Annotated in this window: 46 protein-coding genes and 2 pseudogenes (1 of these 48 running past the window's edge); 16 read left to right on the forward strand and 32 right to left on the reverse strand. The window is 58.7% G+C overall.

Going from position 1 to position 57671, the window contains the following annotated elements:
- Nucleotides 1-213 precede the first annotated feature (213 nt).
- The 8 genes from AC1DMK_RS26240 to AC1DMK_RS26275 form a co-directional block, all read right to left on the reverse strand.
- Nucleotides 214-963, reverse strand: coding sequence for an ATP-binding cassette domain-containing protein (locus tag AC1DMK_RS26240; RefSeq protein WP_037060329.1), 750 nt, complete (start codon nucleotides 961-963; stop codon nucleotides 214-216).
- A complete protein-coding gene (locus AC1DMK_RS26245) occupies nucleotides 960-2030 on the reverse strand; it encodes an ABC transporter permease (RefSeq protein ID WP_477863237.1) in 1071 nt (356 codons plus the stop codon). The genes AC1DMK_RS26240 and AC1DMK_RS26245 overlap by 4 nt, the downstream gene beginning before the upstream one ends.
- A gap of 111 nt (nucleotides 2031-2141) precedes the next feature.
- Nucleotides 2142-3101: a sugar ABC transporter substrate-binding protein gene (locus AC1DMK_RS26250; RefSeq protein ID WP_477863239.1), complete on the reverse strand. Its 960-nt coding sequence runs from the start codon at nucleotides 3099-3101 to the stop codon at nucleotides 2142-2144.
- Nucleotides 3102-3153: 52 nt separating this feature from the next.
- Nucleotides 3154-4596: an FGGY-family carbohydrate kinase gene (locus AC1DMK_RS26255; RefSeq protein WP_477863241.1), complete on the reverse strand. Its 1443-nt coding sequence runs from the start codon at nucleotides 4594-4596 to the stop codon at nucleotides 3154-3156.
- Between the two features lie 166 nt (nucleotides 4597-4762).
- Nucleotides 4763-6775, reverse strand: a complete 2013-nt coding sequence (tkt, locus tag AC1DMK_RS26260; RefSeq protein WP_477863243.1) for a transketolase — start codon at nucleotides 6773-6775, stop codon at nucleotides 4763-4765.
- 74 nt (nucleotides 6776-6849) lie between these two features.
- A complete protein-coding gene (locus AC1DMK_RS26265) occupies nucleotides 6850-7683 on the reverse strand; it encodes an ATP-binding cassette domain-containing protein (protein WP_477863245.1) in 834 nt (277 codons plus the stop codon).
- Nucleotides 7680-8765, reverse strand: coding sequence for an ABC transporter permease (locus AC1DMK_RS26270; RefSeq protein ID WP_477863247.1), 1086 nt, complete (start codon nucleotides 8763-8765; stop codon nucleotides 7680-7682). The genes AC1DMK_RS26265 and AC1DMK_RS26270 overlap by 4 nt, the downstream gene beginning before the upstream one ends.
- 159 nt (nucleotides 8766-8924) lie before the next feature.
- Nucleotides 8925-9992, reverse strand: coding sequence for a substrate-binding domain-containing protein (locus AC1DMK_RS26275; RefSeq protein WP_477863249.1), 1068 nt, complete (start codon nucleotides 9990-9992; stop codon nucleotides 8925-8927).
- A gap of 265 nt (nucleotides 9993-10257) precedes the next feature.
- Here AC1DMK_RS26275 and AC1DMK_RS26280 point away from each other — a divergent pair, with 265 nt between their 5' ends.
- Nucleotides 10258-11499: an ROK family transcriptional regulator gene (locus AC1DMK_RS26280; RefSeq protein WP_037060339.1), complete on the forward strand. Its 1242-nt coding sequence runs from the start codon at nucleotides 10258-10260 to the stop codon at nucleotides 11497-11499.
- Nucleotides 11500-11681: 182 nt separating this feature from the next.
- Here AC1DMK_RS26280 and AC1DMK_RS26285 read toward each other — a convergent pair whose 3' ends face one another.
- The 3 genes from AC1DMK_RS26285 to AC1DMK_RS26295 form a co-directional block, all read right to left on the reverse strand.
- The gene (locus AC1DMK_RS26285; protein WP_477863310.1) at nucleotides 11682-12875 is read right to left on the reverse strand and encodes a TCR/Tet family MFS transporter; all 1194 of its coding nucleotides are present in this window, start codon (nucleotides 12873-12875) and stop codon (nucleotides 11682-11684) included.
- 531 nt (nucleotides 12876-13406) lie between these two features.
- Nucleotides 13407-14732: an ATP-binding protein gene (locus AC1DMK_RS26290; RefSeq protein WP_037060346.1), complete on the reverse strand. Its 1326-nt coding sequence runs from the start codon at nucleotides 14730-14732 to the stop codon at nucleotides 13407-13409.
- Nucleotides 14733-15360: 628 nt separating this feature from the next.
- On the reverse strand, nucleotides 15361-15948 hold the full coding sequence (locus AC1DMK_RS26295) for a hypothetical protein (RefSeq protein ID WP_477863252.1): 588 nt from the start codon (nucleotides 15946-15948) through the stop codon (nucleotides 15361-15363).
- An 878-nt stretch (nucleotides 15949-16826) separates the two neighbouring features.
- Here AC1DMK_RS26295 and AC1DMK_RS26300 point away from each other — a divergent pair.
- Both AC1DMK_RS26300 and AC1DMK_RS26305 read left to right on the forward strand, forming a co-directional pair.
- Nucleotides 16827-17420, forward strand: a complete 594-nt coding sequence (locus AC1DMK_RS26300) for an ankyrin repeat domain-containing protein (protein WP_037060481.1) — start codon at nucleotides 16827-16829, stop codon at nucleotides 17418-17420.
- A gap of 14 nt (nucleotides 17421-17434) precedes the next feature.
- The gene (locus AC1DMK_RS26305; RefSeq protein WP_477863254.1) at nucleotides 17435-17950 is read left to right on the forward strand and encodes a YHS domain-containing (seleno)protein; all 516 of its coding nucleotides are present in this window, start codon (nucleotides 17435-17437) and stop codon (nucleotides 17948-17950) included.
- 11 nt (nucleotides 17951-17961) lie between these two features.
- Here AC1DMK_RS26305 and AC1DMK_RS26310 read toward each other — a convergent pair whose 3' ends face one another.
- The 10 genes and pseudogenes from AC1DMK_RS26310 to AC1DMK_RS26355 all read right to left on the reverse strand — a co-directional run bounded on the left by AC1DMK_RS26310 (nucleotide 17962) and on the right by AC1DMK_RS26355 (nucleotide 30022).
- Nucleotides 17962-20163 carry an adenylate/guanylate cyclase domain-containing protein gene (locus tag AC1DMK_RS26310; RefSeq protein ID WP_477863256.1) on the reverse strand — a complete coding sequence of 734 codons (2202 nt, stop codon included), beginning with the start codon at nucleotides 20161-20163 and terminating at the stop codon, nucleotides 17962-17964.
- A 394-nt stretch (nucleotides 20164-20557) separates the two neighbouring features.
- A pseudogene (locus tag AC1DMK_RS26315) lies at nucleotides 20558-21201 on the reverse strand (DUF3313 domain-containing protein).
- 260 nt (nucleotides 21202-21461) lie between these two features.
- A complete protein-coding gene (locus AC1DMK_RS26320; protein WP_477863312.1) occupies nucleotides 21462-22199 on the reverse strand; it encodes a response regulator in 738 nt (245 codons plus the stop codon).
- A 198-nt stretch (nucleotides 22200-22397) separates the two neighbouring features.
- Nucleotides 22398-22667 (reverse strand): hypothetical protein, encoded by a 270-nt coding sequence (locus tag AC1DMK_RS26325; RefSeq protein ID WP_477863258.1) that lies wholly within the window; start codon nucleotides 22665-22667, stop codon nucleotides 22398-22400.
- 197 nt (nucleotides 22668-22864) lie between these two features.
- Complete coding sequence (locus tag AC1DMK_RS26330; RefSeq protein WP_477863260.1) at nucleotides 22865-23335, reverse strand: hypothetical protein; 471 nt, start codon at nucleotides 23333-23335, stop codon at nucleotides 22865-22867.
- Between the two features lie 209 nt (nucleotides 23336-23544).
- Nucleotides 23545-25680 carry a beta-galactosidase gene (locus AC1DMK_RS26335; protein WP_477863262.1) on the reverse strand — a complete coding sequence of 712 codons (2136 nt, stop codon included), beginning with the start codon at nucleotides 25678-25680 and terminating at the stop codon, nucleotides 23545-23547.
- 19 nt (nucleotides 25681-25699) lie between these two features.
- Nucleotides 25700-26836 (reverse strand): ABC transporter ATP-binding protein, encoded by a 1137-nt coding sequence (locus AC1DMK_RS26340; protein WP_037060354.1) that lies wholly within the window; start codon nucleotides 26834-26836, stop codon nucleotides 25700-25702.
- Nucleotides 26837-26862: 26 nt separating this feature from the next.
- On the reverse strand, nucleotides 26863-27714 hold the full coding sequence (locus AC1DMK_RS26345) for a carbohydrate ABC transporter permease (RefSeq protein ID WP_477863264.1): 852 nt from the start codon (nucleotides 27712-27714) through the stop codon (nucleotides 26863-26865).
- Complete coding sequence (locus tag AC1DMK_RS26350) at nucleotides 27714-28598, reverse strand: carbohydrate ABC transporter permease (RefSeq protein ID WP_477863266.1); 885 nt, start codon at nucleotides 28596-28598, stop codon at nucleotides 27714-27716. The genes AC1DMK_RS26345 and AC1DMK_RS26350 overlap by 1 nt, the downstream gene beginning before the upstream one ends.
- Nucleotides 28599-28747: 149 nt before the next feature.
- Nucleotides 28748-30022 carry an ABC transporter substrate-binding protein gene (locus AC1DMK_RS26355; RefSeq protein WP_477863268.1) on the reverse strand — a complete coding sequence of 425 codons (1275 nt, stop codon included), beginning with the start codon at nucleotides 30020-30022 and terminating at the stop codon, nucleotides 28748-28750.
- A 206-nt stretch (nucleotides 30023-30228) separates the two neighbouring features.
- Between AC1DMK_RS26355 and AC1DMK_RS26360 the strand changes: the two genes are divergently transcribed.
- A complete protein-coding gene (locus AC1DMK_RS26360) occupies nucleotides 30229-31386 on the forward strand; it encodes an ROK family protein (protein WP_477863270.1) in 1158 nt (385 codons plus the stop codon).
- Nucleotides 31387-31523: 137 nt separating this feature from the next.
- Here AC1DMK_RS26360 and AC1DMK_RS26365 read toward each other — a convergent pair whose 3' ends face one another.
- From AC1DMK_RS26365 to AC1DMK_RS26405, 9 genes and pseudogenes are all read right to left on the reverse strand, one after another.
- A complete protein-coding gene (locus tag AC1DMK_RS26365; RefSeq protein ID WP_037060360.1) occupies nucleotides 31524-32300 on the reverse strand; it encodes a glucose 1-dehydrogenase in 777 nt (258 codons plus the stop codon).
- Between the two features lie 725 nt (nucleotides 32301-33025).
- Nucleotides 33026-33137 (reverse strand): annotated as a pseudogene (locus AC1DMK_RS26370) (IS5 family transposase); the annotation flags it as partial.
- A 70-nt stretch (nucleotides 33138-33207) separates the two neighbouring features.
- Nucleotides 33208-34122 carry a nucleoside hydrolase gene (locus AC1DMK_RS26375; protein ID WP_477863272.1) on the reverse strand — a complete coding sequence of 305 codons (915 nt, stop codon included), beginning with the start codon at nucleotides 34120-34122 and terminating at the stop codon, nucleotides 33208-33210.
- 16 nt (nucleotides 34123-34138) lie between these two features.
- Nucleotides 34139-35197, reverse strand: a complete 1059-nt coding sequence (locus AC1DMK_RS26380; RefSeq protein ID WP_477863274.1) for an ABC transporter ATP-binding protein — start codon at nucleotides 35195-35197, stop codon at nucleotides 34139-34141.
- A gap of 49 nt (nucleotides 35198-35246) precedes the next feature.
- Entirely contained in the window at nucleotides 35247-36983 is a 1737-nt protein-coding gene (locus tag AC1DMK_RS26385) for an ABC transporter permease subunit (protein WP_477863276.1), read from the reverse strand.
- A 122-nt stretch (nucleotides 36984-37105) separates the two neighbouring features.
- Nucleotides 37106-38176, reverse strand: a complete 1071-nt coding sequence (locus AC1DMK_RS26390; protein ID WP_477863278.1) for an ABC transporter substrate-binding protein — start codon at nucleotides 38174-38176, stop codon at nucleotides 37106-37108.
- Between the two features lie 63 nt (nucleotides 38177-38239).
- Complete coding sequence (gene argE, locus AC1DMK_RS26395) at nucleotides 38240-39445, reverse strand: acetylornithine deacetylase (RefSeq protein WP_477863280.1); 1206 nt, start codon at nucleotides 39443-39445, stop codon at nucleotides 38240-38242.
- The gene (locus tag AC1DMK_RS26400; RefSeq protein ID WP_477863282.1) at nucleotides 39442-41784 is read right to left on the reverse strand and encodes a glycoside hydrolase family 3 C-terminal domain-containing protein; all 2343 of its coding nucleotides are present in this window, start codon (nucleotides 41782-41784) and stop codon (nucleotides 39442-39444) included. Before AC1DMK_RS26400 ends, argE begins: the two co-directional genes overlap by 4 nt.
- Nucleotides 41785-41905: 121 nt before the next feature.
- Nucleotides 41906-42859, reverse strand: coding sequence for a LysR family transcriptional regulator (locus AC1DMK_RS26405; protein WP_037060368.1), 954 nt, complete (start codon nucleotides 42857-42859; stop codon nucleotides 41906-41908).
- Between the two features lie 282 nt (nucleotides 42860-43141).
- Here AC1DMK_RS26405 and AC1DMK_RS26410 point away from each other — a divergent pair, with 282 nt between their 5' ends.
- From AC1DMK_RS26410 to AC1DMK_RS26420, 3 genes are all read left to right on the forward strand, one after another.
- Nucleotides 43142-44392: a flavin-containing monooxygenase gene (locus AC1DMK_RS26410; RefSeq protein ID WP_477863284.1), complete on the forward strand. Its 1251-nt coding sequence runs from the start codon at nucleotides 43142-43144 to the stop codon at nucleotides 44390-44392.
- Nucleotides 44393-44442: 50 nt separating this feature from the next.
- Nucleotides 44443-44856, forward strand: coding sequence for a RidA family protein (locus AC1DMK_RS26415; RefSeq protein ID WP_477863286.1), 414 nt, complete (start codon nucleotides 44443-44445; stop codon nucleotides 44854-44856).
- A gap of 96 nt (nucleotides 44857-44952) precedes the next feature.
- Nucleotides 44953-45630: a DUF1028 domain-containing protein gene (locus AC1DMK_RS26420; RefSeq protein WP_037060373.1), complete on the forward strand. Its 678-nt coding sequence runs from the start codon at nucleotides 44953-44955 to the stop codon at nucleotides 45628-45630.
- Between the two features lie 264 nt (nucleotides 45631-45894).
- On the opposite strand, the gene AC1DMK_RS26425 is transcribed toward AC1DMK_RS26420, so the two are convergent.
- Nucleotides 45895-46665, reverse strand: coding sequence for a helix-turn-helix domain-containing protein (locus AC1DMK_RS26425; protein ID WP_477863288.1), 771 nt, complete (start codon nucleotides 46663-46665; stop codon nucleotides 45895-45897).
- A gap of 182 nt (nucleotides 46666-46847) precedes the next feature.
- On the opposite strand from AC1DMK_RS26425, the gene melA reads away from it, so the two are divergent.
- The 9 genes from melA to AC1DMK_RS26470 all read left to right on the forward strand — a co-directional run bounded on the left by melA (nucleotide 46848) and on the right by AC1DMK_RS26470 (nucleotide 56523).
- A complete protein-coding gene (melA, locus tag AC1DMK_RS26430; RefSeq protein ID WP_477863290.1) occupies nucleotides 46848-48164 on the forward strand; it encodes an alpha-galactosidase in 1317 nt (438 codons plus the stop codon).
- A gap of 147 nt (nucleotides 48165-48311) precedes the next feature.
- Complete coding sequence (locus AC1DMK_RS26435) at nucleotides 48312-49106, forward strand: DeoR/GlpR family DNA-binding transcription regulator (protein WP_037060496.1); 795 nt, start codon at nucleotides 48312-48314, stop codon at nucleotides 49104-49106.
- Nucleotides 49103-50056 (forward strand): N-acetylglucosamine kinase, encoded by a 954-nt coding sequence (locus tag AC1DMK_RS26440; RefSeq protein ID WP_477863292.1) that lies wholly within the window; start codon nucleotides 49103-49105, stop codon nucleotides 50054-50056. The genes AC1DMK_RS26435 and AC1DMK_RS26440 overlap by 4 nt, the downstream gene beginning before the upstream one ends.
- Before the next feature lie 38 nt (nucleotides 50057-50094).
- A complete protein-coding gene (locus AC1DMK_RS26445) occupies nucleotides 50095-51351 on the forward strand; it encodes an ABC transporter substrate-binding protein (protein ID WP_477863294.1) in 1257 nt (418 codons plus the stop codon).
- Entirely contained in the window at nucleotides 51348-52265 is a 918-nt protein-coding gene (locus AC1DMK_RS26450) for a carbohydrate ABC transporter permease (protein ID WP_477863296.1), read from the forward strand. Before AC1DMK_RS26445 ends, AC1DMK_RS26450 begins: the two co-directional genes overlap by 4 nt.
- A complete protein-coding gene (locus tag AC1DMK_RS26455) occupies nucleotides 52265-53122 on the forward strand; it encodes a carbohydrate ABC transporter permease (RefSeq protein ID WP_477863298.1) in 858 nt (285 codons plus the stop codon). The genes AC1DMK_RS26450 and AC1DMK_RS26455 overlap by 1 nt, the downstream gene beginning before the upstream one ends.
- An 11-nt stretch (nucleotides 53123-53133) precedes the next feature.
- Nucleotides 53134-54087, forward strand: coding sequence for an SIS domain-containing protein (locus tag AC1DMK_RS26460; protein WP_477863300.1), 954 nt, complete (start codon nucleotides 53134-53136; stop codon nucleotides 54085-54087).
- Nucleotides 54084-55388 (forward strand): D-tagatose-bisphosphate aldolase, class II, non-catalytic subunit, encoded by a 1305-nt coding sequence (locus tag AC1DMK_RS26465; protein WP_477863302.1) that lies wholly within the window; start codon nucleotides 54084-54086, stop codon nucleotides 55386-55388. The genes AC1DMK_RS26460 and AC1DMK_RS26465 overlap by 4 nt, the downstream gene beginning before the upstream one ends.
- A 64-nt stretch (nucleotides 55389-55452) precedes the next feature.
- On the forward strand, nucleotides 55453-56523 hold the full coding sequence (locus tag AC1DMK_RS26470; protein ID WP_477863304.1) for an ABC transporter ATP-binding protein: 1071 nt from the start codon (nucleotides 55453-55455) through the stop codon (nucleotides 56521-56523).
- A 333-nt stretch (nucleotides 56524-56856) separates the two neighbouring features.
- Here AC1DMK_RS26470 and AC1DMK_RS26475 read toward each other — a convergent pair whose 3' ends face one another.
- Nucleotides 56857-57671: the 3' end of a methyl-accepting chemotaxis protein gene (locus AC1DMK_RS26475; protein ID WP_477863306.1), read on the reverse strand. The gene runs 1429 nt beyond the window's last position; only the last 815 of its 2244 coding nucleotides appear in the window; the start codon falls outside the window, past its right edge; it ends in the stop codon at nucleotides 56857-56859.

The following is a 57671-nucleotide window of genomic DNA, read 5'->3' on the forward strand; positions in this document are numbered from 1 at the left end:
GTTCACCAGATGCTAAAGGTTCACCAGATGCTAAAGACGCTCGACCAAATTGGATTGATCCAAAAGCAACCAGGCCAGGCGCGCAGCATCCAACTGCTTGTCCCGCCTCAAGAACTGCCAATCCTCGGCATAGACAACCCGTCATAATCTCTGAGACGAAACACTAGCCCGGTTCGGTGTATTGCGCCTCCGAATACTTCCTTCTAGGAAAGGTTATTGAGCACCCATAATCATTCCAATGAGCTCAGGAACGGAGTCCTTGTTTGGGACCGCCGATCCGGAAATTCGCCCCTGCCGCATGACGACGGCCCTGTCGGCTACCTGCACGACATGATCCATGTTGTGACTAATTAAGATCACGGAAATCCCCCGCTCCGGAAGCGACTTGATCAAACGAAGGACCTGAGCCGACTCTCGCACCCCAAGCGCTGCGGTCGGCTCGTCCAATATGACTACCTTGCTCGCGAAAGCGACAGCTCGCGCCACAGCGACGGCTTGCCGCTGACCACCTGACATGAGACCAATCTCTTGGCGAGGGTTGAGAGCCTTGATGCCGAGAAGATCGGCGGCCTCAATCCACCCAGAGGATTCGCGCGTCATGTTCAAAAATCCAAAAGGACCCATCCATCGCGGCCAGGTCTTCTCACGACCGATATAGAAATTGGAGGCTACATTGAGATTGTCCAAAACAGCGAGGTTTTGGAAGACCGTCTCGATGCCGGCACGACGCGCATCGCCAGCCGAGTTCAGAGCAAGCTTCTCGCCCGCAAGAATGATATCGCCTTCATCCAACTGCATGATGCCACTCATGGCACGAACGAGCGTTGTCTTGCCGGCCCCGTTGTCACCAAGTAAGGCAAGAATCTCACCCTGATGAAGGGTCAAGTTCACCCCGCCCAAAGCCATGACGAACCCGTAGGATTTCACGGCGTTGCGGACTTCCAGAACTACGTTGCCGTTCATCGCATTGCCCTCGCTGCTCGAGCCCGCAGTTTTTCTTCAAAATAACGTCGTAGAACGTCCAGTTCGAGAGCAAATAGAATCGAGGCACCGATGGCAATTGCTTCCCAGAATGGCGACACGCTCATGAGGTTCAGGCCGTTTCGAATGACGCCAATGATCAGTGCGCCAATCAGCGCATTCACGATATGCCCGCGCCCACCGAACAGGCTGGCTCCGCCGATAATGACTGCTGTAACAGCATCGAGTTCCATGCCGACGCCAGCCAGAGGTGACGCAGCATCGGTTCGCCCTGCATAGATCATACCAGCCACACCAGCGGTCGCGCCTGACAGCATATAGCAGCTCATGATGACCCTATCGCGTGGAACCCCGAGCCAACCAGCAACGTCCGGATTGCCGCCGACTGCGTAGATCCAGCGTCCCCATAGCGTTTTGAGCGTCAGTACCGCAAGCAGTAGCGTAACAACGGCGACAAGGATCGCCGGGACAGGAATACCGAAGACCGTGCCGTTTCCTGCCGCTTGTATTGCGGGGGTCATACCGATGTGTTCGGTGCCACCGCTCAGCAAAAGTGCCATGCCGCGGCCAATACCCAATGTAGCAACAGTTACGATCAGAGGCTGAGGGATGCCGCCCTTGACGATCATGAACCCGTTGAAAAGTCCGAACAATGCACCTGCAGATATGAAAACGACGATATGAAGTGGCCCGTTGTCGATTCCGGAATCCATCATCAGTCCGGACAATACAACGGTCAGGCCGAGGACACTGCCAACCGAAACGTCGACGCCACGAACGACGATAACCAGCAACTGACCGAGTGCCAGTGTTGCAATCATAGTCGTCTGGGTCAGAAGATTCTGCAGATTTCGGACTGTCAGAAAATACTCGTTCAGAAAGGTCATGATGATGACCAGAGCGACCAGGATAACGGCTGGCCCCGTGCGCAGAAGGCGCAGTCCAAGCTGGATGCCTGGCGATTTCAGAGCCTCTGAGGGATCGGCTTCGGAGGTGGCCGATCCGGGTGGGGCCGTTCCTAGCACATTGTTCGACTTAGTTGGTGACATTGTTGGAGACCTTACAAATATGCAGCTTCACAATTGCAGACCGGGTTTGGCCACGGACACCCGCGCCCTCGACCTCAGCGAAGGCGCGTTGTCCGCCAAAGCTCTCGCTAGCTACTTGGCACCGAGTTTTGCCTTCAGGTCCGTGGCATAGGCGCCGGCGTTTTCCTTCGTCAGAGGGGTAGCCACAGGCACGACCGTCACAGGTTCAACAGCTTCGTTCTTTGCGACCTTCACGGCCGTATCTACCGCCGTTGCGCCGATCGCTTCGAAAGGATACGGCACCGTGTATTTCCAGTTTCCACCTGTCGCAACCGCCTCGGCGCCATACAGCTGGCCCCCGATGGAGCCCATCGGCACGTTGCTGCCGGTTGCCTTAAGGGCCTGCATCGACCCTTGCGCAGAAACGTCGAATACGTTGAAAATTCCCGCTAGGTCAGGCGATGAGGTCAACATGTTCTCGGTGATGGTCCGCGCGCTCGCCGGATCGCACTTGGCGTCTGCGTCCATGACGACGTTGTAGTTTTTTCCGGCCGTCGCCTTTTTGAAGCCGTTGATGAAGGCGTCAGTGTCAGGATTGCCGAGCAAGCACCGGATGATCCCGATCTTCGCTCCATCCGGAACGATGCCGGCGAATAGCTCTCCGGCTTTGCCCGACGCGCCAGGAATGTCATAGAGCACATCGGAAGCATGCCCCTTGAGCTCTGGAAGACCCGTATCAAATCCAACCACCTTGACCCCCTGGGCCTCAGCCTTCTTGAGGGCCGGGTAGAGCTGTGCAGCAGCGCCGCCGTGATTGATCGCAATGACGTTGTAGTTCTCGGTCACCGCCTTTTCGATGGCAGTGATGAAATAGTTTGCGTTGGTGCGGTCGGGACCGGCAACGATATCGATCTGCACGTCCGGGAATTTCTGCGCCTCGACCTCCGACGCCTTGTGCATGCGCACGAAGGATTGGTCGCCGAGATAGGGATAGATCACGAGCACCTTGGGCTTGTCTGCGGCATGTGCCGCAAAGCCAAGCATTGACGCGGCCACGCCGAGCAGGATCCGGGCTTTCAAACTCTGTTTCATTACTTCCTCCACTTTTCCCGTTTTACGATCGATATCGCTTCGAATTGGAAGCTCACTGTGCCGCCTCGATCTCCTGCGGCTTTCGCACCCGATACTGTTTGTGCCGGGCATCGAACATATGAAGCGAGCGCATCGCCCGCCGAAGCTCTTCATCGGCCGACAGACGGCGATATTCGGCATAGAGCGTCTTGTAGTCGGCAACGCAGTCCTCGTTGGGCAAGAATTCCCGTTGACTACGTGCCCCAAGGCGTTCAGCGCCCTCGGCAAATGACCCAACCATTCCCGCTGCGACAGCTCCGTGGATCGCCGCCCCGAGAGCGGTCGGGTTTTCCACATCCGGGACTTCGATGGGACGCCCTAATACGTCCGCCATTGTCTGCACGAGAAACGGATTGTTGCGCGTCAGACCGCTCGTCATGATCACGCGGCTGATCGGGACCCCACCCGCTATCGCCATATCCAGAATCGACTTTGTTCCGAAGCAAAGGGCCTCAATTAGCGCCCGGTAGATTCCAGCTGAAGTCGATTTAAGGCTCAGGCCGACAAGAAGCCCGGAAAGCATGGAATCGCCGAGCGGAATGCGGTTTCCAGCAAACCAGTCAAGCGCCAGAACGCCGCCTTCCCCTGGACCCATGGCTTGCGCGGCTTCGTTGTGCAGGGAGAAATTGCGGGACAGATCCTCGTCACGGGGAAATGTCTTTACATACCAAGCTAGCATATCTCCGAAGGCCGCCTGCCCCGCCTCGTAGCACCACAGGTTCGGCAGAACCGCACCGAACGCAGCTCCTTCGAGCCCCTCCGGCAGACCACGGCCCTCGTCGTCAAGGATGAGAAAGCCTGCGGAGGTTCCAAGCGCACCGACGAAGACACCAGGACCAACAGCACCAATAGCCGGCAGAACCACATGGCTGTCGATGACCGCAACCGCCACAACGGCATCGCCATTAATCCCGGTGCGACGGCGCCACTCCGACGTCAAAACGCCCGCTGGGCTGCCTACCTGTAGCGGTCGCGAGAGACGTTGGGTGAGCCCGGGCACCACATCCTCGGGATAACCCGACGCCTGAGAAAACTGGGCCTTGTAGGATGCGAAATCGAGGCTTCTCAGTTCATTGCCGGTGAGCTGCCAGACAAGCCAGTCACCGGCTTCGATAAAGCGCTCAGTCTCGTTCCACAAAGCGGGAGCTTCGGCACTCAATTGCGCTGCCTTGGCAATCATCCATTCGCCGGACAACTTTCCGCCGAAGTTCGCAAGGTAGTCGCCGCCGCGCGCATTGATCACCTCGGCGTGAACCTGGGCGGAGTGCTTCCAGAGCTTGACATAGGCATGGGGATCGTTCGGACGAAGGGCCGAAAGCGGAGTGCCGTCGGCTCGCGTTGGCAGTGGAGAGGAAGCCGTGAAGTCGATGCCGATCCCACCGACGTTGCGCCCATTGCCAAGCGCTGACAGGATATTTTCCGCCGCTTCGGTGTAGTCACTCGGGACCTGAAGCACRAAATTTGCGGGCAGACTTCGACCTGGAAGGGAATCGGTTAGAATCCCATTTTTGTAAGAATGGACATGGTGGCTTTCTTGTTCACCTGTCCTGGAATTGACGAGAACTCCGCGAGCAGATTCAGATCCGAAATCTATGCCAATGATATAGGTGTCGGCCATGAGCTCACGTCCTTGCGTCGTGAAGGATTGTCTTCACGCCGCTGACGACAGCCTCGGTCGTAATGTTGAAATGCTCGAAGAGGACCTCGGCCGCTGCGGATTCCCCGAAAGTGTCGATCCCGACGACAGCCCCTTCCAGTCCGACATATTTGCGCCAGTAGTCCGTTACGCCAGCTTCCACGGCAAGCCTCGGCACACCGCGGGGAAGGACCGTTTCCTTATAAGCAGCATCCTGATGGTCGAAGGCAAATGTCGAAGGCATCGACACGACACGGACATGAACACCTTCTGCAGCAAGGATCGCGTGCGCCTGAACGGCAAGCGCGACTTCAGAGCCGGTGGCGATAAGAACGGCAGACAGCGAACCGCCCTCTTTCTTTAGAACATAACCGCCACGTCGAACCGACGTTAGCTGCTCGGCATCGCGAGATTGGAACGGAAGATTTTGACGCGAAAGGATGAGGCTAGTAGGGGTGGCGACATTTTCGATCGCTACCTGCCAGGCGACCAGGGTTTCAGTGGTGTCGCATGGCCGCCAGACGTCCATGTTCGGCATCAATCGCAACGTCGCGAGTTGTTCGATCGGCTGGTGTGTCGGCCCGTCCTGGCCAAGTGCAATTGAATCGTGGGTGAACACGTAGATCGCGCCGATTTTCATGAGGGCAGCCATGCGCAGCGCATTGCGGGCATACTCTGAGAACATCAGGAAGGTGCCCCCATACGGGCGCAGACCCCCATGACGCAACATGCCATTCATGATCGCCGCCATGCCGAATTCGCGGACGCCGTAGTAGACGTAGTTGCCACCGCCATCCCGGCCCACACCAATCGCACCGCTCCACATCGTGAGATTTGAGCTTGCAAGGTCGGCCGACCCGCCAACGAGTTCGGGCACGTAAGGGGCAAGCAATTCCAAGGTGTTTTGGCTCGCCTTGCGGGTGGCGATGGTTTCGGCCTTCGCAACGACGGCCTTGAGCCCGTCTTCTACGCGAGCCGCAAAATCCGCAGCCAGCTTGCCGTTCATGCGACGCTCAAATTCGCAGGCAAGGTCTGGATAGGCAGCCCGATATCTATTGAAAAGCGCTTCCCATTCGGCTTCGAGGGAAGCACCTGCGGCCCTGGCGTCAAAGCCCTTGTATGCCTCAGACGGCACCTCAAACGGCCCGTGCTTCCAACCGAGCGCTGTGCGCGTTGCGGCGACTTCCGAAGTGCCCAGCGGTGAGCCATGGCTGTCATGGCTGTCAGCCTTGTTGGGGGAGCCCTTGCCTATCGTTGTGCGGCAGCAGATCAAAGTGGGACGTCCTGCGTCGCGCTTCGCCTCGGCTATCGCTTGATCGACCGCCTCCACATCGTGACCATCGACGCCGCTGATGACTTGCCAACCGTAGGCCTCGAAACGATTTGGCGTGTCGTCCGAGAACCAGCCGCCGACATGTCCGTCGATAGAGATGCCGTTATCGTCGTAAAGGGCGATCAATTTTCCGAGGCGCAAGGTGCCCGCAAGCGAGCAGGCCTCGTGGCTGATCCCTTCCATCAGGCAGCCATCGCCCAGAAAGACGTAGGTATGATGGTCAACGATCGCCATGCCGTCCCGGTTGAAGTCGGATGCAAGCAGCCGTTCCGCGATCGCCATGCCGACGGCATTTGCAACGCCTTGCCCGAGCGGCCCCGTTGTCGTTTCCACGCCGGCGGTATAACCGAATTCTGGATGTCCTGGCGTACGGCTGTGCAGTTGCCGGAAAGCCTTCAGGTCCTCAATTGAAAGGTCATAGCCAGACAGGTGAAGCAAGCTGTAAAGCAGCATCGAGCCGTGCCCGTTTGACAGCACGAAGCGGTCGCGGTTCATCCATTCCGGATGAGCCGGATTGTGCCGCAAGTGTCGTGTCCAGAGAGCGACCCCGATCTCCGCCATACCCATCGGCATGCCTGGATGGCCCGACTTGGCGGCCTCAACGGCATCCATCGAGAGTGCCCTGATCGTATTGGCAAGAGTGGTGTTGAAATCGCTTTTGGACATAGGTTCTCGCGGCTCTGTGAATGCAGGAATATGAAATTAGCTGGCTCAGACCGCTGGTCTGCTCGGATCCGACCTCAAGCCCTCGGAAGCTTGCTTGAAGGCAGTGCTCGGTGCGTGCCTGCAGGCCGGTTCGACCGATCGAAGTCGGCCGCGGTAACAGCTCCAGTCATGATGGCAACAGCGTCAGACATCGTAATGTCGCGCGGACTGACGACAGCGGCACGTTTGCCCAGTCGGTGAATGTGGATCCGATCGGCGATCTCGAACACATGCGGCATGTTGTGGCTAATCAAAACGATCGACAGGCCATTGTCGCGCACACCCAAGATCAAATCGAGAACCTTTCGCGACTCCTTGACGCCGAGCGCGGCGGTCGGCTCGTCGAGAATGATGACGCGGCCGCCGAAAGCGCAGGCCCTGGCAACCGCGATCCCTTGGCGCTGGCCCCCCGACAGCGTTTCGACGCTCTGATGAATATCCTGCACGGTCATCAATCCAAGGCTTGACAGATGGCGTCGTGCCTCGGTCGCCATCTTTGCCCGGTCGAGCATTCGGAAAAGTGATCCAGCAACGCCAGGCACACGCATTTCGCGTCCGAGGAACAGATTGTCGGCGATGGAGAGCGCCGGTGACAAAGCGAGGTTCTGGAAGACGGTTTCGATACCGGCAGCTCTGGCGTCCATCGGCGATCTGAAATTGACCGGTTTGCCGTCCAGCCTGATTTCCCCGGTATCGGGTATCACAGCACCGGCGAGCGCCTTGATCAAAGTCGATTTCCCCGCGCCGTTATCGCCGATCACGGCAAGAATCTCACCATGACGCAGTGCGAAGTCTGCGCCGTTGAGTGCGACGACATTGCCGTAGCGCTTGGTGAGGCCGCGGCCTTCAAGAGCAAGTTCCTGGTTCATGCCGAAACCCTCCGGATCCACTGGTCAACGCCAACAGCCGCCACGATCAGGATGCCAACTGAGAATTCCTGCCAAAGCGCATCGAGACCGGCCAGTGCGAGGCCGTTGCGAAAGACGCCGACGATGAGTGCACCAATGAGGGTGCCTACGATTGTGCCGCGCCCACCAAACAGCGAGGTCCCCCCAATAACCGTCGCGGTGATGGAGTCCAGATTGGCTGTCGAGCCGGACGTTGGGCTGATTGCGCCAACACGGCCGATGAGAGCCCAGGCGCCGATTGCGGATATAAACCCGGCGCAGCCATAAACAGCGAGCAGCACACGGCGCGTGTTGATGCCTGCAAGTCTAGCAGCATCGGGGTCGTCTCCAGTCGCATACACATGGCGACCGAACGCCGTTCGATTGAGAACATACCAAGCGCCGACGGCGAGAGCGAGCATCAGGACAGTTCCCATGGTTACGCGCGCGCCACCGAATTGAATCGCAGCACCCATCCATTGCAGAACTGGTGCAACCTCAGCCACTTCCTGGCCACGGATCGTCTGGCTGCCGGAATACCAAAGGTTCAATGCGCCGAAGACACTCCAGCTGCCCAGAGTGACGATGAATGGTGGAAGGCGCACGTATGTTACGAGAAACCCGTTAATGAGGCCGCAGCCAAGCCCTCCGCCAAGGCCAATGAGAAAGGCGATCTCGGCCGGAACGCCGGCAACAATGGCAAGACGGCCCATGAGCGTCGAGGTCAGAACCATGATCGCACCGACCGAGAGATCGATCCCGGCTGTCAGGATTACGATCGTCTGGGCGATTCCAATAATGCCGATGATCGTAACCTGCTGCAGGATGAGCGAGAGATTGAAGGGTTGAAAGAATCGTCCGCCAACAATCACTGAAAAAACTGCAACGCTGGCAACCAGAACGATGAAAGGTACCATCGTCGGATTGCCGTGCAGGAACCGCTGCAGTCTGTGGAGCAGGTCGGTCCGCTGATTTTCGAATACAGCGACCGAACTTTCACTTCGCGCCAAACCGTCTTCAAAGTCCGTCGGGCTGACCAGAACATGCTCGTTGAAGTCGTTCATGGAGATACACTCTTCACAGGTCTATTAGGGGAAAGTCTTGCAAGACATGGTCCCACTGTCTGGAGACGCAAAACCATGTCTTGCCCCTGGGAGTTATTCAGTCGAGAACTGGTGTCAGATCGGGAATGATGCGCCGCGTGGCTGGCACGTGGGCGCTAATCAGCCCCAGCAAGCTTTCAGGGCTTCATCGGAAGTAATCGATTCGATCCCAGCCACTGGCTTGTCGGTCACGAGCGTGACACCAGTGTTGAAGAACGGGAGACCTGGGGTGGCCTCCGGCTTCTTGCCGGATTTGGCGTACTCGACAATCGCCTCGACACCGAGAGAGGCCATCTTCAGAGGATACTGCATCGACGTCGCGCCGATAACACCTGCCTTGACGTTCTTGACGCCGGGGCAACCGCCATCCACCGAGGTGATGATCACAGAGCCCTCTTTTCCAGTTGCCTTGAGGGCTTCGTACGCGCCAGCGGCCGTTGGCTCATTGATCGTATAGACGACCGACAGATCGCTATCTTTCTGGAGAAGCGTCTCCATGCCGGTGCGCCCGCCTTCTTCCGATCCCTGGCCCCACTGATGGCCGACGATACGGTCGTCGTCTTCATCGAGGTAGCGAGTGACGTCCTTGGGGTCCAAGCCAAAACCCTTCATGAATCCCTGGTCTCGCGCCACATCAACAGTCGGCTGATTTTCCAGCGCATCTAGGAACGCAATCTTCGCCTTGGAAGGGTCAGCGACAGTTTTGGCGGCCCATGATCCTATAAGTTCGCCCGCCTTGAAGTTGTCGGTGGCAAATGTCGCGTCTGCCGTGTCCGCAGGCTCGAGCGGTGTATCGAGAGCAATCACGAGGATACCAGCTTTACGGGCCAGATCGACGGCCGTCACAAGGGCCTTGGTATCGCTCGGCACCACCAAAATGCCTTTTGCGCCGGCAGAGATCAGGTTTTCGATGGCGGCGACCTGGCTGTCGTTGTCACCGTCGAATTTGCCAGCAAAACTCTGGATCTTCACGCCACCGATCTCAGCGGCTTTTGTGGTAGCGCCTTCGCGGATCTTGGCAAAAAACGGATTGGCATCGGTCTTGGTGATAACGCCGATGAGTATATCTTCGGCCTGTGCACTTACCGGCACGAACGCGAGGCCCATGCCCAGTAGAAGCGCGGCAGCGCTGAGACGAGTTGGCACAGCAACGCTATCCGCCAAAGCGGATCTTAGAAAATGGTTCATTCGAAATCCTCCCAAAAGGTCAAGACCAATGCCTCACCTTTGGAGGCCATAATCGGTATTGACGTCGACATTAATGAAACCACTTATGTCTCATGTCAATCCTATCTGGCATTTCTTTTGTATGTTTTTTGACATATCTAAATAGGTATTATCAAATGGTCGCGACCCATCAGGATGGTTCTGTGCAAAATATCTTTGACCGGCCTCGCCACATCTCCGGATAAATGCAAGAAAAACTCGCACTTCAGCACGGACGGAATTGACAATGGCACGCGCAAACTCGGGACAGGGCTCCAACCGCCACGAAGGGCAAAGTGACCTCAACTCCGCCAAAGCAAGCGGTGTGATCCTCTCGCTTGTGGGTTCAGGTCGCGCGCGTTCGCGCAGCGCGCTGACCGATCTTTCAGGACTTTCTCGGGCAACGGTCTATCAAAAGCTTGCGAGCTTGATCGACGCAGGGCTTATCCGAGAAACGGAGGAAACTCTTCCAAGCGGCGGCCGCCCCACCCGCACACTCGACTTGAACCGAGACTTTGCCGTCATACTCTGTGCCGATATAGGCGAGCAGCACATCCGTGTTGCTCTAACGAACCTGCAACCTCGCATCCTCGCGGAGATATCGGAAACATTCGACATTCTCCGTGGTCCGACAGTGGTCCTGGAATGGATCGAACTGCAGTTCGAGGCATTGCTCGCGGCGGCGGGTAAGACAACGAGCGATGTGCTCGGGATCGGGATCGGTCTGCCCGCGCCCGTAGATTACGCCAACGGTAGGGTCGTTGGCCCATCCGTCATGGTTGGATGGGACAATTTTGAAATCCGCCAACACCTGGAGGAAAAGTTTGGCGTACCCGTTTACGCGGAGAACGACGTGAACTTGTTGGCCCTTAGTGACCACCGTCTGCGTCGGCCGACCGTCAGCGAAATGGTCTTCGTCAAAGTTGGCACGGGCATTGGCAGCGGCATCATAACCGAAGGTCGCCTATATCGGGGCGCTCAAGGCGCTGCTGGTGATATTGGCCACATTCAGTTTGCACGCGAACCAGCGCCTCTTTGTCGGTGCGGCAAAATCGGATGCGTCGAGGCCAGAGCCGCCGGTTGGGCCATCGCGCGTGAACTTCGAAAGGAAGGAATTGATGCGCACAATGCCCGGGATGTCACCAAATTGGTAGGATTAGGCCAACCGATGGCAATCCACCTCGTTCGAGAATCTGGCCGGATCCTGGGAGAGGTTATGACAAATCTGGTCAGCATCCTGAATCCTGAAATGATCGTAATTGGCGGCACGCTTGCGATCCTAGATGACCACCTTCTCGCCGGCATGCGTGAACTCGTCTACAAACGGTCCCTCCCTCTGGCCACCAGAGATCTTGAACTTGTGATCTCCCCACCCGACCCCGACGCCGGGATCGTGGGGGCTGCAATCCTGGTCGTAGAGGAACAGATGAAAAGTCAAAACGTGGAAGGTGTTATCACGCGTCACGGCTTTCTGGACGTTTCGAACTGACACCGGCCAATCTCGAGCGAAGGGCAAAGTCGCTTGGATACACACTGCAGCCGCGCCAACGCCCGGCTGAGTGTTTCTTAGGAATGCCGCGAATGTTTGAGTGCGCCGAGGGAGAAATTGGCCAAAGGCCCACCACTCCTGGCAGGGGCGTAGCCCCCGGTCCTCCCCCTGAAAACAACGCTCTACATCGTTGATTCCTCTGCTGGCTTGCTAAAGCGCAAACCGAGCACGAGGGGCACGCTGATCACGTAAACGACGACGACCGACAGCCAGATCGCGCCGGGCCATTGCGACTTGGCCACAAAATAAAAGCTCGAAAACGCGAGAGGGGCCACGATCGAGGCAAGACTCACCGCCGATGCTAGCATGCCCTGGAACTGACCCTGCTCGCTCTCATCAACCTGCCGGGTCGCTAGCGACTGCAGTGCCGGCACACCGATGCCGGCCAAGGCGAAAATCGGCATGATTGCGAAGATCATCCAGCTTTGGGTCGCGAAGGCCATGACGAGCAGCGCAACGCAGGCGCTGGCAACGCCGGTCAGGATAGCCCCACTTTCACCGAGCAGCTTCACCGCAGGGCCGGGAAGGAAGGCCTGGGCGAGGGTCTGACAGACGCCAAAGGTGCCGAGAGAAAGGCCGATCCACAGCCCATTCCACCGGAACGTGTCCCTCCCCCACAGAGCCCAGCAGGTGCCGTAAGCCTCGCCCGTGGCGCTGAAGACGAAAAAGATGAAGACAATGGGCAGCAGGCTCTTCATCGAGAATACCCACCGCAGTGGCCGCACGGGGTTGAGTGATGCCAAGTCGATTTTCTTCCGGCTGGGGGTGCGCGATTCCGGTAGAAGGAAGAATGCCAAGAGAAGATTGCAGCCGTTGAGCACCGCGGCTGCGATGAAGGGCAGCCGCAGCCAATAGTCGCCGAGCACGCCGCCGAGGACGGGACCGATGATGAAGCCGATGCCGAACATGGCGTTGACCAGGCCAAAGCGGCGCGCGCGCTGGTCTTCGGGGGAAATGTCGGTGACGTAGGCGGCCGCCACGGAGGTGTTGGCACTCGACAATCCGGCGATGGCGCGCCCGATCACAATCATCCAGAGACTGGGTGCAAAAGCCAGGAACATGTAGTTGACGGCCGCTCCGGCGAGCGAGATCAGGAGCACCGGGCGCCGGCCGAGCCGGTCACTCAACGAACCGAGCACCGGTGCAAAAATGAACTGCATGACCGCGTAGAGGGCAGTCATTGTGCCGATCTGGGTTGCGACGTTTTCAGCGTGGGTCACGTCCTGCAGCAGCGAAGGCAGAATGGGGGAAATGAGGCCGATGCCGACCGCGTCAAGGACAATGGCGGTGAAGACAACAAGGAGTGGTTTGTTCATAGCGTGATCCTGTCGCCGCAAACCTGCGCCGCTAGGCACCACTGGTTCGCGATTGGGCCTGACGGTAGTCAGGCGTTTCTTTCTTGGAAAACGCTGGCCATCCATGCTCGAAGCGAATGAATGGCGTGTGTTTGACCGCCTAGACGACTATTTCGTCCACCTGTCTATTCCGCCAACGAGCGGATCGAGGGAAGCGGTCGCTTTTCGCGACGGTCGTTTGTTACGACAGACAATCCTTCGCGGCAAGTCCTTTTCCTCGCACTGATGAAGGACCGTTAACTCCTCACAAGGGACTACCTTAGAATTGGTCCTTGGCCGTAGCAGCGCCCTCGGCCAGCAACCCCGGTCGGCAAGACTTGTGTCCGGCATGATAACGGTCGGTGTCGCGGCTCTTGACCGTGACCTGCGTCCCCACCGCCAAAGGTTTGGGTGTCCGCTTCGGGCGGCGCGTTCCGGAAAATCTTGATGCCGTTGAAAAGACGTCGAAGGCGATCTGCTTATTCTGCAAAGCTGTCCAAATGTCGCCACTCATCATTTGACGGGTGGCAGATTGATTTCGACCGAAAGACCGTGCGGGATATTGTCGAATAGCTTGAGCGTGCCGTTATGCCCCGTTTTTACAATACCGAGCGCGATTGACAAACCCAGCCCGAAACCCCCACTTTTCGACCCCATCTGGCGAGCTTTATCGGCCTTGAAAAAGGGCTCAAGCACCCTCTCCTTCAGATCGTCCCCCAGGCCAGGTCCATCGTCCTTCACCCGAATGACAACGCCTCCATCGGAACAAGACCCCAGTTCGAGTTCGATTTTTTGCGCGTAGCGGGATGCGTTTTCGACTAAATTATTGATTGCCCGCGTCAACCCCTGTGGCATGCAGACGTAGGTCAACCTTCGTGGGCCGATAAAGCTGACATCCACGCCCGTGTCCAAGAAGTCGCTGGAGATTGTTTGAAGCAGGCTTGATAGATCGACCTTTCTTAGTGGTTCGGGCGTGTTGTCGAGAAACTCCAGGCTTGCATCGATCAGCGAGGCGAGCGCCGAAATATCTGACAGAAGCAAATTCCTTAGGTCTGGCTCGGTTGATCGTTCCGCTCGCATGCGCAGCCTGGTCAACGGCGTTCTAAGGTCATGACTGATGGCGCGCAGAACCCGCGTGCGATCTCGCAACATCGTTTGAATGCGGCTCTGCATAATATTGAGCGAGGCTGCCAGACTGCGGATCTCAGAGGCACCTTCAGCCTTAAACGGTTGATCTGAGTGATCATCCAGACTGACGCGCCTAGCCGCCGCCGCAAATCGTATCAGCGGTTCGGTGATTAGCCAGCTGCCGAGATAGGCAAGCAAGACAAGCGGGATGACGATCTTGAGAAGCCCGCTTGCGACTGCCGGTGCAAGCCACACGCTACTTGGAAACCTCGGAAGTTGAAAAGCGAGCGCACGCTTGTCGTCGATCTGGACGGTGAGGAGGGATGTTCGGGCGGTTCGATCGAATGCATTCTGCAACGAAGTTACGATACCGTCGTTTATAAGCTCCCTGACTTCTGAAAGGATCGGTCGAGACAGATCACCCGGATGATAGAACACCAACGCGTTCGCGACCGGAGCCCTATGAGCTGAAAGGCCAATTTGCTTTGCGAAAAGGAGGGCCTGGTCTTCTTCGTCGGACGTCGCACTCCTTCTGAATTGCTCGAGGATCATCTCTACCCGCCCGGTATAGACGCCGATTTCGATACCCTTGTCGTGCCGGCCATAGATGAACGGTTCTGAGACCGTTGCCACTGTCGATACGAATACCACGAGCAAAATTGCCAAGAAGAGAAGCTGCTTGCGGATCGATGCCGTCTGAATGCCTCTCATCGAAGACGCTCCAGTTATATGCGATTAGATTAACGCACCGGCTGACGATCAAAAAACTGGAGCCCGGCGTTTGGCACGCAAGTTTGATAGTCATGTCGGGGAGCGTCTGCAATAGAGGCCTTGCTGTGGTGCAATCGTTTGTCAAGCACAGTGTCGATCAGCTCGCCATACCGTGCTTACGAAAGGTCAAGCGACAAGGTCAAGAAGTGTCCGACCAGGATGGGCGGCCGGTCCGGCAAGCCATCAATATTCATCGTCAACCCCCATAATCTCCCCCTTTTTGAGATACTTACGAGATGATTGTCGCCTCCGCGGGATGCTCTGACCAAATGTTGCTCGCCGACAGCGTCGACATCCCTTACTCGATATCCGCCCCGCTCAAGCAGCTTGAGGGCATCGTCCGTCCAAAGCTGCAGCGGCCCTCATGCCACCGATTGCGATCATGGCGTACATTCCATCGCTGAAGACATCGATATTTGGCCCTGCACGGTCGACATGACAGGCGATGACCACGGATCTTCGTGGATAACGACTTGAGCCTGGGACCGGCTTGCCACGCCTAGGAATAGGTTCGTGAGCATGGATAGCTTAGCGATCGAGTCTTGCCGCTCAAGTCGAAGCCGTTGCCTCACCAAAAATTGCGGCCAAACTCGACGACCGCGCGCCCGCCTCGACCAATCGCTGTACTCGACGCGTCGACCACATCACCGACGGCGTTTCGCACACGTCTCAACGGAGCAAACTGTTGATCGGGAAGATCCTTCTCCGTTTCCACCGAGACAGGCAGCGCGACGGTATCAGTATCCAGACGCGCACCGACTATCATAGGGTCGCGGGTGTCACAGCCCGGCATGCAATGCTCAAAGCTGGCAACATCCACCGGCACGACAGACGATGTCCTTTCCGGAACCTTTGCTTTTGTCGAGGACGGTGGCTGGCGCGTGCCCGATACAATTGCCCGGGGCGCAGGTCTCGGTATGACAGTGACCGGCGGAATTGCCAAGGCGGGACTGATGTCGATTGCAGCTTGCAAAGGACCGGGAGCGGGTCGTTCGATCTGGACAGGTTCTGCCCAGCCGCTTTCCTTCTCGACACCCGGCGATGGTGTCTGCTGAACCGAATACAGCCCCGCCAGCACCGCACCGCAGATGACCGTTCCAAGCGCAATCTTCGCAGGCCGAAAGCGGCCTTCCCTCAAGAGTTCCTGCGGGCTCATATGGCTCTCCATTTTTCGATCGGTAGATAGGTCGCCGCATGTGGAAGCGTTGGGGTGAGGCTTCCACATGCGGGTCCAGGAAGGTGTGAAGCGAACAACACCATGTTGACGGAACCACATCGTTCCAGGCGGCCACCCAGGTCCAGCGAAGGCCGCCGGCTCTCTAACTAAGCAACCAACCAAGGATGACAGATCGAGGTGTTCGGTTGGGTCTTGTTTTGTGCAAATATGTTGCGGCGTTTGGAGGTGATGGTCAGCAAAGTAGAATTCGATGATTGTACCAATCTCTACCGAACCCTCAGATGCGGTGGCCCAGTGCGAAGCCGGCGTGCAGACTAGCCTGTCGATGACGCCACCCGCGCGACACTGTCCTTCTTGCCACGACGCTGCTTGACACCGACCACGAAGACGAAAAAGACGGAAATCTGCGCCTTGCTATCGCAGCAAGAGTTCGATGTATGCGGCTGTCGCAATCGCCCTACCATCTGGCTCGCCTTAGCTGGGGCGGGCTGGTGAAACTCCGCAAAGAGGCACCGTTTCGGTTCTATCGCTGCCGTCACCCGGGCGTGCTGGCATTATTGGCAACGTTGACATTGCCTTTTTCCAGCACCCAGCACGGCCGTTCAAGGTTCCAGCACCCATTGGGAAAAGGGCACGCTGGGAGATAGATTACCGGAGTCCGGTAGCAAACACCACCAGTGGCAGATTTTGACTCGAACCAGTCACTGAGCCAGCGTGACCGCGCGATAAGCCCGATCTAGCCTGCGGGGACCCGCATGCTGGCAGATAAGACGCTTGTCCAACCATCTCCTTAACACTCTAAAAGTCACTTTCGCGTCCTTGATGGAAAAAGGCCCGCGAGTATGCTACTGGTACGAATGCGATGGTTTCTGGCATTATTGGTGGCTGGGTCCGCTGTGGGGAGCACGGCGGCGTCCGGGCAGTCGTTGTTCGATGTCGTAGCGTCTGGCGATACGCGGGGTATTGAAAGAGCCCTGGGGAGTGGTGCCAATGTCGACAGCCGGGCCGCTGATCAGGCAACGCCGCTCATCGCTGCCACGTTGGGCAACCAACCTTCCATAGTCGAATTGCTGCTGAGCAAGGGGGCAGACGTGACTGCCCGCAACTCCGGCGGCTTCACGCCGTTGCATGCGGCGGCCTATGTCGGCAGCGCGACGATAGCACGACAACTGCTCGCGAGAGGCGCTCCGCTTGACGATGCCGCCAACAAGGCGGGCGTGACGCCGCTGATGGTGGCGGGGGAGGAAAATCATGCCGACGTTGCCGAGTTGCTGATCGCGCGGGGTGCCGACCCCCGGCACCCGGAAATTCATGGCTACCTTCCGATCACACGTGCTCTCTGGAAAGGCAACAAGGATATCGTTCACCTTTACAAGCAACATGGCGTCGCGTGCCCGCCGGTAAATATTCTCGGCAGCGAAGAGTGGTATCAAAAGTGCTTGAGCGACTGATTGGAGGACGGATCATGGTCAAAATGGTTTCGAGCCACAAACACGCAAAGCCAATGCATTTTATAATGGGAGCGGCTTTCCTAACTCTCGTGCTCGCCCATTCTGTACCGGCGCTCGCGGACGGCAGAGTCAATACGGGCTATTTCGGTGGCGTTGCGATCAATGGTTACGATCCGGTCGCCTATTTCCTAGATAACCGGGCGATCAAGGGGTCGGAGAAGTATTCCTATGACTGGCTGGGGGCACCCTGGTATTTTGCCAGCGACGAGCACCGCGAACTGTTCAAGAATAATCCAGTGAAATATGCGCCGCAGTATGGGGGCTATTGCGCTGCAGAGGTCGCCGGTTCTGGCTCGGTCACCGTCAATATCGACCCGGAGGCTTTCGCGATCCTCGACGGCAAGCTCTATCTTACATATGATAAAGTTGACACGCAGGCTTTTGCGAAGCATGCCGGCGACGTGGTGCCGAAGGCCGATGCGAACTGGCCGAAAAAGCTGGGTGAACTAGCGAAGATTGATTATCACTGAGCGCGCGCCGGTTAGTCGACCGTGGCGAAGTGGAACACCTTCCCAGAGTTGACATAGGTGTAGCCTTTGCCGGTTTCGTCACTGCGTTTGTAAACGGGACCACAATCGGGCCGCCCGAAATTATTCTCGCTCTGCTCGCACAGGAGGTCCTGATCAACATAGAGCTTCGCGGTGTACATCCGGGTCATGGAGCGGAATCCCGCATTGCCATCTAGTCCGATCTGTAGGATGGCCGGTTGACCGCCCGGTTCGAGCCGGCCTTGCAACGTGTGGCCGAGAACGAGGGACGCCAGCGCTGCGCCTCTCACTCGGTCCTTTTCGTCGGCGGTGAACCCGAATGGCCACTCGGGCAAGCCAGCCTCGCGTAAAGCGTCTATGATAAGTGCCAGATCGTCGGCGTTGCGAAAATGCGCAAGGGCGAGCCGCCAATCCGATAAAGACCGTTGATTGAATGATTCAGTTCCGGCTAGCAACTGTAAACCGCCAGCGAGTGCATCTCGCGCGTCTGGCAGGCGATTGGCACGAGCATAGGCGGCAGCAAGCACTATCCTAAATTCGCTGACTTCAGGTGCGTCGTCTCGGGTGCGTTCGAGGGTTTCGACGGCACCGACGGTGTCACCTTTCAGGAGAAAGACGAGACCGGCGACTTCCCGGTCGATGGGCGACAGATTGGGGTCGAGCCTCAGCGCCGCTTCGACGGCCGCACCCGCCTCGGCGTGATTACCTGCAAACAACTGAACGTATCCCAGTGCGATCTGTGCTGCTGCGTCGCCCGGACTGAGAGCGACGGCGCGCTCCGCAGAGGTGATCGCTTCCTCGTAACGGCGATCGACGACTTGCATGATACCGAGAATGGCGTAAGGCGATGAGAGGTCCGGATCGAACTTCAAAGCGAGGCTTGCCTTCTCGTAGGCTCTCTTTCGTGCAGGAGCGCTCTGGATTATGTCGTTGAAGTTGGCGCGCCAGACATTGACGGTTGTACGCGCGTCAAAAGCAAAGGCCTCGGCGAAAGAGGGGTCGAGTTCCTCTGCCTTGTCATAGAATGCCAGCGCCTGTCGCAGCCCGTCGCGCCCGCCGTTGCGTGCTGCCTGCTCGCCACGCAGAAAGTTGTCGTAAGCCTCGAGGTTAGCGGTCGGCACGCGCGACAGTCGCTTGGCTTCTGTAGCCGAAGGCTTTATGCCGAGCGCGTTTACCAACTCCCGGCGTAAGTCGTCCTGAATGGCAAATACATCCGTTGCGGCGCGGTCGAAGCGGTCGGCCCAGACATTCTTTCCACTCGTCATGTCGATGAGCTGCGCGTTGATGCGGAGCTCATCGCCCGCTCGCCGAACGCTTCCTTCGACCAAATAGCGCACGCCGAGCTCGCGCGCCGCTTCCTCGAGGACGACAGGCTTGCCCTTGTAAGCGAAGACGGAATCGCGGGCGATGACATCCACGCCAGCAAGTTTGGCGAGGTCGGTGATCAGATCCTCAGTGATGCCGTCCGAGACGTAGTCCTCCTTCGGATCGCCGTTCAGGTTGACAAATGGCAGGATTGCGACCGACGTCCGCTGCGACGCCATGGGTTTGCGCCAATCGAACTGCAACGCAATGACTACGAGCAGGGCTATCACCAGAGTTCCAGTCCCGATCCCCGTCAGGATCAGGGTGCGGGCAAGCGGACGACGGGACGTTCCAGTGACCTCGCCCGCCTTGCTTGGATCAAGCAGAACGCGGTAGACTCGCACCGGGTCGGCAATGTTTTTAAGCCGCAACTCTCCGAGGCACGTGAAGCCCACATCAGTTTTGTGAACGACTTGATCGAAGGCGGTGCCCGATATGCAAATGCCGCCAGCTTCAGCCACGCCTTCCAGCCGCGCGGCGACGTTGACGCCGTCACCGTAGAGATCGTCGTCCTCGACGATAACGTCGCCCAGGTTCACACCGATGCGGAAGCGAATTTTCCGCGCTTCCGGGATGGCTGGATCGTGCCCGGCCATCCGCCGTTGGATCGCCACTGCGCACTGGACTGCATCGACGACGCTGGCAAATTCGACCAACGCACCGTCACCCATGAGTTTGATGACGCGGCCCCGAAACTCTGCCACGGCGGGGTCGAAAAGCTCGCGGCGGCAAATCTTCAGCCGCTCCAGCGTTCCGACCTCCTCCTTCCCCATGAGGCTGCTGTAGCCGACTACGTCAGCGGCCAGGATCGCGGTAAGCCGTCGCTCCATTTATGTGCCTCGCGCGTTCGACGCTGGCTCAGGCAGTTTGCCAAGATGCGTGTTCGACTCGTATTCCGGAAACCGGAATGTGTCCAGCCGGCACACCATCCGGCAGTCTCTCCGTCCGCAACTCCTCAATCCGCGGACCGATCTCGGCCCGTCTTCGCTTCAATTCGTCCACAACCAGCACCATTCGCGATCCCATGTGAGGATCGCGACGATCCTATGAGTTCAGCAGCGTTGTGTTTGGTGGCAGTTGCTTACCCAGTTGCGTAAATTACGCCTGTCGATAGAGCGGCCATGACTTCTCCCCGTGCAGGCAGGCCATGGCTTTGCACGTCGGCCGTGGATAATTGCCGGGAGAGCTTCGAGCGGCTGCCCTCCTTTTACGCGCACCGCGTGCCTATCGCGTGAACTGTGCAAGCAACGCATCCGCACCCTTTCGGATCCCAACCTTGGAAGCTGACAAGGCTCCGAAGCTCGCGCCGGCATTCAACGCATTGGGATACTGTTTGGTCACATAGGCTGACAAGAGACGGTTATCGGTTGCATCATAAATCTCCACTGCATAGCTGACCGAGCCTGTCAATAAACCTTCTTTGTCGCGCGCAGCCTGCACTACGTTGTAAACCCCGCCACCAACATCAATATGAGAGAACGGCCCAGCACCGGCGTGGTGGTCTTGGCGCCGGTCAAAGTCAAATGAATGCGCAATGAGCCGGCGGCGGGCGAGGTCACGACAGCGAAGCGCGACTTCAGCTTCTCCTTGAACTGCGTATGCATGTAGGCGGCCAGCAAGGCTTTCTCTTGATCCGTTACCTTGACAAACTGGTCGTCCGGGCCACGATAGATCGTGACGGGATCGATGATGGCCCGGTTATACTGCCGCCAATCTGCATCACCCACGTATCGGTAAGGCACCTTTCCGCTTTTATCTTCTGTGTTAGGTCGAAGCTGAGAGGCCGATGTCAGGCCTGCATAAACGGTGGGATCAGCGGTCGTGCAGGCTGCAAGCGTTGAACAAGCGGCAAAAAGCGCCGCGCTCATCGTGAAGGTGAATTTCAATTTCTATGGCTCCAGCCGTTAAGAATGGTGAGTTGGGTGACAGTCGGCTGGATGCATCGTTAACGGAAGTCGCGTTGCGGGGTGTTCGATATTGTTCAGAAATGTTCGCTGCTAATCGCAGGCAGCGATTAAGCTGGCATTGGCCAGCGCTAGCTCGGCGAGTGCAGTGGCGTGCTGGCTCAATACAGGTTTTTGCGCTGAACCGTCCCGCGCAGTCAGCCAAGCCCTACGCAAAGCGCGGGTCAGGCGAGCCGATCGACCCGGGAGGCGAACAAGTATCCGCCAAGTCGCACGGTTTTAATAAATGTCGGATCTTTCAGGTTTGGTTCTATTTTCTGGCGGACGCGGCTAATATGTGCGTCAATACTGCGTTCGACCGGGCCGGCGGCGCCGGCGTGKGTCATTGATAGCAGTTGTTCCCGCGTCAGCACCTTATTCGGGTTGCGGCAAAACGCCCACAAAAGATCGAACTCGGCTGTCGTCATGGAGACTTGTGCGCCATCCGCGTCAAATAGCTGCCGGCTCCTCGGATCAATACGCCATCCCGAAAAAGACATCGCCCCAAGGTCTTCATCGTCCTGCTGACTGGCGTTTGTGGAACGGCGCAGGATGTTTCTGACACGCGCCATCAATTCACGCGAGTTGAACGGTTTGGTTACGTAGTCATCGGCGCCCAGTTCGAGGCCAAGAATGCGGTCGATGTCCTCTTTAAGAGCGGTGAGCATTAAAATTGGCGTTTTCCCGGACGAGCGAAGACGCCTGCAGATGCTAAAGCCATCCTCACCCGGCAGCATCGCGTCAAGCAGGATCAGGTCAAAAGACGAGCGCGCCAGTATCCGGTCCATCTCGACAGCATTCGCGGCAGACGTGGCCCGAAAACCGCTTGACTTGACGAGGTCAACCAGCATTCCAGCGATATCATCATCATCCTCGACGATGAGAATTTGCACCTGCTCCGGCACCGTCATGTCGTACGCCATTGTCCGCCGTAAAGTTCGTGAAAGAATTGCATCATCCAGCAACGATGTCACCTAACCTGCGTATCTTTCGGCTCAGCGTCTCGCTCATCGGTTCGTCATAGCGACTTTGATTGTAAAAAGTTATTAGGAAATGTTACGTTTTGTTGCAACCGCAGCGCAAGATCGTAGGTTCGCCGTTGGTCACGCGGCCCCTTGGGGTCAGTGTGCGCTGTTCGAGACAAGCAACGTGCCATCATTATCACCGGCGTCGATCAGTATCGCCACGATATAGCACGCCCTGGCCGCCATCAGAGTGAAGAACAGGACCGACCCGAGCGTAACCGCACAGTGCGCAACGATAGATCGTTTCGGCAATGTTGTCGCAAACCCGTCTGTCGCTTTCCTCACCAGTCGCCCGGCTGCCACAAGCAGGAAGACTGCCGTCAGAGCGTAACCGCTTGCTGAAGCAGCACCGATCATCCAGAGCATGATGAGACACCCCAAAAAGAGAAGTAGTTCGTGGTCCGGTACCGCGTTTTTCAGGAGGCGATTTGCCCAGCTCCGACGTGTTTGGCACATTCGGGCTCTCTGAACAGCGTCCCTGGGAACCTTGCCCTTGCTAACGGCTGCGCCTGCCGAAATCGGTCTGGCGACATCGCACAGTTGAGTTGGAGCGCGAAGCAAGGTCAGTCTCCCACGGATACTGTGTTTGGCAAGGAGAGCCGTCCTTTGATCACCGACCATAACCGCGCTGTACGCGACACGCCGGTCGGCCGCTGCGACGTAGCGCCGATCTGGAAAGCTCCACGTCGCGCATCTGCCTCGGGGTCGGCGAGTATCTTGATGCGGTCTATAAAGGCTGTTCCATTGAACCGTTTCGAAGTCGCTATAGATCCGCTGGTGGCCGGCTCGGAATGGAAAAAGACCTCAAGATTGACGACGGGGATAGACTGGATGTTGCGTACGATATCGATATCGGGCCGGGTGGCGATTGCAAGAGAATACCGCTCAGATCGCAGCGCGTCGAAAAGCTCCGGGACGGTCGATACGGCGATGGCTTGATAACTGTATTCCGCCAATTTTTTTACGATCACATGGGCTGCGCCGTTGGGCAGAAAGACCAGAATAGGTTTGCAGTTGCGGGCTTGCGTTGACACGGGGGGACTCCTTTGGATCTCCCAGTGAAGATAGCCCAAGCTTAGTCGTCAGTGTGTTCGGTTTTATTTGGTTTTGTTGCGACTGCCCACCAAATCTGCGTGGCAATTGCCGCGCCTAAGGCTGGTATGCAGTTGCCGGTCCCGCGAGGCGCCAACTTGGCACTGCCATGACTAAACCATCCTGTCGTTCCAGCCTCACCTTAAATAGCTTAGAAGCGTATGATAGCGCAGCCATGCGGTCCAAGGGAAAGGTGACCATGGACGTCCTTTCCGCTCAACAGATCGACGCCCGACGGCAGGGACGAGACTTCAACCGTTGCTTCGTCCGTGTTGAGTACGAAAAGCAACTTGCTGTCGTCGGATTCGCGAATCGTTACCTCCACATTCTCGGGCAGATCCGCGACCAGCGGCGATATTCCGGCACGGGCAAAGAGCAGGTCAGCCAATCCCTCCACCAGCGATTCCGTTAGGTAGGTGCCCATGTAGATAGCATTTCCTACGCCCACCTTGCGGTTGGTGATTGCGGCGCGTCCGCTGGTGAAGCGATTGCTCCAACGACCCAGCACCTCGACATCGCCATCCAGATCGAGCAGTTCGTAGAGATGTGCGGCCTCGTGTTCCCGGTTGCCGAGCACAAACCTATAGCGTCGCTCGGAGGAGCTCGCCGGCAGTCGCATCGCTGGATTGTGCAGTCCGAATTCCGTGCCATGGAGACCGAACAATCCGTCGGCACCGGGTTCGACGACGCGGCCGAATTCCTCGACACGAACGCCGCAGAGTTCGGAGAGGCTTTGGCCAGGCGCCAGTACAGTGGGAATGTGATTGTGCTCATCCCGTGTTCCGGTCATTGCACCGATCACCAGCGTGCCACCGCTCTTGACGAAGGTCTCGACGTTTGCGCTCCACTCAGGCTTCCACATCACCCAATGCGGAACATAGAGCAGCTTGATCCGCGAAAGATCGTCCTCGGGATGGATGAACCCACACGCAATGCCCTTGGAATGGCAATAGCGGTGCAGGTGAACCGCATCTTCGAATGGGCTTGGCATGCCCATCGGATAGGTCTTGTATGCTTCCTGATTGTCGAAGTCGGCACCAGCGATGGCGACATCCATCCGCACGGTCGTCCCCAGCAGATCCTTCTTGATCTTGGCAATGTCGGCCGCGAATTCCATCACTTCCTGGTAACGCCGTCGCGGCACGTCATCGTGGTCAAGAATGCCCATCCAGTAGATTTCGGCACCATAGTGCGCCGGGCGCCAGCGGAAGAACATCAAGCCGTCTGCGCCGCGCGCCACCGAGCTCAGTGCCATGCGACGCATCTCGCCCGGCTCAGGGGTCATGGTAGAAAAACCCGGCTGACTGCCAAAGCCCGAGGCCTGCTCCGGGACGATGAAATTGCCACTATAGGCGCGGCAGACGTCGAGATGCAGCGCCTGCGTCGCCGCATGCCCGCCAGTGCGACGCATCTCGTCATAGAGCATTGGATAGATATCGAAGCCGATAAAGTCGAGGTCCTGGCCGAACTGGCCGCGGAAGTCGATATCCTCCAACCGTCCGAGATTGTGGAAGATGAACCAGTCCGGATTGGTTTGGCGCAGGATTTCCACCTGGTCGTGCTGGAAGGCCGCCGTCGCATGCGCGAGGAAGCGATGGTAGTCTTGGAAATGGCCGGGGCTCGGAAAGCCGGGATTGTGGGCGCGCGGCGCGGTGATCTGGTCGAAATTGTCGTAGGCCGTCGCCCAGAAATTTCCGCCCCAAGCAAAATTGAGCGCGTCGATCGTCTCGTAGCGATCCCGGAGATATCGCCGGAATTCTCGTTCAGTCGCTTCGGAATAGGAGGTCGATGACGTCGTGTTCAGCTCGTTGTCGGTCTGCCAGCCAACGACGTGCGGATTGTCGCAGTAGTGGTTGGCAAGCGCTTCGGTAATCCGGCGGCTGTGCATACGGTAGACAGGGCTGTTGGTGTCGGCATGCTGGCGCGAGCCATGAGTTGCGACACGATCGTTCACGTCCACGCGCAGCACTTCCGGATAGGTCCCGGTCAGCCACCGCGGCGGCGTCGCAGTCGGTGTGCAGAAGATCGTCTTGATGCCACGAGCGCCCAAAATGGTGATCGCCTTGTCGAAGAGCGAAAAGTCGAACACACCCTCGCGCGGCTCCAGTATGTGCCAGGCAAATTCGCCAAGCCGCACGACATTGAAGCCGGCGTCAGCCATGCGCTCGGCGTCGTGCCGCCAAAAGCTTTCATCGACATGCTCCGGATAATGCGGCGCGCCGAGCAAAAAATCGTCGAGGTTGAGAGGGCGCCATACAGAAAGGGGCGCCGGAGCAATACGCTTCATTTTCAATGATTTCCTATATTCAGAGACTTGCAACGGGCTTGGGAGAGCTGATGGTTCGCCCGTCTGCCGCGAAGAGGTAGACATCACTCGGGACAAGGCCGACTGAGACGGGCGCCGCGATCTGGAAGGGACGTATATCGCCAATCTGCACGGTAAAGACGCTGGTTCCGCTGTCCGAGCCGGTGGTGGCAAGTTCGCCGGCATCGACATAGACGATGGTCTCGCGGCCAAGATATTCAGTGAGCCGCACCTGTCCGCCGAAGGTTACGGCTGATCTTGCATCATCGATGCAGAGTTTTTCGGGACGAATGCCGAGTGTGACCGTTTCGCCCGCGGCAGCCGGTTGTGCAAGATCGTCGAATGCCACGCTCAGCCCGCCGGCACAGGTAATCCTTGCGCTCCTGCCCCGGGACTCCACCACCCTACCAGTCACGAAGTTCATGCGCGGCGCGCCGAGGAACCCCGCGACGAACAGATTGGCAGGGTTGCTGTAGAGATCGAGCGGCGCACCGACCTGCTCAATGCGTCCGCGATTGAGGACGACGATGCGGCTCGCCATTGTCATGGCTTCGACCTGGTCATGCGTCACATAAATCATCGTCGAACCAAGTTCGGCGTGCAACGTCGAAAGCTCAACACGCATTTGCGTGCGAAGAGCGGCATCGAGATTGGAGAGCGGTTCGTCGAACAGGAAGACGTCCGGCGAGCGGGTGATGGCTCGGCCGATGGCCACCCGCTGGCGCTGGCCGCCGGACATTTGCTTCGGTTTTTTCTCGAGTTGCTCCTCCAGCCGCAGGATTTTTGCAGCCCGCGCAACGGCCGCATCGATTTCCACCTTCGGCCGCCCGGCCATGCGAAGTCCGAAGCCCATGTTCTGCGCCACGGTCATGTGGGGATAGAGCGCATAGGACTGGAAGACCATGGCGATCCCGCGATCGCCGGGCTCAAGTTTGGTCACGTCCCGATCCTTGATCCGCAACTGGCCTGAGGTCACGGTCTCCAGGCCTGCGATCGTCTTCAAGAGCGTGGACTTACCACAGCCGGAAGGGCCGACCATGACGACGAATTCGCCCTCTTCGATCGTAAGATTGATGTCATTGAGCGCATGGAAGCTGCCATAGTGCTTCTGGACATTTCGGATTTCTACGCTGGCCATTTGTGCCATCCTTTGATCTTTGTGCGTCAGCCTTTCACCGCACCGACCGTCAGGCCGGCGATGAAGTGGCGTTGCATGAGGAAGAACATCACGACGGGGGGGATCGCGACCATGATTGTGGCGGCCGCCACGAGGTTCCATGCTGAGACCCATTCGCCCCGCAGGTTGCTGAGGCCGGCGGTCACCGGTTTCACCGCATCGCTCTGCGTCAGCACGATCGCCCAGAAATAGTCGTTCCAGACGAAGGTGAAGGTCAGGATCGCGAGAGCCGCGAGAGCCGGGCGAACAAGCGGCAGGATGACATGGATCAGCGTCTGCCCCGGCGAAGCGCCTTCGGCTCGGGCCGCCTGGAACAGCTCATCAGGAAGTGCTGCGATGAAATTGCGCATGAACAGCGTCGCAAAGCCGGTCTGGAAAGCGATGTGGAAGACAATCAGCGCGAAATAGGTGTCGTAGAGACCGATCGAAACCATCAGGTCACGGACCGGGATCATCATGATTTGGGCCGGCAGGAAGTTGCCGCCAACGAAGAGCGCGAACATCAGGTTGGCCCCGCGAAAGCGATAGCGCGAGAGCACGTAGCCAGTGAGCGTGGAAAGGATCAGCACACCGAGCACGGATGGCAGCGTGATGATAATGCTGTTGAGGAAATAGCGCGCCATGGCCGTTTGCGTGAAAACGGCCATGTAGTTTTCGACGAAGTTGAAGCTCTTCGGCCAGCCCCAGTAGTTGCCCGCCATCACTTCCTGGAACGAACGCATGGACGTAGCCACCACTGCCATCAAAGGTACGAGCCAAAGGATCAGGATGAGCGCGACCATGCCGGCATAAGCAGCACGATGCCAGGATGATTCTTCGGGGATCGGACGCGGATACATCAGGCACTCTCCTGTTCCGGCTTGAGCAACGTGCGCAGGTACCAGGCGATAAAGGCGGCCATGATGACGAAGAGCACGGTAGCGATGGCGGCTCCATATCCAAAGCGATAGGAGAAGATGGACTGCTCATACATCTGGTAGGCGAGCACGGTGGACGAACCGAACGGGCCGCCCGAGGTCATGACCGCGACCATGTCGAAGGAACGAAGCGCGCCGATAACGGTCACCGCCAGCGCGATGAAACTGACTTCTCGCAATTGCGGCAATACGACGTGCCAGAGCATCGGCCAGCCACGGGCACCATCGACCCGCCCGGCACCGATCAGATCCTCGCTCAAATTGTTGAGACCTGCGAGGAACAGGACCAGACAGAAGGCGATCTGCGGCCAAAGAGCAGCTACGACGACAGCGAATGTGACGAAATGCTCATCCGACAGCAGTGCTGGTGCGGTTGCCCCGAAAGAGCCAAAGATCAGCGAAAGCAGACCGAAGCTCGGATCGTAGACCCAGGTGAAAACAACCCCAACCGTCACCGAGGCTAAGACCAGCGGCACGAAGAAAAGTGACTTCATGATGCGCATGCCTTTGATCGGCTGGTTGAGCAGCAGCGCCAGTGCCAGACCAATCGGCGGCGCCAGCATGAACATGCCGAGCCAGATCAGGTTGTTCTTGAGCGAGACGTAGAATTGCGGATCATCGATGAGCTGGGCGTAGTTGGCAAGGCCTACCCACTGCATGGGACCGACGCCGTCCCAGTCGAAGAATGAGACCCAGACCGTCTGGATCGAGGCTATGATGATCACGACCCCGAACAGAACCGCGCCGGGTAGGATAAACAAGGTAGGAGCCATCCAATAGCGGTGGCGTCGCCAGAAGCTGGACATCTCTTTCTACTTTCTAAGATCGGTGTTCGGCTACCTGCGGATTTTTGCCTCTTGGCCTCGCAAGTATCCGGACAGGAGTGCGTTGAAGACACAACCCTGTCCGGAATGCGGCCAGCATAGGGAGGGCGCGTGACCGCAGCGACTGCGGATCAGGACTTGAAGATGCGCTTTCGCGTGGCTTCCAGCCGCTCCAGAATCTGGTCGCGCCGGTCCGGTTTGACCATGAATTCCTGGAAGCCCTTAAGCCCTTCCAACGCCATGTCAGGATCCGTATCGCGGTCGTAGTATTGGGCGKAGCCCACGACCGTCTTCAACGATTCCACAGCAGTGTTTACAAGCGGATCCTTGCTCGGCGGGCAATCGCTGCGCGGCGGCACGGCACTTTCCGTCTCCAGGAAGGCGGACAGATTTTCAGGCTTGTAGAAATAGGCGAGGAAGTCACGCGCGCCTTCCTTGTTCTTCGCGTTCTTCGGTACGTGGACCGAGTTGAGAGCGAAGTCCTCGTAGCGCGCCACACCGGCAGTGATCTCCGGGAATGGGGCAAACGCGATCTGGTCGACCTGATCCTCCGGAAACCCGTATTTGATGAAACCGGCGAGATCCATCATCGCCGCTTTCTTCTGCGCAAGTGCAGCCGCGGCCTGCTCCCAGCCGAAGGACGTGTGGTTCGGACTGAAGAGATCCGCCTTGATCAGTCCTTCAAAAGCGTCGAACACTGGCGTCAACGCCGTGTCGGTATAGGACATCTGGCCGTCCATGAGGGCGATATGCTTTTCCAGGCCGTTGATGCGAAGGTTCATGTGATCGAACCAGCCGGCTGCGGGCCACATTTCCTTGGTGCCTATGCTGACCGGAACCATACCTGCCGCCTTCGCCTGTTCGCCGAGTGCCAGCAGTTCGTTGATGGTCTTCGGCGCGGTCCATCCCTTCTCAGCAAAGACGTCCTTGCGATAGTACATACCCCAGAGCAGACCGCCGAGCGGCAGGCCGTATTGCTTGCCATCGACCGTGACCGCGCCGGTCGACGGGCCGAGGACGCTCTTGTAGTTCTCGCGCTCGAACAGATCGGAAATGTCGTCGAACAGTCCGCGCTTAACAAAGGCCTTCATGCGGTTGCCCGAAAACCAGAAGCAAATGTCGGGCGCTCCGACCACGAGATAGCTGCGGATCGCTGTCTTGTGGGCTTCGTGATCCATGTTGTTGATGGTCACCTTGACGCCGCTTGCCTTCTCGTATTCGCTTGCGATGCGCTGCAAAACCTCCCGCTGCGAGGCGTTGCCGATGTTTGAGATAATTGTCAGTTCTTTTGATTGTGCAACGGCAGGACACCCAAGCGCCATGCCTGCCAACGCGGTGCCAGCGCCTATCATGAATTTGCGTCGCGAATGGGCTGCACAAGCAACCAAAGTCATCAGGTCTTTCATCGCACTTCTCCTCCCAGACAAAGCTTCGCCTTCGCAGGGCACATGCCGCCCTGACGTGGCTAATGCGGTAAACTCTGTGAAAGCGCGCAAGGATCGAATTAATCCCCGCGAGCGGCATTCTCCTCGATTGCCAATGACCCGAACGTAGACTAGTTTCAAGGATGAGGCAATAATTAATTTACGAAATAAATTAACGAGGAAATGAAGTGAGAGGAAACGCTAGCACGTCTCGCGCGCTCAACCGCCGCCTGATCCTGAACCTGCTGCGGAACCGCGGGCCGATTTCGCGCGCCGAAATGGCTCACATCACGGGGCTGAGTCCGGCGGCGGTGACCTTCGTTACGGCAGAGCTGATGGAGGAAGCACTCGTAGTCGAGCGTGAGACCATCTCCGGCACCGCAGGCGGCCGCAGACCCGTGCCGGTTGATATCAACTATCAGGCCCATCTGGCGCTCGGCTTCAAGCTTAATCGCTACAACATCGAGTGCGTACTCACCGATCTCGCGACAACGCCACTCGCCACCCTGGAGGCAAACGTCGCGGACACGACCCCTGAAGGCATGATCGAGACCATTGCCGCGACGATTCCTCGCCTGCTCTTGCAGGCCAACCGACAGGAACATGAAATTCGTGGCATCGGCGTGTCGATACCAGGCGAGATTGACCCCGCCACCGGCACCTGCCTGCAGAGCCCACGCTTTGGCTGGAAGGACCTGCCCTTTGCCGAGATGCTGGCCGAAAGCGTCCATGTGCCGGTCTGGATCGACGACGACGTCAATGCGTTTGCCGTCGCCCAGCGGCTGTTTGGCGTCGGCCGCGACCATCACAATTTTGCCGCCCTCGCCATCGGCACCGGCATCGGTTGTTCCCTTGTCATCAAGGGCGAAATCTATCATGGCAGCCATAGCGCCGCCGGGAAGTTGGGCCACATCACCTCCGTCCTGAACGGTCGGCTTTGCGAATGCGGCCGGCATGGCTGTCTGATGGCCCATGCTTCGGAGGCTTACATGCTGGCTGAATGGCAGAGACAGACCGGGCAAGAGATTTCGCGCGCGGACTTCGCCGCCGCGGTGGCGGCGAGCGATCGAATGGCGCTTTCCATCCTTGAGGACAGCGGATCGCGAATTGGCCGGCATCTTGCCGATGTGGTCAACCTGTTTGATCCGGAAATCATCGTGGTCGGTGGAGAGGCGGTGCAGTTCGGTGAAGCGCTTCTTGAGCCGATCCGCAGGGCAATGGAGGAATTCGTCTTCTTTTCAAAGCCACAAATGGTAACCGACTGGGTGCAGAATTCCTGGGCCCGTGGCGCGGCGGCGCTTGCAACCCAAAGCATATTCGACTTTGAACGCGAGCCTAGTGGCTGAGGCTGCCGAACCGGCGGATCCAAAAGGTGGCTATGGTGGTCCGATTGGAAGGGAGAACGGATGGAATGGCTGACGCATTCTCACTTGCCATGCCCCCAAGCGAACATGGGAGCCGCTCTTCTCACACTGTGCTCAGGTTAAGCCACCGACCAGCCGCCGTCGACCAGAAGATTTGTTCCGGTGATGAGGGCTGCGGCTGGTGACGCCAGGAAAACCACGGCACCGATGACGTCATCTGTGTCGCCAATACGTCCGAGCGGTATGTGCCCGACAGTGTGTTTGTAGAAATCCGGGTCGGCCAGTGCCGGCCTCGTCCCATCTGTCCAAATGAACGTCGGCGCGACCGTATTGACCGTTATGCCGTACATTGCCCATTCGCCGGCGAGACACCGCGTCAAATGATTGATCGCCGCTTTGCTCATGCAGTAGATCGCTTCACCACGAAGAGTCACCGTACCTGCCTGTGAGCTGATGTTAATGATCCTTCCAGCTTTGCGTTCAATCATGTGGCGGGCAACGGCCTGCGTCATGAGGAATGTGCCCTTGATGTTGACGTCGAGGATTTGATCCAAGTCGGCTTCCTCGACAAGCTCTGCCAGGTTGCCCGGCGCAACGCCGACGTTGTTGATAAGAACATCGATTTTCCCGAAGACCTTGAGGGCCTCCTCTACTGCGACCGCAATCTGGTCACGGTTCGAGATATCGAGCTTCACGGCCAGTACCTTGCGGCCTGTTGCTTCGAGCTCCTCGATCAAGTCTGATGACGCCGAGATGTCGCGCAAGCCAACGACCATATCCGACCCGGCAGCCGCGCAGGCAATGGCGCATGCCCGCCCGATCCCGCGGCTCGCTCCCGTTACCAAAGTCACTTTCCCGGCCAGCCCGAAGTCCGGCGCTTTCGTTTGCGATGTCATTTGTTTACATCCTCTCTCTTGCGTGGTCTTCTCGTCAAGCGGCTGCCGCAAGCCTCGGGCATATCAGCCGGCTGTTCAGGAAAGGGTACCGGTTGCGTTTGCGGGTCGCTTCCTCGAACTTTGCCCGCTTCGATCGCAATCCGCAATCAGGTGTCGCTTCCACCCTCGTCAAGCAATCGGACTTCACCGTGGCGGAACAACAAGTCTTCTCCAGCACGGCTTACCCGAGCCGCCTCATTTTGCGCGTCATCAGGGTTGCGACCTGGCGAAAACGATAGGCAACAACCAGGATCATCATCCCACTTCAACGATGAAGATCGAGAACGTATGGAGGTAGTCGCATCTGAGGTCGTCGCGGATTTCGGCGATGAAACGATAACGACTGTCTTCACGTCACTGCCTTCAGATGGGCCGAAGGTTCCAGTCGCTAAGCGATGGTGGGCTTACAAGCGATTTCAGCCAAACGCCATGTCAGTTGAGCGAAAACTGGAGTGGCTCTTCGTTGTGCAGATACTCGCGCTTGTCGACAGGCTCTTTCAAGAGAAAGCGTCGTGGCCAGAACTCATCAAGTAATCAAGAGGTGCATCCGGCGTGGACTATCGGATCAATCATGATCCTGAATGCAAGAAGCAGGCGTCACGGCACATCAAAATCCATGGGCCAAGCTCACTGATTTCATCAGTCGGCGGAAGCTTTGCCGTCGCAGAGCGAGAGGTGAACGAAAGGCGCTCCGCGAAGTCCGGCAGCCAGATTTTTGCGGGCCAGTGAAAGGAACGCTTCGAAGGAAATTCGCGTTCTGTCGTAACGGGTGGCAACCCTGCGGAACTGCTTGAGCCGGCCAGGTGAACAAAGCAAGATCCACCGATGTCGGCAAATTATGAACATGACCGCAGCATCTTGACGGGCGCTATTCCCTAAGTGCGCTCACGAACGACTGCCGAAATACCTTCGCATCGACGCCCACGACGATCGAGCAGTTCGGTAATTTTCCTCCGAGATGTCGGTCGCTGACAGCTGCCACCACTTGTCCGGCGGCCGGCCCGGCATCGGTACAAATGGAGACATGCGCGCGCACGGCCTCGAAAATTTCGGGCATCAGCATCCATGCGATTGCCGCAGGATCATGGAGGCACGGATCCATCGAGCCATAATTGATCAGCAGGTGCGCTGCTTCCTGTGCAACGGGAGTGCCAATCGCCTGCACCTGAAGGATCATATCCTCGCTGACAGCCGCCTGACGCGTGACGTCGAGACCGAGCATAGTGATCGGAATGCCGCTGTCGAAGACTATCGCTGCGGCATGTGGATCGACGGCAAAGTTGAATTCGGCGAGCGGCGTGGTGTTGCCGGGGCAGAATGCTGCGCCGCCCATGATAGTAATAGCGCTGACGTATTCCGGCAGTTCCGGATCGAGACGCAGCGCCAGCGCCAGATTGGTCAACGGCCCGGTCGCACAGATATGCAGTTTTCGTTCCGACCGCGCGATCCGCGCGATTTCATTGGCCGCATGACCCGCCGCGAGCGGCATAGTCGGCGCAGGTAGCGTGCTGCCGGCAAGGCCGTCTGAGCCGTGCATGATGGAAACGCGGCCGCGCGACGCCATGATCGGCCGCGCAGCACCGGAATAGACCGGGATATCCTCCCGCCCGGCCAGTTCGAGGATGCGCCTCGCGTTATTGACGACGGGTTCCAGCCCGACATTACCGGCAACGCAGGTCACGGCAATCATGTCCAGTGCATCGGGCCGACCGAGTGCGAAAAGCATTGCCAGCGCATCGTCAGCGCCGGGATCGCAATCATAGAGAAATCGCAAGGCGGTCATCGCTCAGCTCCCTGAATCAATCCGTGGCTGCGAGGAAGCGGGCGGCCTCCGGTGCCCAACCGAAACGGACCGTCGAGCCCACGGCCACATCGCCCGCCTGGGCCGGTGCGCGGGCAATGATTTCCTGTTCGCCAATATCGATGATGACGCGCAGTTCGGAACCGCCATAGACCGTTTCGCGCACCCGCCCCTCGCAGAACCCGTCGCCAAGCGCAATCATTTCGGGACGGACGACGAGCGCGCCCTTGGCACCTTCGGCAGGCACCCCGGAAGCGATCGGCAACGTGCCAATCGCCGTATCGAGCGCACCGGCCTTGACCGTGCCGCGGATGATCGAGGATACGCCGATGAAATCCGCGACGAACAGATTTTCGGGTTCATCATACATCTGCCGCGGCGTGCCGAGCTGAGTGATCTTACCGTTGTTCATCAGGCAGATGCGGTCGGAAAGCGCTAGCGCTTCCTGCTGGTCGTGGGTGACGAAGATGATCGTGGCGCCAGTCTCGCGGTGAATACGCTTGATCTCGATCTGCATGACTTCTCGAAGCTTGGCATCGAGTGCGCCGAGCGGCTCGTCCATCAGGATGATGGCCGGATCGTAGACGAGGCAGCGGGCGAGTGCGACGCGCTGCTGCTGGCCACCGGAAAGCTGCGACGGGGAACGATCGGCCGCGTGAGCAAGCCCGACGGTTTCCAGCGACTTGGCCACCTTGGTGGCGATCTCGGCCTTGGGCAGATTACGCATCTTCAAAGCGAAACCGACATTCTCCGCTACCGTCATATGCGGAAAGAGCGCGTAGTTCTGGAAAACGACACCAATGTCGCGCTTATTGACCGGCGCGTAGGTCTGATCCTTGCCGTCGATCACGACGGTACCAGACGTTGGCTCCTGAAGGCCGCAAATGAGTTGCAGGAGGGTGGTCTTGCCCGAACCGGAGGGTCCGAGAAGCGTGAGAAGCTCCCCCTTGCGCACTTCGAGATCAACGTGATCGAGTGCGGTTGTCTCGCCATAGAGCTTGGCAAGCCCCTGGACCTGAAGCTTGAATTCCGGCGTGTTGGCAAAAGCGGCTGACATATCAAAAGTGGTTCCTTTGGTCGTGATGGGAGAGGCAGGTCTGCGCATGTCAGCGCGGCCTTGCCTTTTCGGCGATGACGAAGAGTACAGTCACCACCGCCACGATGAAGACCGAGGCCGCAGCCAGAGTCGGGGAAATGCTCAGGATGATATCGTCCCACATCTGTTTTGGCAGCGTCTGCTTGACGCCCGCACCGACGAACAGCGCGATGGTGAGCTCCTCGAAGGAATGCAGCAAGCCGAACAGGAATGCCGCAACGGCACCGCCCTTGACCAGCGGCAGGAGGACGAGGCGGATCTGCTGCCAGCGGCTGGCGCCAAGCGTCTCCGCTGCCTGCAGAAGACGCCAGTCGAAGCCGCGGAACGTGGTGAGGAGAATAACGAACACGATCGGCATTGCTGACAACGTATGGCCGAGAATGATGCCGGTGTCGGTGGCGATCAACCCGACCTTGGCCAGCACGTAGAACAGCGACACGCCGATGACAATATTGGGTACGATCATCGGCAGCATGAAGGACAGGAAGATAAGACCTCCCGCCTTGCGCTGCGTTCGTGCCAGGCCATACGCGGCCATGCCGGAAACGATCGTGGCGAGAACACCGGTTACGATGGCGATGACGGCCGATCGCGTCGTTGCGCCCATCCACTGGCTAGAGCTGATATAGGCCTCGAACCAACGCAGCGAAAAGCTCTTTGGCGGAAATTCGAGGAAGGTCGAGCCGGAGAAGGCCATGGGCGGGAAGGCGAGGACCGGCACAATCATCACGGCAATCACGATCCAGACGAAGATGGTCAAGGCTCCGCGCGCCAGACGTGCCGGCAGCATGCGCGCGACAAGATCGCTAGCGGCAGCGCCTATCTCGATGATGAAGCCGCCGATCGCACCGATGATGCCGCCACGTTTTGCAACCGCACTGTTGCCCGACACGGCCGACATCCCGAAGAAACGGTCATAAACAGCAATCGTGATGAGCGTCACGGCCAGAAGCAGAGCCGCAAGCGCTCCGGCAAGCCGCATGTTGAAGAGTTTTTGCACCTGCGTGATCATCATCTGGCCGATCACCGTCTCGTTGGGCGATCCGAGCAGAGCCGGCGTGATAAAGAAACCGAGACCCATGACGAAGATCAGCAGGCCGGCGGCAGCAACGCCCGGCATCGAAAGTGGCATGAAGATGCGCCAAAAGGACTGGCAGCGGCTCGCTCCCATGGTCATGGCCGCCGGCATCAGGCGGCCGTCGATGGCCAGCATGGTTGGCAGCATGGTGAGGATGGCGATCGGCAGCATGGCATGCGCCATGCCGAACACCACGGCGCCACGGCCATAGAGGAGGTTAAGCTCGGTATCGAAACCCATGCCGGTCAGCATCTGCGCGACGATGCCCTTGCGGGCGAGAAGCACGATCCAGGCGAAGTTCTTGAGAAGTGGGCTCACCCAGAACGGCAACAGGACAAGCCACATGGCCATGCGCCTGCGTCGCTCCGGCATGCCGGCCAGCCAGAGGGCGATCGGATAACCGACCAGAAGGCAGACGATGGTGACCTGTGCCGAGATGGCGAAGGTGTTGGCAAGGACCTTCACATAGACCCCGGCCGAGAACATCTGCTCGTAGACGGTCAGATCGAAAGCCCCGGATTTGGGGTTGACGAAGGACTGCCAGATCAGCGCGCCGGACGGCAGGATCAGCAACAGCGCCATGTAAACAAGCCCCGGCGTCGAGAGCCACAGGCTGTCGAGCCTCAGGCGCTGCCGAGAGAATGTATTGTTGGCGGAGAGTTCAGCCATGGGGAATCCGTTTGTTGAAATGGCCCGTTCCGCTTCTTGCGAAACCGGGCCACCCTTTGTCAAAGCGATAGCCGCGCCCGAGGGCGAGGCCTTAAGTTCAAGTGGACTTGTTCGGCTTGAGATCAGCTCAGGATCCATTGCTCGAAGCGTTGGGTGAGCTCGTCCTGATGTTCCGCCCAGTATGCGGCGTTGAGAACCGTCAGGCCCTTGATATTGTCAGGAGCCGTAGGCAACAGGACGGCCTTTTCCGCGCTCAGGTGTTCATAGGCCTTCATGTTGGTCGGTCCGCAAGCCAGGAGATCGGTGTAAGCCGCCTGACGCTTGGCATCCAGGCACCACTCGATGAACTTTCGGGCGAGATCCGCCTTCTCGGTGTTGCCGGCGATCGTCCAGCCATCAATATTGAACAGACCGCCGTTCCAAACGATACCAGCCGGAGCACCGGCGTTGATGGCAGCCTGAGCACGCGTGGACCAGGTCGACATCAGGTCCAGTTCGCCGTCCTTCAGCAACTGCGTGGCATGAGCGCCCGAAGTCCACCAGATGTTGATGTGAGACTTGATTTTGTCGAGGCTCTTGAACGCACGCTCGACGTCGAGCGGATAAAGCTTGTCGAGCGGCACGCCATCGGCAAGCAGCGCCATCTCGAGAGTGGTGACCGGGCTGCGCCAGAGACCGCGGCGCCCCTGGAAGCCCTGGACGTTCCAGAAGTCGGCCCAGCTGGTCGGGACGCTCTTCACCGTATCCTTGCGATAGCCCATCGCCAGGGCGAAGATCGCGACGCCGGCAAAATCGGGCTCGAATGTGTGCGGCGTGAAATCAGCCTTGTTGGGCACCTCGATGTTGAGCGGCAGCATGTACTGGTCGCCGAGCTGGCGGATACGCAGGACGTGCTCCGGTGTCATCAGGGCAACGTCGAACAGCTTGGTATCGGTATCGATCGCCATCTTGTACTGCGGGATCGGGTCCGGCTCATTCGTGTTGGTCTGGATGGTGACACCCGTCTCGGCAGTAAAGGTGTCATAGAAGGCGACCTTGAAGCCCTCGTAGAAAGCACCGCCCATGTCGCGGACGACCAACGTTTCCCCGGCAAATGCGCGTGTACCCTTGAGAAGAGCCGGAGCCGCCACTGCGATGGCTGCAAGTCCGGTGGTCGTCTTAATGAAACCACGGCGTGATACGTTGTTGTTCATTTTACCCTCTGAGTTTGTTTAACCTTCATCAGCTACTTTTCCCGTCAACACGGCTTCGGTAAATTACATTTTTCCGTGCATCTGCTTTGGCACATGCGAAGCAAGCGGGCGCCGGCTCGCGCAAAAGCGCGCGGCAGCTGCAGCGAGGACCCCATCACAGACGGCGAGCTGAGATTCGTCGATGAATTCGTCCGGGCGATGGCCCTGATCCATGCTGCCCGGACCGCATATCACCACTGGCACGTCGAGTGCTTGAGCAAAGAGCCCGGCTTCGGTGCCAAAGCTGACCCGGCACTCCTTGCTTCCCTTTGGCAGACAGGAAGCAAAGGCCTGAATAACGGGATGCTCGGCACCAACCGAGTGGCCCGGATAGTTACCGGTTATCTCGATATCGATCGACGCCTCTCTGAAGCGGTCCCGGTAGGGTTCTACAGCCGCGGCACCGGCCTTGCGTATCTGCTCGGCGAGAGCAAGTGGATCGTCGGCCGCCATCATCCGGCATTCCATCAGCAGCTCGGCGTGATCTGGCACGAGGTTGATCGCGGTTCCCCCCGATAACTTGCCGACATGCACCGTTGCATAGGGCACGGAGTAGCCCGGCTCACGCGGACCGCGGGCCTCGATTTCTTCCTGCAGCCGCCGCAGGCCTGATATGAAATCGGTCGCGATATGGAGCGCGTTAAGGGCAAGCGGTGCTTCGGCAGAGTGTCGCGGAACACCTTTGGCCTTCACTTGGAATGCCATCTTGCCTTTGTGGCCAAGGCCAAGCTGCATCGATGTCGGCTCCCCCACGACGATGAGATCGGGCAGGATGTCCCGCGCGACGATCTCTTCGAGCATCGGCCTCACGCCAACACAGCCAATCTCCTCATCATAGGAGATTGCCAGCCAGAGTGGCGCAGCCAGGCTTTTTACATCGATCATCTCTGCCAGCGCCAATGCCGATGCGACGAAACCCTTCATGTCGGTCGTGCCGCGTCCGTAAAGCCTGCCGTTATTCCGGGTCAATGTGAAGGGAGGGACCGTCCAGTCCTGCCCGACGACCGGAACGACGTCGACATGCCCGGAGAGCATCAGCCCCCCGTGCGTTGCAGGTCCCAAGCGGACCAGAAGCGCCGATTTCTGTCCTGTGCCATCGTAGAAGCGTTCGCAAACCGCGCCAGTATTCGTAAGCGCGGTTTCGATCTCCTCGATTAGCGGCAGGTTGGTGTCGGAACTGACGGTGGGATGGGCGACCAGTCGCGCCAGCCAATCCTGCGTCGAGGTCAAAGCTCAGCCTCCGCCTGGTCCATCGCCGCGTTGATCTCCGCGATCAGGCCGGCAACCTCGGCTTCCGGTATGGACAGTCGGAGGCGACGTTCGAGCGAGGTAAAAATGCCGAAGAACGAGTTTGAGCAATGGGTGAGCATGCGCATCGCATCCTCTCTCGAAATATTGCAGCGGTTTGTCAGATAGGCGCAGATGTGCTCGCAGGCGATGGCGTTCGGGAGCACGTAGGCAGGCTGGGTATCGTAGGCGAGCCGGCGGAAGGGCAAGACCGAGGCTCTGAGTTTCAGCTCGGCCGCGAGCCGCGGATCGCGCGACGAAGCGCCAACGACGAGCCGCGCATGGACGCCTTCGAGCACCCACCGCCCCAGAGTCGGATCCCAGATTGCCAGTTCCGAGCCCTTAACGGAAATCTGAACCCGCTTGCTTTCTCCCGGCGCAAGAACGGGCTTGGCAAAACCCTTGAGTTCCTGGGGCGATCGCTTCAACCGCTTGCCGGGCGCCTGCAAATAGAGTTGTACCACTTCCGCGCCGAAACGGTCACCGGTGTTGGTCACCGTAAAGGCAACGCTAATCTCGTCGCGAAGTCCAATTTCCGAGGACGATACCGCCAGGTCGGAATAGGCAAACGTCGTGTAGCTCAATCCATGACCGAAGGCGAACAGGGGCTCGATCTCGCGCAGATCGTAGGCGCGGTACCCGACATGGATGCCCTCGCTATAGATGTGCCGACCGTTTTCACCTGGATAATGCAGGAAGCCTGGGACCTCGGCCAGACGCTTCGGGAAGGTGACGGACAGCTTGCCTGATGGATTGACCTTGCCGGTCAAAATGTCGGCAACCGCACCGCCCATCGCCTGGCCGGAATAGAAAGTGACGAGCACCGCGCCTACCTGATCGACCCACGGCATTTCCACCGCGTCGGGGCAGGCGATTACGACGACCACCTTGTCCGACACTGCCGCGACGGCGGCGATCATCGCATTCTGACCGGGGCCAAGCGCAAGCGTGGTCCTGTCCGAACCTTCACCGTCATAGGCGCCTTCGGTTGAGGTATAGACCAACACCAGATCGGCCTTCGCCGCCAGTTCAAGGGTCTCAGCGTCCGCTTCCTCGCGGAAAATCAAGGCATGGCCTACTCCGAGAGCCTGTTCCAGCTGCTCCAGCGGCTGATCGACCATCGTGGGGATGGTCGTCGCGCAGCCGGACCCCTGAATGACCGGGGTACCCGCATCACGACCGACCACAAGGATCTGTCGCATGTCCGACCGGATTGGCAAGACGTCCTGGTTTTTCACGAGGACCATGGAGGCCGCGGCCATGGCACGCGCTTCGGCGTGATGCTCTTCGGCGGTGTAAACCGGCAGCGGCGCCTTTGCGCCTTCATTGCATCGCTCGATCATTTCCAGCATGCGCCGGCACGACAGGTTTGCCGTGTCCGCCGGAACTGCGCCACTGTCCAGAGCAGCGAGAAGGTCAGCCTTGCGCCGCGGGCTTTCCGGCATGTCAAGATCGCCACCTGCCATCAACGACACAGCACGGTCCTTGATGCCATGCCAGTCCGAGACAACGACGCCTTCGAAGCCCCAGTCTTTGCGCAGGACGTGGTCGAGAAGCCACGGGTCCTCAGAGGCCTGGACGCCATTCAGGCGGTTATAGGAAGACATGATCGTCCAAGGCTTGGCCTGGGTGATGGCGATCTCGAAAGCCTTGAGATAAATTTCACGCAGCGCGCGCTCCTCGACGACGCTGTCCATTGTCGTCCGCTCGACCTCGGAATTGTTGCAGGCGAAGTGCTTGAGCGATGTGCCGACCCCTTGGGACTGCACTCCTTCGATCACTGCTGCCGACAGCTTGCCCGTGACAAAAGGATCTTCCGAGTAGTATTCATAAGACCGTCCGGCAAGAGGCGTGCGGCGCAGGTTGATGCCGGGTCCCAACAGCAGATGCACCCCCATCGCACGGCACTCCTGGCCAAGCAGCACGCCAAGCCGCTGCATCAATGCTTCGTCCCAGCTGTTGCCCATGGCCGAACCATTCGGAAAACACGTCGCCGGCTTCATTTCGCCCCAGGCGATGGCGACATCGCTGGCGCGCTGGTTGACCACCGATAGGAACGCATCCAGGTCCATGCCGCCGCGTTCATCGCTGTCGATCTGGGGGATCGAGTACCGCACCCCGTACGTGCCATCGGTCATGACGATCGGCTTGATGCCATAAGCGGGAACCGCCGCCGTCTTCCACATTCCGAAACCGGAGAGGAGATCGACCTTTTCCTGGTTGGTCATCTCTTCGACAATGGATGCGATTGTCTGGTTTGCGGACTGGCTCTTCTCTTGCATGCTGGGCTCCGTGATGCGGCATTCACCGCGCTGTCAAGGCGGCGTTTGGCGCGCACACTGTCAGCCGGCGATCGAAAAGAAAAATAGGATATTCGGAACTGGTGCTTTGAAAAAAGCGAGCCTAGCTCTGGTTGGTCCGGCGCAGATTGAGGATCGGCGCTTCCATGCCAGGCACGTAATTGTCGGAAATAAGGTTGCTGCAATGCTCTTCGAAGGCCCTCACGAGCCGGGTCGACACTTGTTGCCCGACACGGATCAGACCGATGCGCATCGGTTTGTGTTCACCGGACAAACGAAGACTGACAAGCCGCCTGCCATCGAGCGCCGCCTTGTTCTTTGGCCGGACATTGGCGAGCGTGTAGCCATAACGGTTACCAACCATCGTGCGAATGACTTCCTGATGCTGGATCTGTGCGACGATGTTCGGAGTGGCGCCCGCGGCAGCAAACAGCCCGAGAAAATAGTCGCGAGAAAGCGGCAGATCGAGAAGGATGAATTCATGCTCCTCGAGTTCGGCAAGCGAGATCGCGGAGCGCTCTGCCAGCGGGTCGGTTTCGGCAACCTGGACGTAGGGCGGCAGCTCGGCAAGCGGCGTAAATTCGAATCCCTCCGGAATCAGCAGGTCATAGGAGAGTGCGATGTCCAGTTCGGCACGCTCCAGCCTGGTAAGAAGTGTTCGGTGATCCACGACACTGGGCCTCACGGTCACGCCGGGATAAGCGGCCTTGAAGCTCTGACTCACTTCCGGCAGCAGCATCGGTGCGAAGGTCAAAAGACAACCGAGTGACAATGTTCCACGTATCTGCTCCGTCGCCTCGGACGCTGCAGTGTAAAGATTTTGCGCCTCCTCGATGACTGCCTTGGACTGCAACAGGAGCTTTTGGCCAGCGGGCGTCAGAGAAAGCCCTTGAGCGTGACGCCTCAAGAAAAGCTGAGTGTTGAGTTCAATCTCGAGCTGTGAGATGGCGGTCGAAATTGACGGCTGCGAAACGCGGATACGGTCCGACGCCACAGTAATAGAACCTGCCTCGGCAGTTGCGATGAAATATTCAAGCTGACGCAGCGTAAAACGCATTTGAGGCCCTGACGCCATATGTCGCGCCCAGAGGCCGACTGATCTGCCTATGCACACGATGCCTAGGCTTCAATGCGAACCTAATAATCGTCGTTTGCTAAAGTGTAAACGCTCTAAGCGGCGGATCGAGCACCAACTGCAGGCCTAAGCGGACGCTTGCTTTCGGCAATCCTAACCAGTGCTGCAGCAAATCGTAATTTTCTCAATGCCGACCCTTCGCTAGAGCGGAACGATAGCTGACGCCGATCGGCGGGTCGTGGCGAAACAGAAAAGGGCGAGTGCATGTCAGTCGAGAAGATCCATACGCTTGTTGTCGGAGCCGGCCAGGCAGGTGTGGCCATGAGCGAACATCTGAGTCGCAACGGCGTCGACTACATCGTGCTCGAGCGTGGGCGCATCGCCGAACGCTGGCGCTCGATGCGCTGGGATTCGCTCGTTGCCAACGGGCCTGCCTGGCACGATCGGTTTCCCGGCATGGACTTTCCAGGCGACCCGGACGGCTTCGTTCCCAAGGATGGCGTCGCCGATTATTTCGAAGCCTATGCCGACATGCACAAGGCCACGATCCGCTGCGGCGTTGACGTGACCAAGGTCGAACGGCTTGAAGACCGCCCCGGCTTTCGTGTGCAGACATCGGCTGGCGTGATCGAAGCCCTCAATGTCGTCGCCGCCACCGGACCGTTCCAGAGCCCGAGCATCCCGCCGGTCGTACCTGCGGTGCCCGGTATCATACAGATGCATTCCAGCGACTATCGCAATCCCTCGCAACTTGCGGAGGGCGCCGTGCTGGTGGTCGGCGCTGGCTCGTCCGGCGTCCAGATCGCTGAGGAACTGATGCTTGCAGGACGCAAGGTCTACCTGTCTGTCGGCCCGCACGACCGTCCTCCTCGCGCCTATCGTGGTCGCGACTTTGTCTGGTGGCTCGGTGTTCTCGGAAAATGGGATGCACAGCCGCAGGCTCCGGGCTTCGAACACGTGACGATTGCCGTCAGCGGCGCGCGCGGGGGCAAGACGATCGACTTCCGCCGCCTGGCATCGCAAGGCATGGTGCTTGCCGGCATGACCGGCGCCTACCGTGACGGATCACTTTCCTTTGCCGACGACCTTGCCCGAAACCTCGATCGCGGCGACCGGAATTATTTGTCTCTGCTTGACGAGGCGGACGCCTTCGTTGCCCGCAACGGCCTCGGCCTGCCGGAAGAGCCGGGCGCACGTATCCCAGGACCGCAAGTCGACTGTGTAACCAGTCCGCTGCGCGAACTGAACCTGCGGGATGCCGGTGTCACCACCATCATCTGGGCAACGGGGTTTGTCTCGGACTACAGCTGGCTGAAGGTCAACGCTTTCGACGACGCAGGTCGCCCGAAGCACCAGCGTGGTGTGTCAGCGGAAAAAGGCATCTACTTCCTTGGTCTTCCGTGGCTGTCCGGCCGTGGCTCCAGTTTCATTTGGGGCGTCTGGCACGACGCCAAGCACGTGACCGATCACATACTCATCCAGGACAACTACCTCGCCTACGCGCGCCAGGCCTGATCAAGGGCACAACTGCGCCAGCATTTTGCAAAAATCCGATGGAGAAGAGAATGGCACATACGCGCATTCGCAAGTTCAACACCAAAGAGACCTACCCCGAGCAAAACCTCGACAACGACCTCAGCCAGGCTGTCGTCGCCCGCGGCGCGATGATTTTCCTGCGTGGCCAATGCCCGCAGGATCTCGACACCGCCAAGAATATCGAAAGTCACGACCCAGTCGAGCAGACCCACAAGGTCATGCAAAATATCCGTCAGCTCGTCCAGGAATCCGGCGGAGGTATGGAACATGTCACAAAGTTGGTCGTCTATCTGACCGACGTGCGCCACCGCGAGGCCGTCTACCGGACCATGGGCGAGTACATCAAGAATGTGCATCCCGTTTGCACGGGCCTCGTCGTCGTCGCGCTGGCAAGGCCGGAATGGCTCGTCGAGATCGACGCGACGGCCGTCATCCCCGATTGATATCTGCGCTATGAGATAGCTGTCGGCCGGCGCCCGTTGGCCGACACAAACCCATACCAAAAAACGTCAACTAGCTGTCCTGGCACAGGAGTTCCCATGACCTTTTCCATCGTCGCTCGCTGTGAACAGACCGGCCAGCTCGGTGTGGCGATCTCGTCGTCTTCTCCCGCTGTAGCCGCCCGTTGTGCCTGGGCTGGTGCAGGTGTCGGCGCGGTTGCGACGCAAAACGTCACCAACCCTGCACTTGGCCCAAAAATGCTTGCGGAACTCGCAAACGGCGCGAGCGCCGCAGATGCCGTCGCCGCTGCGCGACAGAGTGATGACTTTCCGGACTATCGCCAGTTGCTGGCGGTGGATGCGGAGGGCAGGACGGCCATTCATTCCGGCGTCAACGCTCTCGGCATCTGGACCTCGGCCATCGGTCCTCAATGTGTCGCAGCCGGTAACCTGCTGGCACACGACGGCGTGCCGCAGGCAATGGTTGAGATGTTCGAGGCTGCGACAGGCACTTTGGGAGACCGGCTGATCGCAGCGCTCAGGGCGGCCGTTGATGTGGGCGGCGAAGCCGGCCCGGTTCATTCGGCAAGCCTACTGATCGTTGACAAGGAACCCTGGCCTTATGCGGAATTGCGTATAGACTGGCTAGACGAGGGCTGCCCAATTGCCGCCGTTGCACGCGCGTGGGAAATCTACCAGCCGCAGGCCGCAGATTATGTGATGCGCGCTCTCAACCCGCTGGTCGCCCCGTCCTATGGCGTGCCTGGCGATGAGTGATCAGATCTTCTTTCAAATGTTGCGAGTGCAGCAGTGGTAGATGCGAGAGATCAATCCATGATCTTGAAAGGAATCGATCCGCTGTGCCACCGTATTCATTTCTCTAGTTTCCAACCCGCCAGAGAATAAGAAGGACATATAGCGATTTGCGAAATCGGACATGGATGTCTCCCAAAACTATCGCCAGCCGATCGCTTGGACAAAAGGAAATACTCTGCCTATTCTGCGGCTTTGGGAACGGAGTGCGGCCGCAAAGGTTTCCATCTACCTCGATCGCGTCATGATACGGAACTGACGCGGTGTCGTGTCGGTCCGCTTCCTGAAGATATCGTAGAATCGCGCGGTCGAGCCGAAGCCGCAGTCGTGAGCAACATTGAGTATCGGATCGTCCGTCTCAGCCAGTTTCTGCATTGCTCTCGCCAGACGGAAGCGCGTGAGATATTCCATCACGGAGATTCCGAGCACGTCGCGGAATGCCCGGTTCGCCGTAGTTGGGTGGACGCGGGCCAGCTTCGCGATCGAGGTCAGCGTCAATGGTTCGCAATAGCGCGTACTGATAAGTTCGGTGAGTATCTGGGTGTACCTGATGCCAGGACCACCAGCCAACGCTGTTGCTTCCCTGCGATCAAATCCACCGTCCGAGTGATCAAGGATCAGCCGTCGTACCCTGAGGCCAACCTCGTCGTTCACCAGTTGTCGGCGCACCTGGTCGCCATGGTTCCACTCACCCTCCCATTGCGCACCCAATGCGCTGGCCGCCAGTGAGGGGTTCGGCTCGTGAACGAATGCTCCCTGCAAGATCGCCTGCCGCGCTGTTGCTTCGATCGGCAGCGCCAGAAAATCGACGAGCGGAAGATAGATGCAAACCAGCGGCGAATTTGCCGTGACAAAGATCGTCTGATGGGGGATCGCGGCCCAGAATAAAACGAGGCGTCCCGCGACGACGTGCTCCTGCCTTCCGTTGAACAGGTACGTCATGGATCCCTCGAGAAGCAGGTTGATCTCGATGTGATCGTGCCAATGTGCGGACCTCATCGTATCCGCCACATGTTGCTCGATGAGAAAATCGCGAGGCGATCCAACCCACCTGCCCGCGATGTTGGATTCCTCCGAGTTCATGTCCGATTGCTCCGATCCGAGAATCATTTTGCTTTTAGCAGGAAGATTATCCCGATTGAAAGAGGCATGACGGGGGCGTCCCATCAGAGGAGAGCCACATGCCGAAAATTTGTCTCGTTGGTGCCGGAAGCACCGTCTTTGCCCAGAACATCCTGGGCGACGTGTTGTCCACGCCGTCCGACCACGACTACATCATCAGCCTGTTCGACATCGACCCCGAGCGCCTGAAGACATCAGAGATCGTCGCGCGACGCATATGCGAAGCGCTAAAGCTGAGCGCCGTCCGCATCGAGGCGACGCTCGATCGCCGGGAAGCGCTGAAAGGCGCGGACTTCGTCATCCTGATGATGCAGGTTGGTGGTTACAAGCCCGCGACGGTCACCGACTTTGAAGTGCCCAAGAAGTACGGCCTGCGACAAACCATTGCGGATACGCTTGGCATCGGCGGCATCTTCCGCGGTCTGCGTACCATCCCAGTTCTCGAAGCGATCTGCCGCGATATCGAAGAGGTGTGCCCCAATGCGCTGCTCATGCAGTACGTCAACCCGATGGCGATCAATTGCTGGGCAATAAAGGAAATCGCGCCCAGCATACGCAACGTCGGCCTCTGCCATAGCGTTCAGCATACGGCGGGCCACCTTGCGAATTGCCTCGGCGAAAACAACGATGACATCAATTACATATCGGCCGGCATCAACCACATCGCATTCTTTCTCAAATACGAGAAGCTTCATGCCGACGGCAGACGCGAAGATCTCTATCCAAGGCTCAAGGCCCTGGTTGCAGAAGGCAAGGTGCCGGCAGACGACCGCGTCCGGTTCGACGCCCTGAAAAGGCTCGGCCACTTCGTGACCGAGTCCAGCGAGCACTTTTCCGAATATACGTCGTGGTACATCAAGGACCGGCGGCCGGAACTGGTGGATCAGTTCAATATTCCGCTCGACGAATATATTCGCCGATGCGAGGTGCAGATCTCCGAATGGCATGCCCTGCGCAGGGAACTCGAAGGCGACAAGCCGATCGAGGTCTGCCGCAGCAACGAATATGCCGCGGGCATCATCCACGCCGCGGTAACGGGAAAGCCGGCGCTGATCTATGGCAATGTTCCCAACAACGGCCTGATTGAAAACCTTCCGCCCGAATGTGTCGTCGAAGTCCCCTGCCATGTCGATCGCAACGGTATCCAACCGACGCGGATCGGAAGAATCCCGTCTCAGCTGGCGGCGGTGATGAGACTGAGCATCTCCGTGCAGGAGTTGACCGTTGAAGCGGCGCTGACAGGAAAACGTGACCGAATCTACCAGGCAGCTCTGCTTGATCCGCACACCTCAGCGGAACTCTCTCCAGATCAGATCTGGCACATGGTCGATGATCTCATCGAACAGCACGGTGACCTGCTGCCGAAGTATCAATAGAGCGTTCTCCAGCCCTGGCATAAAGCGGCGCTTCCTTGGGAGGCGCCGCTTTCACGAAACGATCAATAAAAATCAGATTCATGATTGACATTGATCTTTTAAGGTGAAAATCTGACTGAAATTAAAAACTTCATGGGGGAACGAGCCTTGAACCAGAGCGGTGGCCTCAAGACAGATCGGCTGGATCTTATCCGCAGCCATCTCTATGCGAATGGCTTCTCGACGATTCAGGATATCGCGGATGCCGTGGGCGCATCGCTGGCGACCGTTCGACGGGATCTCCAGGTTCTTCAACAGGATGGCGCGATCGACCGGGTTCACGGCGGTGCCCGCATCGCCGAGGGATCGGCCGTCGAGCTCGCTTTCCAGGAGCGCGAAAAGCGCCAGCTTTCAGCAAAGCGCGCCATCGCAAACGTAGCCTACGAGCAGCTCTCTGCGCGCACCGCGATCTTTCTGGATGCCGGAACGACCGTACTTCAGCTCGCCAAGCTCATCCGCATCAATCCGATTCCGTTGCGCATTTTCACCAACGGCCTGATTGTTGCGCAGGAATTCCTGAACATTCCCCATCTTGACGTCGTTCTTCTCGGCGGGCAGTTGCGCAGCGAAAATGCCTCGCTCGTCGGGCCGCAGGCCGAGGCGATGCTTGAGGACCTCTGGTTCGATCAGCTCTTTCTCGGCGCAAGCGCCATTGGCGCGGATGGCGCGATTTACAGCGTCGATAGCGCCGAGGCGAGCCTCAACCGACGGATGCTGACCCGGTCGGCCGACCGGTTCGTTCTGGCCGATGCCTCAAAATTCGGCACGATGACGACCTACAAGGTCGCTCCGCTCAGCAGTGCGAAGTTGATCACGGATGCAAGCGTAACCCCGCACTGGCGCTCGCAACTCGCCGACCTCGGCGTGGAAGCGACATTCGCCGACCAGGGGGCGAAATGGTGAGCGACGATCTCATCCTTGGCATCGACGGCGGCGGGACCAAAGTGATGCTCGCCCTGGCTGACAGCAGTGGCCGAATCCTGCGGACCGGACTGGGCGGTGGTGTAAACCCCATGGACAACCCGGACTGGCGGCATGAACTCGATAGGCAAATCGAGCCATTCCGCAACGAAGGCGCACTGGCGGCGGTCGCTGCCGCCTTGCCCGCCTATGGCGAGGTCTCGCATCTCTCGCGTCTCCTGGAAGAGGTTATCGAGCAAGCCTTTCCCCATACGCGCACGAGCATGCTCAACGATGTCGACGCCGCCCACCTAGGCGCACTTGCCGGCCAGCCGGGCATCCTGGTGCTCTCGGGAACGGGCGCGATGGCATGGGCAAGAAATGCCAAGGGCGAGCCGGCCCGGACGGGCGGCTGGGGCGATATTATCGGTGACGAGGGCAGCAGCTACTGGATCGGGCGACGGGCTCTCAATCTCGTGAGCCAAAGTCTCGACGGGCGTGCGCCGCCCACTGCTCTGGCCAAGGCCGTGTTCGAGCATCTGAAGTTGGACATCTCCGATCCGATGGACAGCCTCGGTGGCTGGGTGACAGCGCTTGCCAAGCCGCGATCGAGCATCGCGGCCCTCTCGGCAGTCGTCGACAAGACAGCGAACGACGGTGACGCCGTCGCCATCGGGCTGCTCGAACAGGCGGCCGACGAGCTTGCCAAGCATCACCATGCGATTGCCGGTCACTGCCAAGCAGGCGCCGACTGGACCTTTGCCGGCGGCACCTTCGCAAGCCGCACACTCATAGAGGCGCTCGAGCGCCGCATCGGCCGTTCCGCGGCCGCTCCGAAACTTCCCCCAATCGGCGGAGCGCTTTTCGCGGCCGCCCAGCTTCTCGACTGGCCCGTAGACGATGGCTGGATCGAACACGTCGCCGCATCGGCAAAAGCGGCGTTTGCGCAATAAAATACAATAAAGCTTTGATAACAAAGAAGGATGGGAACATGCGTAAAACTATCTTTTCACTGCTCGCCTCAGCCGCGCTGGCTGTCGCTCTTCCTGCCGCCGCAGACGACTCCAAGCCGCTGGCCGGCGGGTCGATCACCGTATTGATGCCTTCGCCGCAAGGTGCTGACGTTGCCGCCGCTTTCGAAGCAGAAACCGGCATCCACGTCGATCTGCAAACGCTTTCCTGGGACGACATTCGCCCGAAGCTGGTGACTGCGCTCGTCGCCGGTACGGCGCCCGCCGATGTTACGGAATTCGACTGGTCGTGGACAGGGCAGTTCGCCGCCGCCGATTGGTACATGCCCCTCAACGATGTCATCGATGCAGACACCGTATCCGACATCGGCGTCGCGAAGATCTTTACCGTTGACGGCAAGCTGCTTGGAGTTCCCTATTCGAACGACTTCCGCGTGATGCTCGTCAACAAGAAGCACTTCGCCGATGCCGGCATCACCGAAATGCCGAAGACGCTCGACCAGCTGGTCGCCGCCGCAAAGCAGATCAAKGAAAAGGGTCTTTCCACCTATCCGATCGGCCTGCCGCTCTCGGCAACCGAAGGCGCTTCGACGAGCTGGTATCTTCTGACCAAGGCGTTCGGCGGCGAGTTGTTCGACAAGGACTTCAATCCGTTGTTCACCAAGCCTGACTCCGCCGGCTACAAGGCACTCGCATTCGAGCTGATGCTGCTGAAGGACGGCCTCGTCGATCCTGCCTCGACCGGCCTCAAGGACAGCCAGATCAACGAAGGCATGTTTTCCCAAGGTCTTACCAGCATCATGATCTCAGGCGAACCCGGCCGTCTTGGTCAGATGAACGATCCCAAGCAGTCGAAGGTTGCCGGACAGGTGGAGGCGATTCTGGTTCCCACCGAGAGTGGCGAGACCCGCAGTTTCGGCCTACCTGAGGCTCTTGCAATCCCGAATGTCTCGCCGAACAAGGAAGCCGCCGTCGCCTTCGTGAAGTGGTTCACGAGCCGTGAGTTTCAGAAGAAGAACATGGCAAATGGCTTCCTGCCAACACGCACCTCGGCGCTGGCCGAACTCAATTCGGAAGGAAAGCTGAATAGCGGCGAGGCGCTTGTCGCGCAGTCGAAAACGGTCGAAGCGCTATTTCCGCAGGGCACTCCACCATGGTACCCGCAGTTTACCAGCGGCGTGAATACCGCAATCAACAGCGCCGCCAAGGGGCAGATGACCGTCGACCAGGCTGTCGAGAGCATCGCCTACGCCGCAAAGCAGGCAATGGCACAATGACCGCTGTCGCCTACAAGGACACCACGAACAAGCGGGGTGTCGGCTTAACCGCCGACATCACTCTTGGCATGCTGCTGGTGTCCCCGATCGTCATCACCATGGCGGCTCTCGTTTTCTACCCGATGGCGCGGACGTTCTGGGACAGCCTGCACAGGGTCAATCCAATGCAGGCCGGAAAACCGTTTGTTGGGTTGGAAAACTATATCCGCATGCTGTCGGACGGGCAGCTCGGCACGACGTGGGTGAATACCCTGATCTACGTCGTGCTGGCCGTGCTCGCGGAAACGATATTCGGTGTTCTCGCCGCCTCCCTGATCAACCAGCTAAAGGTCGGAAGGCAATGGGTGCTTGCGGCCGTCATCCTGCCTTGGGCGCTGCCGGGCGTGGTCAATTCAGTCATCTGGCTATGGATCTATCAACCGGGCGCTGGACTTCTAAACGGCATCCTGTCGGCGCTAGGGCTTCCTTTCGAAAATCACGTCTGGTTCAACGATCGCACGAGCGCGATTATCGCGGTTACCGTCGTCCACGTCTGGCGGATGATGCCTCTAACGATCGTTATCGTACTTGCTGCAATGCAGAGTATCCCAGCTCATCTTTATGAAGCCGCTCGCATAGACGGCGCGACGCGTCCGCAAATGTTCGCTCTGGTCACACTCCCATTGGTGCGCAGCGCCATTGCCGTCGCGATGACCAATGCGACCGTGAATGCTTTTAACCTCTTCGACGAGGCGTGGGTGCTTGCCGGATCAAGTCTCGAAACACGACCTATTCTCGTCCAGATCTATCTGGAGACGTTCCAGAACCTGCGGTTCTCCTACGGTATGGCGCTCTCGGTTGTCATTACCTTCGTCTCGCTTCTGGTCTCGCTCGTATACGTCCTTCGGGTCTATCGCAACACACGGTTCGACTGATGAAACCCACCTTTCTTTATCGCCTGCAGATATGGATCGGCGTCGTCGTGCTGCTGGTCTGGTCGCTTGGACCGGTCTATTGGACGATCGCCAGTTCCGTGACGCCGACGGACGACTTTTCCGTGAGGCCCATCAACTTCTTCCCCCAGCACTTCACGCTCGACCACTATTCCCGCCTTCTCGGGATCAACGTCGACCGGATCGGCGGGGTTGAAGTCTGGAAACAGTTTCGCGCCGCGCTGCTGAACAGCGTGGTCACCTCGGCGGCGGCAACGATCTTGTGCGTGGCAATTTCCGCTCTGGGTGCCTATGCGTTCACCCGCATGCGGTTTCCCGGCCGAAACGCCCTTTTCGGCGTGGTCGTGGCAACACTGGCGATCCCAGCCTATGCCGTCCTGATCCCCCTTTATCAGATAATGATCAAGATGCATCTGGTCGACACCTACGTCGGTGTTGCTCTAATCTATGTCTCGGCCTATCTGCCGCTCTCTCTCTGGCTGTTGCGAAGCGTTTTCGAAGCACTGCCGTTGGCACTTGAGGAGGCGGCGCAGCTCGACGGCGCAGGACGTCTCTACATCTTCTTCAACATCGTGCTTCCACTGGCAGCTCCCGGCCTGACCGCAGCCGCCATCCTCACCTTCCTGGGCGCATGGGGGCAGTATCTCGTCCCGCTCATCTTCTCGCCACAAGCGACCAAGCCATTGACGGTTCTCATCCCTGAGTTCGTCACGAAAAACTTCATCGACTACGGGCTGATCACAGCCAGCGGATCCATCGCGATCGTCATCCCGGCCCTCGTCGTCATCTTTCTCAACCGATACCTCGTCAGTGGCTTGCTGGCCGGTTCGGTCAAGTAATCGGAGCCAAAATGAACACCACCGAAAAAGTGATCCTCGAACAATTCCCGTTCTGGGAAAAGGCACTGGGTTCGAACACCGCGACGAAACGAGACGACGTCCTCGTTTATGTAGGCTGTGGCACGTCCTATTACCTTGCCATGTCGCTGGCCGCCTTCGCAAACAGCGCCGGACGTCGGGCGATCGCGGCGCCCGGTGCCGAATGGCTGAACCGCCCGTCAGTCTTCTGGCCCGACTGGAAAAACACGCATGTGGTTGCGATCTCTCGCAGCGGCGAAACGACTGAAACGGTCGCCGCTGCGAAGAAAAGCCGCGAGAACGGCGCCTTCGTGACAGCACTGACCGTCGAGGCCGAGAGCTCACTTGCCAAGCACAGCGACCAGGTCGTTGCGTCGCCGACCCATACCGAGGAGGGCATCGTAATGACGGTGTCGGCGAGCCTCATGCTTTTGCTCGGTATGCAGATGGTCGGCCAGACGATACCGCGGTCGGTCGTAGCCTCTGCCAGCAAGCTCGCCGAGACGCTCGACGCATCCTTGAGCAAGCGCGTTCTTGAACGGAGCCACTTCGTGTTCCTCGGCGGCGGTCCTCTCTTCGGCATCGCGTCGGAAGGCGCTCTGAAGCTGATGGAAATGAGCCAGGTGATGACGCAGCCGTTTCACCCGCTCGAATATCGCCACGGCCCAATCAGCCTCGTCGACGAAAGGACCGCGGCCGTCATGCTCTACAGCTCAGATCAAAAGGACGCGGAAGCAAAGCTCGTTGAAGAGCTGCGCGAAAAGGGCGCCATCGTTATCGGCCTGGGCGGCCCCGGCGACATCGAACTTCCAGTCGACGTCGATCTCTCCCTCGCAGCACTCGTTATTCTCCCCGCGCTGCAGATCTTGGGCGAGCGCGTGGCGCGCTCGCGAGGTATCGACACGGTATCCCCGCGGCATCTGACGAAGGTTGTGACACTGGCATGAGCGCCGATTTGAACCGGAATCGCAAAGCCGCCTTCTCCAAGCTCTTCGGCGCCCGGAGAAAGCCTTTGCCGCGTGGCATCACGTCTGTCTGCTCCGCCCATCCGCTTGTCATCGAAGCAGCTTTGCGACGGGCAGCGCAGGAAAACCAGGTGGTCCTGATTGAGGCGACCTGCAATCAGGTGAACCAAGACGGCGGATATACAGGCATGACGCCGGCCACCTTCCGGCAGTTCATCGAAGGTATGGCCGAAAGGGTGTCCTTCCCGGCAGAGGATATCATTTTGGGGGGCGATCACCTCGGCCCCAATCCGTGGAAAAAGCTGAGCGCCGACGAGGCTATGACGCGGGCTGAAGCCATGGTGGCGGCCTATGTGGAGGCGGGTTTCGAAAAGCTTCATCTCGACACGTCGATGGGATGTGCAGGCGAGCCGATAGCGTTGGTCGATGATCTGACCGCGCAAAGGGCCGCGCGCCTGGCGAAGGTTGCAGAAGACACGGCACGAAGCACCGGGCGGCGCCCGCCGGTCTATATCATCGGTACCGAGGTTCCTCCTCCCGGTGGCGCAACCCACGCGCTCGAAGAACTTGAGGTCACAGGTCCAGACGCCGCCCTCATGACGCTAGAGGTCCATGCGTCGGCCTTCGAGAAAGCCGGTGTCAAGGAGGCCATGTTTCGCGTGATCGGGATCGTCGTCCAACCGGGCGTGGAGTTCGGGAATACGAATGTCGTTTTGTATGGGCCGGAGCGTGCCCAAGGGCTGGCGTCGGCACTCACCAAGATGCCAGGGCTTCTCTTCGAGGCGCATTCGACTGATTATCAGACGGTCCGGGAGCTTTCCGCCCTCGTCGATGACGGGTTCGCGATCCTGAAAGTCGGGCCAGGACTGACCTTTGCGCTACGCGAGGCGTTGTATGGCCTCGACGCCATTAGGGGTGTTCTCAATAAAGAGCGCGGATCAGATAGCCTCTACCTCGAGATGGAGGCCATTATGCTCGCCCGGCCGGAACATTGGGCAGGTCACTATAGCGGCTCGGCTGAGGAGCAGAGACTGCAGCGTCATTTCAGCTACAGCGACCGGATCCGTTACTACTGGCCAGACAAGCAGGCTTCGCGTTCAGTGGACGGTTTGATCGCGGGACTGCCCGATCCAGTACCGGAGGCCCTGATCAGCCAGTATCTGGCGCGGGTCTATCCAGAGGTCGTGACAGGGCGCGTCGCGCCGCAGGCCCGTGATCTGTGCCTCGCCGCGATTGAAGCCGCGCTCGCGCCGTATTCCGCGGCAACGTCCAGCCGCCGATAAATTCGAAGGCGGTTGGCCGATTTCACGGCGACCGCGCGTCACACAGTTTCAGCCGGAGAGAGTTATGGCGTCAGTCAGCGTCGCGAATGCCCGCAAAAACTATGGTCATCTAGAGATCTTGCACGGGGTCGATATCGACATCCAGGATGGCGAATTCGTCATTCTCGTGGGTCCGTCAGGATGTGGAAAATCCACGCTGCTGCGGATGATCGCAGGTCTGGAGGAAATTTCCGGTGGACGCATCTCCATCGGCGGGCGGGTCGTCAACAATGTCGCCCCCAAGGAGCGTGACATTGCGATGGTGTTTCAGTCCTATGCCTTGTATCCGCATATGACCGTTGAGGCGAACATGGGCTTTTCCCTTCGGCTGGCAAAGGCACCCAAGGAAGAGATCAATGGTCGCGTCCGCGAGGCGGCGCAAATACTGGGACTTGAGCATCTGCTCGACCGCCATCCCCGAAATCTATCGGGCGGACAGCGCCAACGCGTCGCCATGGGCCGGGCGATCGTCCGTCAGCCGCAGGTATTCCTGTTTGACGAGCCGCTTTCCAATCTGGATGCCAAGCTCCGGGTGCAGATGCGCTCCGAGATCAAGCAACTGCACCAGCGCCTGAAGACCACCACCATTTATGTCACGCACGACCAGATCGAAGCGATGACGATGGCAGACCGGATCGTCGTTATGCGCGACGGTTACGTCGAACAGATCGGCTCTCCGCTCGACCTTTACGACCGGCCGGCCAACCTTTTCGTCGCCGGCTTTATCGGCTCACCCGGAATGAACTTCATCGAAGGCAAAGTCAGCACCGACGGGCCGATCGAGTTTGTCGCGGACAGCGGTGCACGGTTGCCGATTCCCGGAACCGTATCGCTCGAGCGAGGACAAGAGATCGTCTACGGAATTCGGCCGGAACACCTGGTCATCAATCAGGGTGGTTCGACGGCACAGGTCACGCTCATCGAGCCGACCGGTGCAGAAACGCAAATAACGGCGACGCTGGGGACCGCACAGATAGTTGCGACCGTTCGAGACCGCCTCGCACTTAAGTCCGGCGACGCGATCTCGATCACGCCCGACCTTACGAAGGTGCATATTTTCGACGCCAAGACCGAGAAGTCATTGAAAATGTGCTAACGCAGGCTGTGCTCCCGAGCCGGAGATCATCACCGCCCAACTCGCCAGCCTGACACCTGTGCCGACTTGCAACCCGCAATGTCGGCGGTTCCTGCGGCACCGGGCTGGATGGTCGCTGGGCTTGGGAATAAGCGCAAGAAATGTTGCGCTTAGACTTGATCTTTGCTCGTCCCAATCGAGGGAAACGATGGTTCTGCAGGTGACGGGGGACGTGTTCAGGCCTTAATGAACCATCCAAGAACCGTTAAGCCACAAACAATGTGCCATAACCCCCAAAATTGTCTGTCGAAGCCCGCTACCGGTTTCTGCCAGACTTTGGTCGGCAAGCGGCTTCTAAGCGGCTGTTGTGAGGGTTGGGCGACGGGTTGTTTGGACATGGGATTGATTTGTCGGCCTCCAGACCTTGTTCAGGGCGCCGAGATTGAACTGGCCCAGCCGTCCAGACAATGAGGATACTTCTGTCACCAGCGTGTGCGAAGCTGCGTTCGATTCTTCGACCATGGCGGCATTCTGCTGCGTCGCCTGATCCATCTGGTTCACGGCCGTATTGATTTCCTGCAGCCCGGTGGATTGTTCGCGCGAGGCCTGAACAATCGCTTGGACGTTGCCGTTGATACGCTGCACCTCGGCGACGATTGATTGCAGTGCGTCTCCGGTCCGGCCAACAAGGTTGACGCCGCGCTTCACCTCGTCACCAGACGTTGTGATCAATGTCTTGATTTCCTTTGCAGCAGCGGCCGAGCGTTGCGCCAGTTCGCGAACCTCCTGCGCAACCACTGCAAATCCCTTTCCGGCTTCACCGGCACGCGCCGCTTCGACACCGGCGTTCAGCGCCAGAAGGTTCGTCTGGAAGGCAATGTCATCGATCACACCGATGATGTTCGAGATCGACTGCGATGACTGCTCGATGCTGCTCATCGCGGCAACGGCTTGGCGGACGACTTCACCCGACCGTTCGGCATCTTCCTTGGTGCGGCTGACAACCGATCCAGCTTCCTCCGCTCGAATGGCCGAGTCCTTGACGGAAGTAGTAATCTCTTCGAGCGCTGCTGCGGTTTCCTCGACAGAAGCCGCCTGCTGTTCGGTACGCCGTGCAAGGTCGTCGGCAGCCGATTTGATTTCTTCGGAACCGGCCTGGATAACAGCCG

Source organism: Rhizobium sp. 05L419 (genome assembly GCF_056397845.1).

Bases quoted from the DNA above. Each gene is read 5' to 3' on its own strand.
- AC1DMK_RS26455 (WP_477863298.1), top strand. From the start codon at position 52,265: ATGAAACCCACCTTTCTTTATCGCCTGCAGATATGGATCGGCGTCGTC.
- tkt (WP_477863243.1), bottom strand. From the start codon at position 6,775: ATGTCCAAAAGCGATTTCAACACCACTCTTGCCAATACGATCAGGGCA.
- AC1DMK_RS26420 (WP_037060373.1), top strand. From the start codon at position 44,953: ATGACCTTTTCCATCGTCGCTCGCTGTGAACAGACCGGCCAGCTCGGT.
- AC1DMK_RS26250 (WP_477863239.1), bottom strand. From the start codon at position 3,101: ATGAAACAGAGTTTGAAAGCCCGGATCCTGCTCGGCGTGGCCGCGTCA.
- AC1DMK_RS26270 (WP_477863247.1), bottom strand. From the start codon at position 8,765: ATGAACGACTTCAACGAGCATGTTCTGGTCAGCCCGACGGACTTTGAA.
- AC1DMK_RS26325 (WP_477863258.1), bottom strand. From the start codon at position 22,667: ATGCTCTGGATGATCGGTGCTGCTTCAGCAAGCGGTTACGCTCTGACG.
- AC1DMK_RS26410 (WP_477863284.1), top strand. From the start codon at position 43,142: ATGTCAGTCGAGAAGATCCATACGCTTGTTGTCGGAGCCGGCCAGGCA.
- AC1DMK_RS26375 (WP_477863272.1), bottom strand. From the start codon at position 34,122: ATGACCGCCTTGCGATTTCTCTATGATTGCGATCCCGGCGCTGACGAT.
- AC1DMK_RS26275 (WP_477863249.1), bottom strand. From the start codon at position 9,992: ATGAACCATTTTCTAAGATCCGCTTTGGCGGATAGCGTTGCTGTGCCA.
- AC1DMK_RS26415 (WP_477863286.1), top strand. From the start codon at position 44,443: ATGGCACATACGCGCATTCGCAAGTTCAACACCAAAGAGACCTACCCC.
- AC1DMK_RS26470 (WP_477863304.1), top strand. From the start codon at position 55,453: ATGGCGTCAGTCAGCGTCGCGAATGCCCGCAAAAACTATGGTCATCTA.
- AC1DMK_RS26425 (WP_477863288.1), bottom strand. From the start codon at position 46,665: ATGAGGTCCGCACATTGGCACGATCACATCGAGATCAACCTGCTTCTC.
- AC1DMK_RS26280 (WP_037060339.1), top strand. From the start codon at position 10,258: ATGGCACGCGCAAACTCGGGACAGGGCTCCAACCGCCACGAAGGGCAA.
- AC1DMK_RS26345 (WP_477863264.1), bottom strand. From the start codon at position 27,714: ATGTATCCGCGTCCGATCCCCGAAGAATCATCCTGGCATCGTGCTGCT.
- AC1DMK_RS26310 (WP_477863256.1), bottom strand. From the start codon at position 20,163: ATGGAGCGACGGCTTACCGCGATCCTGGCCGCTGACGTAGTCGGCTAC.
- AC1DMK_RS26380 (WP_477863274.1), bottom strand. From the start codon at position 35,197: ATGTCAGCCGCTTTTGCCAACACGCCGGAATTCAAGCTTCAGGTCCAG.
- melA (WP_477863290.1), top strand. From the start codon at position 46,848: ATGCCGAAAATTTGTCTCGTTGGTGCCGGAAGCACCGTCTTTGCCCAG.
- AC1DMK_RS26450 (WP_477863296.1), top strand. From the start codon at position 51,348: ATGACCGCTGTCGCCTACAAGGACACCACGAACAAGCGGGGTGTCGGC.
- AC1DMK_RS26335 (WP_477863262.1), bottom strand. From the start codon at position 25,680: ATGAAGCGTATTGCTCCGGCGCCCCTTTCTGTATGGCGCCCTCTCAAC.
- AC1DMK_RS26390 (WP_477863278.1), bottom strand. From the start codon at position 38,176: ATGAACAACAACGTATCACGCCGTGGTTTCATTAAGACGACCACCGGA.
- AC1DMK_RS26300 (WP_037060481.1), top strand. From the start codon at position 16,827: ATGCGATGGTTTCTGGCATTATTGGTGGCTGGGTCCGCTGTGGGGAGC.
- AC1DMK_RS26285 (WP_477863310.1), bottom strand. From the start codon at position 12,875: ATGAACAAACCACTCCTTGTTGTCTTCACCGCCATTGTCCTTGACGCG.
- AC1DMK_RS26305 (WP_477863254.1), top strand. From the start codon at position 17,435: ATGGTCAAAATGGTTTCGAGCCACAAACACGCAAAGCCAATGCATTTT.
- AC1DMK_RS26405 (WP_037060368.1), bottom strand. From the start codon at position 42,859: ATGCGTTTTACGCTGCGTCAGCTTGAATATTTCATCGCAACTGCCGAG.
- AC1DMK_RS26245 (WP_477863237.1), bottom strand. From the start codon at position 2,030: ATGTCACCAACTAAGTCGAACAATGTGCTAGGAACGGCCCCACCCGGA.
- AC1DMK_RS26290 (WP_037060346.1), bottom strand. From the start codon at position 14,732: ATGAGAGGCATTCAGACGGCATCGATCCGCAAGCAGCTTCTCTTCTTG.
- AC1DMK_RS26365 (WP_037060360.1), bottom strand. From the start codon at position 32,300: ATGACATCGCAAACGAAAGCGCCGGACTTCGGGCTGGCCGGGAAAGTG.
- AC1DMK_RS26340 (WP_037060354.1), bottom strand. From the start codon at position 26,836: ATGGCCAGCGTAGAAATCCGAAATGTCCAGAAGCACTATGGCAGCTTC.
- AC1DMK_RS26295 (WP_477863252.1), bottom strand. From the start codon at position 15,948: ATGAGCCCGCAGGAACTCTTGAGGGAAGGCCGCTTTCGGCCTGCGAAG.
- AC1DMK_RS26265 (WP_477863245.1), bottom strand. From the start codon at position 7,683: ATGAACCAGGAACTTGCTCTTGAAGGCCGCGGCCTCACCAAGCGCTAC.
- AC1DMK_RS26460 (WP_477863300.1), top strand. From the start codon at position 53,134: ATGAACACCACCGAAAAAGTGATCCTCGAACAATTCCCGTTCTGGGAA.
- AC1DMK_RS26350 (WP_477863266.1), bottom strand. From the start codon at position 28,598: ATGTCCAGCTTCTGGCGACGCCACCGCTATTGGATGGCTCCTACCTTG.
- AC1DMK_RS26385 (WP_477863276.1), bottom strand. From the start codon at position 36,983: ATGGCTGAACTCTCCGCCAACAATACATTCTCTCGGCAGCGCCTGAGG.
- AC1DMK_RS26400 (WP_477863282.1), bottom strand. From the start codon at position 41,784: ATGCAAGAGAAGAGCCAGTCCGCAAACCAGACAATCGCATCCATTGTC.
- AC1DMK_RS26240 (WP_037060329.1), bottom strand. From the start codon at position 963: ATGAACGGCAACGTAGTTCTGGAAGTCCGCAACGCCGTGAAATCCTAC.
- AC1DMK_RS26465 (WP_477863302.1), top strand. From the start codon at position 54,084: ATGAGCGCCGATTTGAACCGGAATCGCAAAGCCGCCTTCTCCAAGCTC.